The organism is Phytopseudomonas punonensis (assembly GCF_900142655.1).
GTDB lineage: Bacteria > Pseudomonadota > Gammaproteobacteria > Pseudomonadales > Pseudomonadaceae > Aquipseudomonas > Aquipseudomonas punonensis.
In genome coordinates this window covers 535897-590491 of sequence record NZ_FRBQ01000003.1, presented here as the reverse complement: position 1 = coordinate 590491, position 54595 = coordinate 535897, and the positions used below count along the sequence as shown (strand labels likewise).

Here is a 54595-nt window from a genome sequence, read left to right as displayed (position 1 = left end):
CCAGAGTCCCTCAAAGCCCAGGTGCTGCAGATGGTGGTGGACTACTTCAGCGATATCAGCCCGGTGCCGCTGACGCCCAGCAACCCGCTGTTCCAGCTGTACCAGTACGTGATCGGCTACGAGGTGCACCTGTACCTGCAGGCCATGAACGGTGAGGCGCACAGCCCCACGCAGTTGCTGCTGGCCCTGGATGATCAGGATCCGTCCGTGGTGCTGGGTTTTGCGCTGTACCTGCCCAGCCAGGACGACGCCGACGCCTGCACCCTCGCCTATATGGCCGTAGCCGCCAGCCATCGTCGGCACGGCATTGCCCGCGCCATGTTGCAGCGCATCACCGAGCGCCATCCGCATATGGAGCTGGCCTGCATCGCTGGCAAGGTGCCGATCTTCGAGGCCATGGGCCTGCAGGTGCTGGCGGCGCAAGGGCCCCAGGTGCTGATGAACACCCGCGACCAGCGCTCCGATGGCCTGGTGGCCGTGCAGGACCTGGCGCCGGTGTTTCAGTCCACCGAAGTGCGGCAGATCCACGCCTATCTGCTCAAACAAAACGGCAAAAAGGCCATGAGCGAAGCCGAGAAACAGCGCGACTATCACCTGGATCAGCTGGCCCATCAGGCGCGCCAGTTGGTTGCTGAACGGCTCACGCCGACCATTCACTGATCGCACAGCCAGCCAACCCGGTAAGCGCGCTATTTGCGTGACGGATCACGCAGCCTATCCAGCAGATGCCATACCCTGGCGTGATTGCCGGGCTACCATTTGCAGCGCGCCGGAGCTGAACCCTTCAGCGTGTATGCCCGCGCCCCGGAACGCCCTGTAGTCAGACCTAAGGAAGAGAGTGACGCTTATGGACATCCGCTTTCTGACCTTCCCCGATTTTCACAGCGTGTATTTCTACCGCTCCATCACCCTGGCCATTCTCTTGGCGATTGGCGGCCTGGTACTGTTCAAGGCGCCAGCCACACGGCTGCCTGAACTCCTGCTGGTCGGCGGCTGCTTGTTGCTGATGGGATGGCGGTTTGCAGTGGAATGGCTGCGGTTGAACAAGGCCGGCGCAGCGTCCATTCATAACGGTGAGCTGATCATCTCCAGCGAAAGTGGCAGCCGGCAGATTCCGCTGAGCAGCGTGCGCGCTGTAGCCTCGAAACATAGCCTGTTCATGGTGCGCCGCTACCGCTCGTGGAGCGAGCATCTGGCCTTCGTGGAATTCACCCTGCACAACGGTGAGCGCGTTTACACGCTGGCGGAAAGTGCGGTGTTCGAGTCGCCAGCGGCCAAGCACAGCCTGGCGGCGATTCAGGCTGCCGTGCTGGCTGCCAAGGTGAAAAGCGCAGCGGCTGAAAGCTCTGCAGCGCTGGCGAGATAGATCTGCGCAGCACGGGTTGCAAGGCAGCCACCCAGCCAGCCGTTTCAGCCGCTGATCAGGCTTGAGGCCGGTGAAGATCGCGGCTAAAGCCGCTCCCACGGATCAGTGGGGGTCCTCACCAGAAGTACCCGCTAACCCTTCACGCAAACGAACAGCGCATTACCGGCGCTCTCGCTGATCGGCAGGATTTTCTGGTAGTCGTGCGCCAGCACATGCACCTCGAAGTACGGCTGCAACAACGCTTCCAGCTCGGCGAAGCTCACCGCGACCATCGGGTGTTCGTCGTTCCAGATCAGCGTTTCATCGCCCGTGGTTTTCTCGATGCGCAGGCGCAGCGATTGCCGCTCCCCAGCTCCGCTGTAGTGCCAGCCCGAACTGAAGGTGAAGCGGCCGTCATCGGCGTCTACGGTATGCGCGGCGAACAGGCGATTGTCTATGCGGGCTCTGTCGACCGCGTTAAAGCAGAACAGGCCGCCGGGTTGCAGCGCACGATGCACGTGGGCGATACAGGCGGCCAGCCGCTCAGTGGTCGCGCTGTAATGCAGGGAGTAGAGAAAACAGGTGATCAGGTCGACTGGCTCGCTCACTCTGAAGTCGCACATGTCCTGCACGGCGAAGTGCGCCTCGGGGCAGCGGATGGCGGCCTTGTCGAGCATCGGCTGGTTGATATCCAACCCGGCGCTCTTGAAGCCGGCATCGAGAAAATGCCGAACGTGGGGGCCAGTGCCGCAAGCCAGGTCCAGATGGCTCATGCCGCCATTGCCGAACAGCTGGTGCAGACGCTGCACGGCGTGGCTCTGCGCCCGGTAGTCGATATCGGCGCACATCAGGTCGTAGTAGTCGGACAGGTCCGTATAGAGGGCGTTCACGGGCATCGGGACCTGACCATGGCGAGGGGTATTTTGGGGCGCGGATCATAGCCGAATCTTGCGCGGCCCTGCGGATATTCACTGCAAGCCCGATGATACGAATAAACGAAATGGATATCGCTTCAGCGGGAAATGACATGCCGGAAAACAAGTGGCGAATGGCAGCATACGCGGCGCTGATGATCCATTAGACTGCCCGGCAAAATGCCCACCCGCCCACTATGGGTATCCCTCGCCCGGTTCCACTCGATGCCCAAGGCCTACACCTACCTGCTCCGCTATCCATCCGCCAGCCTGCTGTTCGTGCAGTTGCTGGGCATCGTGCTCTACCCGTTCATGGAGCAGCTGTCCGAGGGGCGGGCCATCGTCGGTGCCTTCGGCATTGTGGTGCTGGCGATGTCGCTGCGCATGGTGCGCAGCAGCCCGAACATCCAGTGGATCGCCTTCACTCAAGCGGCATGCATCTTGGCACTGACGGTTGCCGTGGAGTTCGAGAGCAATACTGCGTTGTCGATCTTGCTGGCAGCGCTGGAGTCGAGTTTCTACTTCTATGCCGCTGGCGGTTTGATCGCCTACATGATGGAAGATCAGCGCGCCAGCACTGATGAACTGTTTGCCGTAGGTGCCACCTTTACCTTGCTGGCTTGGGCCTTCGCCCATGCTTTTCACGTTTGCCAATTGCTCAGCCCCGGCAGTTTCACGGCCGCGATAAACCCCGAGGCGCAGCGCACCTGGATGGAACTGCTGTACCTGAGTTTTACCGTTCTATCGGGAGTTGGCCTGAGCGACATCACCCCGCTGCGACCTTTCGCCCGTGCCCTGGTGATGCTTGAGCAGTTCGCCGGGGTGATGTACATCGGCCTGGTGCTTACGCGCATGATCAGCCTGACCGTCAGGCCACGGGCCGGCTAACGCCATGGAGCGCGTTTCGAAGCGCGCCAGGCCGGTGAGTCGAGAATTATTCACGGCGCGAGAAAAAGCGGCCAGCCACCTCCTTTTCATGCATGCCGGCTACGCTCAAACCCATACAGTTCACCGCCACTGAAAAACCCGCGGCGCACATCGCTTCCAACCCTTATTACGCAGGCCCAGCAGAACATGGCGTTCGATCCCCTAACCATGCTGACGATCACCATCGCCCTGGCGTTGGCGGCGTCGCTGTATCTGGCCATCGAGTGGCAAACCGTTCGCGAGCCCGCGCTGCTGTTCTGGAGTGCCGGTTTTGCCCTGATCAGCGTGGGCTGCATCCTCGCCCTGCTGCGCAGCAGCGGCCTGCTGCTGGTGGGTATCTGGTTCGCCAATGGTCTGCTGATAACCTCGCACTGGCTGTTCTTCGCCGGCGTGGCGCGCTTTACCGAAGTCCGGCTATCGCGTGCCTGGTTGCTGGCGGTGGCCATCTGGTTTGCGATGTTGTTGCTGCCCAACGGCCCGGAGTGGTCGAAGATCATGCTGCTGGTCAACTCGCTGCTGATCGCGCTGATCACCATCCGCGCGAGCTTCCTGTTGCGCCCGCGCGGCAAGTCGCTGGGCGCCGGGGCAGCGCAGCTGCGCTTCGTGCTGCTGGGTCACGGGCTGTTCTATATCGCCAAGACCATTCCGGTGTTGGTACCCGGCACGCTGATCGACCTGGCCTCGTTTCAGGGCCAGATCATCAAGATCTCGCTGGTCGAGGGGGTGATGGCCTTGATGCTTATTTCCCTGTCGATGACCGGCACCGTGCGCTACCGCCGCGAGAAGCGCATCGAGCGCCTGGCCGCGCGTGACCCACTGACTGCCATGTACAACCGCCGCGCCCTGGAAGCACGGGCGCCCAAGCTACTCGACGGCGTTTCGCCGAAGCATCCCGGTGCGCTGCTGCTGATCGATATCGACAACTTCAAGCAGGTCAACGACCTGCACGGTCATGCCGCCGGCGACAAGCTGCTGGTTGCCCTTGGCGAAATGATTCGCCAGGCTTTGCCCGAAGGCTCACTGGCCGCGCGATTGGGCGGCGACGAGTTCGTGATTCTACTCAGAGACGCCTCCCCGGAACGCATCACCAACCTGGGCGACCTGCTGCGCCAGCAGTTTCAAAGCGCTGCGGCGCAGACCTTCGCCACGCCCGAGGCGGTCACCCTGAGCGTCGGCGCCAGCCTGTTCGACCAACCGCCCGCCAGCCTGGCAGCGTTGATCGAGCAAGGCGACGTGGCGCTTTATGAGTCCAAACGCGGCGGGCGCGACAGTATCCGCCTGGTGGATCGCACCAGCAACGCCGAGCCGTTGACGGGTTAGCACTCTTTACCCACTACCCCTGCCCTATCAGCTGAACATGCTGTCGTCGTCGAAGAAGTCCGAGCTGTCGAAGGCATCGGTGTCGATATCGTTGCTATTGGCGTAGGACGTGTCATTGAGGCCGCCTGCGAAGTTGTCCCGCATGGGCGTGTCGTCCAGGCCACCTGCGAAACTGTCCTGCATGGGCGCGTCTTCGCGGATGACTTCGACGATTTCCTGGGGCTGGTTGTGGTGGAACATGTTGGTGAGCAGATCCGCCACCATCACCCCGCCCGCCACACCGGCGGCAGTCTGCAGGGCGCCGCGCATGAAACCACCGCCCTGGGCTGCCGGCGCTGCGCCAGGCATGGCTGCTGGTACCGCCGCAGCGGCCGCAGCGTTCTGGGAAAAGCGCGTTTCACCCCAGCCAGCGGGGCGCTGGGCGGGCTGCGGCGTGGTATTTGGCTGGCCGCCGCCGAACAGCCCGGAAAGAAAACCACCACTGCCGGAGCGCTGGCGCTGCGCGTCGGCGGCCTGGGCTTCAAGTTCGCGCACGCGCTGATCCAGGCGCTTGATGGCCGCCTCCTGAATCAACAGGGCCTGGGCCATGTAATAGGGTGCGGCAGGCTGCCGGGCCAGATGGCTCTTGATCTGCGCCTCGGCATCGGTGTCGCGCAGCCCGCCCTCGTGCTCGGCCTCTTGCAGGCGGGTGAACAGGCCATCGATCAGGGTTTGCTCTTCGGAATTCATGGGTGCCTCGCTTGAGCAGTAGAGAAATGCACATCCCTGTTGACGGTGCCGCGCGGCGCCCGGCGCCGCTGAAAGGCATCTCTAAAAACTGCCTGCGTTGCCATCGCCGCGTTGAAAGCAGGCGAAAAAGCTCATTTACAGCTCGTAAACTCCGCTTTTTCGCCTGCTTTCGCCTTGCGCTGACTGCCTCGGCTACGTTTTTAGAGGCGCCTTGAATCGAGATATTGGAGTGAATTGCAAAATTACAAGTTCCGGGCTGGCAGGCAATACATCACGGCAGTCGGCGACCTTGGGCACCGCTATCGCTGCGCCGAGGGCCAAATGGTTTGAATGAGCGGATTGTGTTAAAAACCTGCCACTGATTACCTCGCACCTGCACCACGGTGCCTTTACGCAGGAGCGCGTATGCCACCTTCCGATAAGCACGCCACGCCCAGCGTTGCCCCGATGATTCCCGAGCAGCGCCGTGAGCAGATGCTGCGCCAGCTGCGCAAGCATCAGGTGCTGAGCGTTCATCAGCTGATGGAGATGTTCGAGTGCTCGCACATGACCGTGCGCCGCGACATTGCCCAGCTGGAGCAACAGGGCCGTGCCTATTCGGTCACTGGCGGTGTACGGATAGCCAGCCAGTTGCACAGCGAGCCCAGCCATGACTCCAAGGCCGTGGTGGAGCTGCCGCACAAGCAGGCCATGGCCCGCCTGGCTGCCGGCCTGCTGCACCCGGACATGACGATCTACCTGGACGCTGGCACCACCACCCTGGAGATAGTGCCGCATATCATCGCGCTGTCAGGCATGACCGTGGTGACCAACGACTTCGGGATCGTGCATGCCCTGGCCGCAGCCGACCATGTGAACGTGATCCACACCGGTGGGTTGCTCGACCACCCCAACATTTCCAGCGTCGGTGGCCTGGCAGCGGCGACCCTGCGCCAGCTGGCCACCGACATCGCGTTCATTTCCACCAGTTCCTGGGACCTGCAACGTGGCACCACCACGCCGTCGGCGCTGAAAGTCGAGGTCAAGCAGGCGGCCATGCAATCGGCCTCGCGTAACGTGCTGATCGCCACCAGTTCCAAGTACGGCACCTTCGGCATGTATAAGGTCGCCGCCCTTGAACAATTCGACACCCTGATCACCGATAGCGCCCTCACCCCCGCCGCCGCCGAGAGCATCCGCCACCAGCGTATCGAGCTCTTGCTCGCCGGCACCCCGGCCTCCTGACCCACCACCTCCAGGTATCGCGCCTCAAGCCAATCCAGCCAGCACACCCTGTGCTGGCTCGGCTTCGGTCACGAATACGCGCCTGACTCAAGATCGATACAAGCCTGTTCCCGGCTGAAGCCCGCCCTTGCCAGCCACTCGGACGTGATCATTGCGCGCGCCCGCTCGTGTGAATTTTTGTTAATTTGAAAAAACACTTCACATCATCCGATCATTAATTCACTATCCGATTCACATTTCAGAACAATTAAGCCGTCAATCAGCACGACGCGCGACGGCAAAGACCGAGGAAGACTGCAATGACTCAATCCAATGTCGGTGTAATCGGCCTGGGCGCCATGGGCCTGGGTATTGCCCGCTCCCTGCTGCGCAGCGGGTTCAAGGTGCATGCCTGTGATGTACGCAACGAGGTGGTTCAGGCATTCGCCGCCGAGGGCGGTGTGGCCTGCGCCTCGCCTGCCGAGATGGCCGCAGTCTGCGACATCGTCATTACCGTGGTAGTCAATGCCGAGCAGACCGAGACCGTGCTGTTCGGTGACAAGGGCGCCGTTACCGCCCTGCGCCCCGGCAGCCTGGTGATAGGTTGCGCCACTGTCGCGCCAACCTTCGCCGTTGAGCTGGGCCAGCGCCTGGCCGACAAGGGCCTCGCCTACCTCGACGCACCGATTTCCGGTGGTGCCGCCAAGGCCGCTGCCGGCCAGATGACCATGATGACTTCCGGCCCCGCCGACGCTTATGCCAAGGCCGAAGCCGTGCTGGCCGGCATGGCGGGCAAGGTGTACCGCCTCGGCGACGTCCATGGCCTGGGCTCCAAGGTCAAGATCATCAACCAGCTGTTGGCCGGTGTGCACATTGCCGCCAGCGCCGAAGCCATGGCTCTGGGCCTGCGCGAAGGCGTGGATGCCGATGCCCTGTACGAAGTGATCACCAACAGCGCTGGCAACTCTTGGATGTTCGAGAACCGCGTGCCGCACATCCTCAACGCCGACTACACGCCGCTGTCGGCCGTGGACATCTTCGTCAAGGACCTGGGCCTGGTACTCGATACCGCACGCACCAGCAAATTCCCGCTGCCGCTGTCGGCCACTGCACACCAGATGTTCATGCAGGCCTCCAGCGCCGGTTTCGGCCGCGAGGACGACTCCGCCGTGATCAAGATTTTCCCGGGCATCGAGCTGCCCAAGGCCAAGGAGTAACCCATGAGCGAGACCTCCCGCCCGCTGCTGGGCTGCATCGCCGATGATTTCACTGGTGCTACCGACCTCGCCAACATGCTGGTGCGCGGCGGCATGCGCACCGTGCAGAGCATCGGCATTCCCAGCGCCGAAGTAGCTGCCGGCCTGGATGCCGACGCCATCGTCATCGCCCTGAAGTCGCGCACCACGCCGGCCGCCGAAGCCGTCGCCGAATCCCTGGCCGCCATGCAGTGGCTACGTGAACGTGGCTGCGAGCAGATCTTCTTCAAGTACTGCTCGACCTTCGACTCCACCCCGGCCGGTAATATCGGCCAGGTCAGCGAGGCGCTGCTGACCAAACTGGGCGGCGATTTCAGCATCGCCTGCCCGGCCTTCCCGGAGAACGGCCGGACGATTTTCCGCGGCCACCTGTTCGTGCAGGACCAACTGCTCAACGAATCGGGCATGCAGAGTCACCCGCTGACGCCGATGGGCGACGCCAACCTGTTGCGCGTGCTCGATGCCCAGACCCAAGGCAAGGTCGGCCTGCTGCGCTATGACACCGTGGCCAAGGGCAGCGATGCCGTGCGTGCGCGCATCACCGAACTGCGTGCCGAAGGCGTGACCATGGCGATTGCCGATGCCGTGTCGGACGCCGATCTCTACACCTTGGGCGAAGCCTGCGCCGACCTGCCGCTGCTTACCGGTGGCTCGGGCCTGGCGCTGGGCTTGCCGAGCAACTTCCGCAAGGCGGGCAAGCTGCGTGACATCGACGCTGAACAACGCATCGACATCCCTGGTGGTGACGTGGTGCTGGCCGGCAGTGCTTCGGTCGCCACCAACGGCCAGGTGATTGCCTGGCTGGAAGCCGGTCGCCCGGCGCTGCGCATCGACCCGCTGGCCCTCGCTGCCGGCCAGCCGGTGGTCGAGCAGGCCATCGCCTTCGCCCGCGACGCCGGCCAGACCGTACTGATCTACGCCACCAGCTCCCCCGATGAGGTCAAGGCCGTGCAACAGAAGCTCGGCGCCGAGCGTGCCGGGGCGATGGTCGAAGACGCACTGGGGCAGATCGCCAAGGGCCTGCTGGCTGCAGGCGTACGCCGCTTCGTAGTAGCCGGAGGGGAAACCTCCGGTGCCGTGGTCCAGGCCCTGGGCGTGCAGCTGCTGAAGATCGGCGCGCAGATCGACCCCGGTGTCCCGGCTACGGTCAGCGACGGCGAGCAACCGCTCGCGCTGGCGCTGAAGTCCGGCAACTTCGGCGCTCGTGATTTCTTCACAAAGGCCCTCAAACAGCTGGCGGGAGAAGCCTGATGAGCAATGAAAAAGCCCTGCGCGAGGAAATCTGCGATGTCGGTCGGCTGCTGTATGGCCGCGGCTACACCGTAGGCAGCGCCGGCAACATCAGTGCACGCCTTGACGACGGCTGGCTGATCACGCCAACAGACGCCTGCCTGGGCCGTATGCACCCGGACGACATCGCCAAGGTCAACCTGGCCGGCGAATGGGTGTCGGGTAACAAGCCGTCCAAGACCCTGGCCCTGCACCGCCAGGTGTATGACCGCAACCCAGGAGTCGGTGGCGTGGTGCACACCCACTCCACCCACCTGGTGGCGCTGACCCTGGCCGGTGTATGGCGCGAAGACGACATCCTGCCGCCGCTGACCCCGTACCAGGTCATGAAGGTCGGCCACATCCCGCTGATCGGCTACCAGCGCCCAGGCTCGCCCGTGGTGGCCGAGCGCGTGGCGCAGCTAGCCAACAGTGTGCGCGGCGTAATGCTCGAACGCCTGGGCCCGGTGATCTGGGAAAGCTCGGTCGCCAAGGCCTGCTACGCCCTCGAAGAACTCGAGGAAACCGCCCGACTTTGGCTGATGAGCGAGCCCAAGCCCGCTCCTCTGTCGGAACAGGCGCTGGAAGAACTTAACCAGGTTTTCGGCGCGAACTGGTAACGCCTTCACCAATGTCCGGGTTCCGCTCTGCGGCGCCCGGTCAGCCCCGGCACTGCCGGACAACAATAAAAAACGAGAATTGAAATGACACCACTCATGTTGATGCTGATCGCCGGTGCCGGTATCGCACTGCTGCTGTTTCTGGTCCTCAAATACAAATTCCAGCCCTTCGTGGCGCTGATGCTGGTGAGCATCATCGTCGCTCTGGTAGCCGGTGTGAAACCTGCCGACCTGGTGGCGACCATCGAAGGTGGCATGGGCAAAACCCTCGGCCATATCGCGATCATCATCGCCCTGGGCGCGATGATCGGGCGCATCATCGAGTTGTCCGGCGGCGCCGAGGCGCTCGCCAAGACGCTCATCGAGCGCTTCGGCAACCGGCGCACGCCACTGGCGCTGACCGTGGCCGGCTTCATGGTCGGTATCCCGGTGTTCTTCGAGGTCGGCGTGATCATCCTCATGCCGCTGGCTTACGGTGTGGCACGTGCTGCGCGCAAGCCACTGCTGATCTTCGCCCTGCCGATGTGCGCCGCCCTGCTGGCGGTGCATGCCTTCCTGCCGCCGCACCCGGGTGCCGTGGCGGCTGCCAGCCAGCTGGGCGCTGACCTGGGTCGCGTATTGCTGCTGGGCATTCCGCTGGTCGCGGTGGTGTGCATGGTCGGCTACTTCATCGCCGGGCGCATGACCCGCAAAACCTACCCGATGACCGACGACATTCGCGCCGAGGTCTATGGCCCCCACGTAACCAATGCCGACCTGGAAGCCTGGGCGCGCAACGACTACTCCACCGTGCGTGAAGTGGCTGAGAGCAAGGAATTCGGCGCCGAGGCCAATGCCGGCAGCCTGGCCAAAAGCCTGCCACCCGCCCCTGCCCCGGGTTTCGGCCTGATCATCACGTTGATCCTGCTGCCGATCGTGCTGATCCTGCTCGGCACCCTGGCCACTACCTTGCTGCCGGCCGGTTCCATGCTGCGTGACGTGCTGACCGTACTGGGTGCGCCGCTGGTAGCGCTGTTGATCGATACGCTGCTGTGCGCCTGGCTTCTCGGTTCACGCCGTGGCTGGAGCCGTTCGCAGGTCTCCGACGTGCTCGGCTCGGCGCTGCCGGGCGTGGCGATGGTGATCCTCATTGCCGGTGCTGGCGGCGTGTTCGGCAAAGTGCTGGTCGACACCGGCATTGGTGCGGTGGTCTCCGAGGCGCTGCGCCACACCGGTCTGCCAGTGCTGGCCCTGGGCTTCATCCTGACCATGCTGCTGCGTGCGGTGCAGGGTTCGACCACCGTGGCCCTGGTGACCACCGCCGGTATCCTCAGCCCGCTGATCGCCACCCTCGACCTGTCGGCCAACCATCTCGCGCTGCTGTGCCTGGCCATGGGCGGTGGTGGCCTGGCGATGTCGCACATCAACGACGCCGGCTACTGGATGTTCACCAAGCTGGCCGGCCTGAACGTGGCCGACGGCCTGCGCACCTGGACCGTACTGGTGACCATCCTGGGCACCCTGGGCTTCGTGATGACCCTCATCCTGTGGCCATTAGTCTGATGCACGGCGAGCGCTAGCGCTCGCCCTCTCAATCCCCTCGCAGATTTGAAAAGAGAGAGCCCCATGCCTCGCTTCGCCGCCAACCTCAGCATGCTGTACCCGCAGCATGATTTTCTGGACCGCTTCGCTGCGGCCGCCGCCGACGGCTTCGCGGCGGTCGAATACCTGTTCCCCTACGACTACAGCGCCCAGGAGCTGAAACAGCGCCTGAGCGACAACGGGCTGGTGCAGGCCCTGTTCAACGCGCCACCAGGTGACTGGGCGGCCGGCGAGCGCGGTATCGCCAGCCTGCCGGGTCGCGAGGCTGAATTCCGTGCCGGCGTGGCCAAGGCGCTGGAATACGCCCAGGTGCTGGGCAACGACCGCATCCATGTGATGGCCGGCCTGCTGCCCGATGAGGCGCTGCGCGGCACGCACCAGGCGGTGTATCTGGAAAACCTCGCCTATGCCGCCGAGCAGGCGCGCAGCGCTGGCGTAACGGTACTGATCGAGCCGATCAATACTCGTGACATGCCGGGCTTCTTCCTCAACCGCCAGGATCAGGCCCAGGCCATCGTCCACCAGGTGGGTGCCGACAACCTCAAGGTGCAGTTCGACTGCTACCACTGTCAGATCGTCGAAGGCGACCTGACCATGAAGCTGCGCCGTGATTTCGCTGGCATCGGCCACATCCAGATCGCTGGCGTACCAGATCGCCACGAGCCGGACATGGGCGAACTGAACTACGCGCAGCTGTTCGAGGTAATCGATGAGCTGGGGTACACCGGCTGGATCGGCTGCGAGTACCGCCCCAAGGGCGATACCAGCGAAGGCCTGGAGTGGCTGCGTCAGCTCAAGGCCTGAGCTAGCTGCCTGGCGGCGCCCATGAGGTCGTCGCCAGGCTAGCGTAGCGACCTCTTATCAGGTCGCGAACACCTTCCCAGGCGGCGTATCCGGGCACGTCATTGCACCAATTTGGAGCGATCATCCAGGCATTCCATAACGACAAGGAAAGCCGGGATGAAAGACTCAGCGCGCGGCCTGTTGCTGGTCACGAGCGGCATCGTGCTGCTCAGCTTCGATGGCCTGCTGGTGCGCCTGGTGAATGCCGATGGCTGGAGCATCGTGTTCTGGCGCGGGCTGCTGATGTTCGTCGCGTTGGCCGCTTTTTCGCTTTCCACCAGAAGCCGGGTGAGCCTGCGGGCCAAGCCGCTACCCAGCGCCGTTTCGGCCGTGCTGCTGGCATTGATCTCGATTTTCTTCGTGCTGGCGATCGTGCATACCACGGTGGCCAACGTGGTGGTCATCCTCAGTACCGCGCCGTTGTTCGCCGCACTGTTCACGCGCTTCTTGCTGCACGAGGCGGTGGCGATACGCACCTGGCTGGCGATCGGCGTGGCGACGCTGGGCATCGTGCTGGTATTCGCCGGTTCCTTCAGCGCCAACGACCTGTTGGGTAACGGCTATGCGCTGCTGTCTTCGCTAGCGCTGGGCGCCAACCTCACCCTGCTACGCCGCCATTCCAGCCTGGCCCGCATGCCGCTGATCGCCCTGGCCGGGCTGGTTGCCGCGCTGATCGCGCTGCCCAAGGCGCAACCGTTCGGCCTCGATCAGGCCAGCTACCTGGCATTGGGGCTGATGGGGCTGCTGCAGATGCCGCTGGCCACCTTGCTGATCAACAGCGCGACACGCTACCTGCCGTCCGCCGAGGTGGCACTGTTCTACCTGCTGGAAAGCGTGCTCGGCACGCTGTGGGTCTGGTACTTCCTCAGCGAGGTGCCAGCCCGGGCCACGCTGTATGGCGGCGCGCTGGTGATCGCCACGCTGGTGGTGCATGCCGGTTTCACCCTGCGCGCACGCCCCGCCCTGCCGGCCTGAGCGCGAATACGCACGCCCATGTCGACCCCAGACAACCAGGGAGCGAACACGAGCCCTAAGGTAAACCCCTTTCGTCCAACAACAGGAGCCGCTCATGGCCAACAAACCGATTACCGTTCTGCGCGACACCCAACCCATGCCCGTGGTCGATGCCTGCAAGTGGGAGCGTATCGAGGGCGACCCGCACACGGTCAACCTCAACGCCTACACCAGCGATGACGGCAGCAAGATCATGGGCACCTGGATCTGCACGCCTGGCAAATGGCGAGTGGAGTACGTGAAGTGGGAGTACTGCCACTTCCAGGAAGGCTATTGCATCATCACCCCGGACGGCATGGCGCCGATCCATCTCAAGGCCGGCGATATCTTCGTCGTCGAGCCGGGCATGAAAGGCACCTGGGAAGTGGTCGAAACAGTACGTAAGTACTTCGTATTCGCCTGACCCTACCACCTGGATGGCCACCGTCAGTACGGTGGCCATCCAGAAGTCATCAGACGACCAACGTTTTATTGGCGCTTAGCACTTCAATCTCAGCCAATGAAAATAATTGAATATCAATTAGATAAAAATAATGCAGTCATCACCCCGCCTAGATAACGATTAAACCTTTCATGGTTGTCGTACATCTTGTAGGTTGTTAGCGCCGTTTCGGCCCGACAATAACAAGAAGGGACATGACATGAACGACACGCCGCAACCCGGTAGCTCACGCCGCCGTTTTCTCAAGACTTCGCTGATCTGCTCCGCTGCAGCCGCCAGCGCCGGCTCGTTGCTACCGCAATTGGCCAGTGCTGCCCAGCCGCTCGGCCTGCGCTATCCCGACAACGCTGTGCAGGTGCTCGATGACAGCTTCCTGCAATTGCGCCTGTTCAATGCCAGCGTCGAGAAACTCGCCGATGGCCTGCGCTGGGCGGAAGGCCCGGTGTGGTTCGGTGACGGTCGCTACCTGCTGGTCAGCGACATTCCCAACAACCGCATCATGCGCTGGGACGAGATCAGCCAGTCGCTCGCCGTCTACCGCCAGCCATCGAACTACGCCAACGGCCTGGTGCGCGACACCCAGGGCCGGCTGATCGCCTGTGAAGGCTCCACCACCCAGGAGCTGGGCCGGCGCATTACCCGTACCGAACACGACGGGCGCATCACCGTGCTGGCCGACAAATTCGAGGGCAAGCGCTTCAACTCGCCGAACGACGTAGTGGTCAAGCGCGACGGCTCAGTCTGGTTCACCGACCCGCCCTTCCAGACCGGCAATTTCTACGAGGGCTACAAGATCGAGCCGGAGCTGCCCCATGGCGTTTACCGTATCGATGGTGAAAACGGCCAGGTCACCCGCGTGGCCGAAGACCTGGGCGGTCCCAATGGCCTGTGCTTCTCGCCGGACGAGAAGACGCTGTACATCGTCGAAGGACGCGCCAAGCCCAACCGCCTAGTCTGGGCCTACGCGGTGAACGACGACGGCACCCTCGGCCAGCGCCGCAAGCATATCGAAGCCACCGACACCGGCGCCCTGGACGGCATCAAGTGCGACGAGTTCGGCAACCTCTGGTGCGGCTGGGGCAGCAACGGCTCGCCGCAAAGTGAGCCGGAAAAGCTCGACGGCGTTCGGGTGTTCAACACCGAAGGCAAGGCCATCGGCCATATTGCGCTGCCAGAACGCTGCGCCAACCTGTGCTTTGGCGGTGAAAAAGGCAATCGCCTGTTCATGGCCAGCAGCCACGCGATCTATTCGATCTTCGTCAACGCTCGCGGCGCGACGTTGGTGTGAACGACGCCGATCCTGCCTGGCCAGGCAGGATCGGCAGCCCGCGCTGGTGCAACGCCGAGCGCAAGGCTCTGTTTCAACTTCTCGCCCCAGTTTCTTCCAAACGAAAACCTCAAGCTGCTTGATCTTGATCCTGGCGCTAAAGCGAAATGACACGTCTGTAACGAAATATCACTAGTAGCAGGTGGCCATCTTCGAGCAAAATTGCCCGCAATTTTATCTCTTCAACCAGACGGCGCAATCACCAGGACGCGCCGGTAACCCCGTGCGCCAAGGCGGCCCGAAGGACGTTTCGATGCTGCCTCCAATCGATCACAGTGACCAGTCCCGGCGCAGGATGTTCAAGACCCTGCTGTGGGTGACCATGTGCTTCGGTGTGTTGTTCTCGATCTTCAATGCGACGCGCGGGCTGTGGCTGCTGGTGGGCATCGAGGTGATCTATACCACGCTGGCGCTCTACATGCTGGTGGTCGTGGAGCGCACCCGGCACCTGAAGGCCCTGACCATCGTCTACCTGATTCCCTTCCTGGGCGTGATGATGGCCACCCTGGCCAATCCGAATACCTCGGTGGGCATCTTTGCCTGGATACAGACCATCCCGATCATCCTCTACCTGCTGCTCGGCCTGCGCCTGGGGCTGATCGGCTCGCTGATCTTCGTCAGCCTGGGTCTGTACCTATACACCCAGCACTACACCGAGAAGAACCCCAGCGACAGCATCGGCTTTCTGCTCGACATCGGCATGGCGACCCTGGCCATCACCATCTTCTCCCACACCTATGAGCACACCCGTGCCGAGAACGAGAAGCGCCTGATCGAGCTGATCAGAACCGACTACCTCACGGGCCTGGCGAACCGTTCCAAGCTGACCGAGATCTTCTGCCGCGAGCGCGCCCATGCGCAGCGCAACCAGTCGCCCCTGGCCCTGGTGTATCTGGATATCGACCATTTCAAGCAGATCAACGACCGCTTCGGTCATGAAACCGGCGACCAGGCGCTGTGCCATTTCGCCAGTGTACTGTCACAGCGCCTGCGCGAGACCGACCTGCTCTGCCGCCTTGGTGGTGAAGAATTCGCCGCCCTGCTACCCAACACCAGCGCCGCCCAAGCGACCAGAATTGCCGAGCAACTGCGCGAGCAACTGGAGAGCAATCCCATGGATGTCCAAGGTATGCCGCTGCACATGACCCTGAGCGCCGGCGTGGCCAGCCTTGGCCGCGATGGCGAGCGCCTGGACCAGCTGATGAGCGCCGCGGACAAGCGCACCTATGCCGCCAAACGCGCAGGCCGCAACCAGGTGGTCGGCGGTGAAGTGGCGGTGGCGAGCTGACTTCAGCTTCGTATTGAAAAACCGAGAGTTTTTATTTCCGCACAATCGCAATGAGCGGTGAAAAAGCCGACTTGCCGCCTGGCAGGCGCCATTAGCGCGGCTATGCTGAAACTCCATATCGTCCCGCAGATTTTTTCTCAGGAGCATCATATGGATATCGCTAGCCTTTTCGCCGAACTGCACACCCTGCCCACCGTCCCCAAGGTGGCCCAGGACCTGATCCAGCAATTCGACAACCCTGCCACCAACCTGGAAAGCGTAGCGCGCAATATTGAGCGTGACCCGGTGATCGCCGCCAAGGTGCTGCGCCTGGCTAACTCTGCGCGCTTTCGCGGCTCGCGTGATGCCAGTAGCGTAGAAGATGCCGCCATGCGCCTGGGCTTCAACACCCTGCGCACCTTGGTACTCGCCTCGGCCATGACTGGCGCCTTCAAGGTCGATACCGGCTTCAACTTGAAAGGTTTCTGGCTGCGTAGTTTCCGCGTCGCAAGCATCGCCCGCGCCCTGGCCAAACAGTCGAAGCTCGACCCGGATGCCGCCTTTACCTGTGGAATGATGCACAACATCGGCGAACTGCTGATCCAGACCGGCGCGCCGGATTTCGCCCGTCGTCTCAACCGTCACCCGCAGCGTGAGGCAGCCGCACAGGCCGCCGAGGAAACCCTGCAGCTGGGCTTCGGCTACCCGGAAGTGGGCGCCGAGCTGGCGCGCCGCTGGCAGTTGCCGGTACTGATCCAGACCGCCATCGCTTACCAGAACAAACCGACCCAGGCGCCGGGCGACAGCCAGTACGCGCGCCTCGTCGCGCAAGCCATCCATGTCGAAGAAAGCCTCGAAGCGCACGGCTTGACAGATACCGCCCAGCAGAACCTGGAAGGCCCATTGTTCGAAGGTGTGGACTTGGCCAAACTGTTCGAAGCCCTGCCTGCCGTACTGGAGGCGGACAAGGCTTTTGGGCAACTGTTGAACTGACGCGGCGTCACGGCGGGTAGCGCCTGAGCGCCCCGCCTGTGCCGTTTACTTTTCCGGTGAGCCTGCTCTACTCCCCGCTTACTTGCTCATGCAGCACTGCTTGTACTTCTTGCCACTCCCGCAGGTGCAAGGGTCGTTGCGGCCAACCTTGGTCTCATCGCGGCGAATCGGCAGCACCGGTTCCAGGTGCTGCTGCCAATACTGATACAACGCCACCGCAGCAGGCTCGACTGTTGCGACCGAAGCGTCGTACTCGTCATCGGACATGGCGTTGAGCGCATCCACGCCTTCCTCGCTGCCATGCAAGGAAATGCTCGCCAACGCCGCTTCGAGTTCCTCAGGCAGTTCGGCCTCGATCCAGCCGGCAACCTGGGCGCCGCGCAGATAGCCCGCGCACCATTGCGACACGATGAGCTTTTCGCCCTTGCCCTGCTCATCGGCCAGGAAGATCGCCTCGTAGTCGTCCGGCTCTTCATCGAGCATAAACGCGGCTTCGCTCATCAGCTCGACGGCCAGCTTGGTAAAGCGCTCGCCTTCTTTCTCGCTGGTCCATTTGGGCAACTGCTCGGCCCAGATATGCGGGTACCAGAGGCCGGGGTCGATCTGCCGTGGGCCGGACACGATGGCCGCGAAGTAGCCATCCAGCTCGCTGGCGGAAAGAATCGAGTCGTCGTTGCCATACTTGAGCAACAGCTGATCGAGCTTTTCGAGCCCTTTATTATCCATCGCAAACGCCCCTCTGAAAAAAGGCCGCTACTGTCCCACAGATGGCCAATCGCCGACAGCCTTGCCAGCCGTCCGGCACATCGCGGGTGCCGATGGGCCAGCGGCCCGGTACAATGCGCGCCTTGACCGTGCTCAGCCCATAAAGAAAAAACATGTCCTTGCCCAAGAATCACCTGGAACTGCTCAGCCCTGCCCGCGATGTCGACATCGCCCGCGAGGCCATCCTGCATGGCGCCGACGCCGTCTACATCGGCGGCCCGAGCTTCGGTGCCCGGCACAACGCCTGCAACGAGGTGAGCGATATCGCCAAGCTGGTGGAGTTCGCCCGTCATTATCACGCGCGCATCTTCACCACCATCAACACCATCCTGCATGACGACGAACTGGAGCCAGCCCGCAAGCTGATCCACCAGCTCTACGACGCGGGCGTGGATGCGTTGATCGTGCAGGACCTGGGAGTGCTGGACCTGGACATCCCGCCCATCGAGCTGCATGCCAGCACCCAGACGGACATCCGCACCCTGGGCCGCGCGAAGTTTCTCGACCAGGCCGGCTTCTCCCAGCTGGTGCTGGCCCGCGAGCTGAACCTGCAGGAAATCCGCGCTATCGCCGATGAAACCGATGCCGCCATCGAGTTCTTCATTCATGGCGCGCTATGCGTGGCATTCTCCGGGCAGTGCAACATTTCCCACGCGCAGACCGGGCGCAGCGCCAACCGCGGCGACTGCTCCCAGGCCTGTCGCCTGCCCTACACCCTCAAGGACGAGAAAGGCGGCGTGATCGCCTACGAGAAACACCTGCTGTCCATGAAGGACAACAACCAGAGCGCCAACCTGCGCGCCCTGGTCGAGGCCGGCGTGCGCTCGTTCAAGATCGAAGGCCGCTACAAGGATGTGGCCTACGTGAAGAACATCACCGCCCACTACCGCCGCGAGCTCGATGCCATTCTCGAAGATCGCCCGGACCTGGCCCGTGCCTCCAGCGGCCGTACCGCGCACTTCTTCGTGCCCGATCCGGACAAGACCTTCCACCGCGGCAGCACCGACTATTTCGTCACCGACCGCAAGGTGGACATCGGCGCCTTCGACTCGCCGACCTTTACCGGGCTTTCTGTCGGCCATGTCGAGAAGGTCAACAAGCGCGACCTGATCGCCGTGACCCATGAGCCGCTGTCCAACGGCGACGGCCTCAACGTGCTGGTCAAACGCGAGGTGGTCGGTTTCCGTGCCAACATCGCCGAGCTTAAAGGCGAGTTCGAGGAAGACGGCGAGAAGCGCTACCGCTACCGCGTCGAGCCCAACGAAATGCCGGCCGGCATGTTCCGCCTGCGCCCCAACCATCCGCTGAGCCGCAACCTGGATCACAACTGGCAGCAGGCGCTGCAGAAAACCTCGGCAGAGCGGCGCATCGGTATCCAGTGGAAAGCCGAGCTGCGCGAAGAGCGCCTGAATCTTACCGCCACCAGCGAGGAAGGCATCAGCACCAATGTCAGCCTGGCCGGCCCCTTCGGCCCCGCCAACAAGCCGGAACAAGCCCTCGAAGGCCTGCGCGACCTGCTCACCCAATTGGGCACCACCATCTACCACGCCCAGGGTGTGCAGCTGGACGCGCCACAGGCGTTCTTCGTGCCCAACTCGCAGCTGAAAAGCCTGCGCCGCGAGGCCATCGAAGCGCTGACCGCAGCCCGCATAGCCGCTCACCCACGCGGCGGGCGCAAGGCCGAGAGCAACCCGCCGCCGGTGTATCCCGAATCGCACCTGTCGTTCCTGGCCAACGTCTACAACCACAAGGCACGCGAGTTCTACCATCGCCACGGCGTGCAACTGATCGACGCCGCCTACGAGGCCCACGAAGAAGAAGGCGAAGTGCCGGTGATGATCACCAAGCACTGCCTGCGCTTCTCCTTCAACCTGTGCCCCAAACAGGCCAAGGGCGTCACCGGCGTGAAGACCAAGGTCGCACCGATGCAACTGGTGCACGGCGATGAAGTGCTGACCCTGAAGTTCGACTGCAAGCCCTGCGAGATGCATGTGATCGGCAAGATGAAGGGCCATATCCTCGACCTGCCGCAACCAGGCAGCGCCGCCACCCAGGTGGTCGGCCATATCAGCCCCGAGGACCTGCTGAAAACCGCTCGCCGGCAGGCGCCGCACTGATTGATGAGCGACGAGTCGATACCCCGCTCCGCCTAGGCTGTCGCGGAATGAGTAGGAGATGACGTGCCAGCGGTCAATCCTGCTTGGGAATCACCTGCTCGCGATCCAGATCGCGCAGCAACTCATCGAGCATGTCGCGGGTGTTTGGCTTGAACGGAATGGGCGCGTACCAAGCCAACACACCCCAGCCTTCACGGTGGTAGTCATAGGATTTGACCGGTACGCCATCCTTGAGCACCGTGCCACGCAGATTCTGCTCATAGCTATAGGGTAATGGCAGCGTTAGCAGGGTCATGGCACCTAGCATGACGAGGGCAGCGTTGGCACGCCTACCACCCGGCTCGGTAATCAAAAGGCTATAGCCGCTGCGACTGATGCCGTCATCGAGCCATGAAAAGCTTCCGGATTGCTGCAGGCGCTGCACCACCTCCAAATTGGAGCGATCGCCCTTACGCCCTGTAGTAGGCAACGCAACCCGCAAACCCACCGGCACGAAAGGTTTGGCCTGTTGGTGGTTAAGTGCCGGAAGCGAGTTGGTGCAGCCCGTCAAAATCGATACGGCAGCCAAGCTCAGACCAAGATTGCGCAGCGGCCGCATCATGGCTTCGCCTCCACGGCCGGCATCAGACCGTCACGTTGCACATCCTGGGCAAATGCGCGGGTGATTCGGCGTAAGTTTTCTTCCGTCGCCTCCTCCTTACGGTCGAGCAGCCACGTATAACGCTGAGTTTTGTTTTCGTAGTCGTACCGCTTGAGCGTTTGCCCACCCTTCATCAGGGTAAATCCCAGCCTGGAATCCATGCTGTCGCTTATCGGTATCAGGAAAAGCGTGGCCGCACTCACTAGGATTACCGGGAACGGCGGCAGATCACGCTCCTGCGCAACGTTGACACGCACGGCATAGCCATCCGCTGGCGGCTGGCCACTGATGACGTCACTAAACATACCGGTGGCCCGCAAGCTGTTGCGGATTTCGCCACCTTTCAAGGGGTCGTCGGTCAGTACATGAATAGGTGGCAGGTAAGCGTCGCCATACCGCAGCTCGGTTGGCGGCAGGCTATGGGTAGTGGCGCAGCCGGAGATGACTACTGCACTAAGCATGAGGGGGAACAGAGGTTTCATTGTGAAGAACGATCCTTCGTCTGTGTCTGAGTGCCTGCCGGCTCGGGCAGAATAAAGGGCTTGGCGCGCTCCAGCTGAAGTGGCAGATATTGGAGGTCAGGCAGATGAGTGACCCGCGCCCGGGCGATGGACTCGTCGCGCGCCATACGATCTCGCTGGATGAATAGGCAGGCGCTGCTCGTCAGACAACGCGAACGGTACTCGCCAATGTAGTAAGCCTTGCCTGCCTCGAGGCGCATAGGCACGACGAACTTTTCGCGAGCCTGCAGCGATGAAGAGTAGGTGCCATAACCGGTGCTGGTGATAGAAAAGAACTGGAAGTCGTAGAGCTCGTAGTCGCCAGGCTTGAGCGGCATAACGAACACACTGGCACTGGCACTGCCTTTCTGAATGTCTTTGGGCGTCTGCCGTATGCCATTGTCGATCCATATAGCTGCTGCACCCTGCTCCGAGCCTCGTTGGCGAAACAACAGACGCTGGTTCTGCGCCGTCGCGGGCATCAACTCATCAGGCCCGACAGCACCGACCAGATAAGCCGTCGGCTGGCCCTGCTCGGGGCTCAATGGCTGACTGACCCAGGAGGACGACTCGGTAATAGTACAACCGGCAAGCAACGCCATAAGCGCCAACAGCGATACGTGGAAAGAGTTATGTTTCATGATCACCTCGTGAGCTCCTTGGCCAAAGCGCCAGGGTTCGCTTGGCCTCCGGAAAAAAGACGCGCATTGTGCCAGAGGCCTCACGCTCAAGGCACGACGTACGCCCCACGATGGATGACGGTACAGGCGCGTACCGCGCTACCCAAGCAGATGTGATCGCTGTCGTCGGGATATGGATGAGCCACGGCGACACAAGAATCTGTATGCGCAACCGGATACGCAGAGACTCACCGGGTGATGCGCATAGGCATGATAAAGCGCAAACCCCACCCCTGCTGCATCCCCGCCGCTGCCACCAAGATGGCCGCCACACCGAGCCACTGCAATGCGCTGAGCCGGTGATCGAAAGCGATCCAGTCGACAGCAATCGCCGCGATGGGGTAGATGAACGACAGCGCGCCGGTCAGCGCCGTGGGCAGCTTCTGGATGGCGCCGTAGAGCAGCACGTACATGCCGCCGGTATGCACCACACCCAGGGTGATCAGGGTCGACCAGGTCTGCCCGCCCTGGGGCAGCGCGGAGAAGTCGGCCAGTGGCGCCAGCATCAGCACGCCTACGCTGACCTGGATCAGGGCGATCAGGTGCGGCGGCACGCCCTTGAGTTTCTTGATGATTAGCGCGGCGACGGCGTACAGAAAGGCGGCGCCGAGGGCGAAGGCGATGCCCGTCAGGTAATCATCCCCACCCTGCCCCACGCTGCCGTGGGCACTGACGATGGCCAGCATGCCGAGAAACGAGATCGACAGCCAGGCGAGCTTCTGCAGGGTGAGTTTTTCGCCGAGAAACAGCGCCGCCAGGATCACCAGCATGAACGGCTGCACGTTGTACACCGCAGTACCGATGGCAATCGACGCCCGGGAATAGGAGGCGAACAGCAGCAGCCAGTTGCCGACGATGGCCACCCCGCTGACCACGGCCAGCAGGACGGTAACGCGGCTTAGCAGGCAGAGGCGCAGGTGGCCAAGCAGCGCACAGACCAGCAACAACGTGAGCGCACCGAATACGCAGCGCCAGAACACCACGTCCAGAACCGGTAAACCGGACAGCAGAACGAACCAGCCGATGGTGCCGGAAATCAGCATGGCGGCGACCATTTCCAATGTGCCTCTGTGGGTTTGCTTGTCCATCGATTCGCTCCTTCAGGGGGTGAGCAAAGTATCGCAAGCGCTCTGAAGGCACTCCATGGCAAAACGAAGGCAAAAACGGCAGACAGGCTTTAGTATCAAGGCGTAGTTCGGAAAACACCTTTGGAGCAATGATGACCGATGAAAAAGACCAGCAACTGATCAATGCGCTGATGGAAGACTCGCGCCGCTCGCTCAAGGCCCTGGCGCAGATCAGCGGGCTGTCCTCGCCAAGCGTGGCGGAACGGTTGCGCAAGCTCGAAGAGAAAGGCGTGTTGAAAGGTTATGGCGTGGACGTCGACCCACGCGCCTTCGGCTACCAGCTGCAAGCCATCGTGCGCATCCGCCCGCTACCGGGCCAGTTGCACGAGGTGGAGCGGCAGATCCAGGCCACGCCGCAATTCACCGAGTGCGACAAGGTCACCGGCGAGGACTGCTTCATCGCTCGCCTGCACGTGCGTTCCATGGAGCAACTGGACGAGATACTCGACCATATCAACGTCTATGCGCTGACCAATACTGCCATCGTCAAGAAGACCACCGTCAAGCGACGGTTGCCGCCGATGGAATGATAACGATGGCGAGATGACTCGCCATCGTACCCGGCCTTACTTCAGTTGGCTGGCAAAGCGCTCAACCGCACCGAGCACCTGCTTGGCACCCTGACGGATCTCGACGATCACGTCACCGGCTTGGTTGGCCAACTCAAGACCTGATTCGGCTTGCTGGCGACTGCTGGCCATGTCGCGAACGGCGGCATCGACCAGCTTCTGGTTTTCCTGCACTACGCCGACGATCTCCTCGGTGGCCTTGCTGGTACGGCTGGCCAGTTGCCGAACCTCATCGGCGACCACCGCGAAGCCGCGCCCTTGCTCGCCAGCACGCGCCGCTTCGATGGCGGCGTTGAGCGCCAACAGGTTGGTCTGCTGGGCGATACTGCCGATGGTTTGCACCATGGTGCTGATCAGCACCGACTGTTTGCCCAACGCCTCGATGCCTTCCGAGGCCGAGCCCATCTGCTCGGAGATGCGCTGCATGGTCTGCACCGTATCAGTGACCACTTGGGCGCCGCGCTGGGCGGTGGTGTCGGTCTGCTGGGAGATGCCATAGGCGATCCCGGCCGCGTCGTTGACCTCGTCCTCGCGGTTGACCTGATCGGTGATCACGGTGGCGAACTTCACCACCTTGTAGAGCTTGTCCTGAGTATCATGCACCGGGTTGTACGTCGCTTCGAGCCATACCACACGGCCGTGGCTGTCGATGCGTTTGAAGCGCCCAGCCACGAACTCGCCACGATTGAGACGCTCCCAGAATTGCTTGTACTCGGCACTGTGCGTTTCCTGAGGGTCGCAGAACATACTGTGGTGCTTGCCCTTGATACGGTCCAGACCATAGCCCATGGCATGCAGGAACTGATCATTGGCCGTGAGCACGGTGCCGCTCAGGTCGAACTCGATCACTGCCGTGGAACGCAGCAAAGCATTGATGAAATCTTCGTTTTCCCGCGCGCGGTTCATGGTTTCGGTAATTTCCGAGCCGACGCACTGGATGTGCTGCACCACGCCGCGCTCATCCACCACCGGTTGCCAGCAGGCCTGAATCCACACCAGAGCCCCATCTGCCCGCAGAAAACGGTAGCGATCGCTCACCGAATGCCCGGTGCGAGTCGCTTCACTCAGTTTTTTGAAACACGGCAGATTCTTCACGTACGCCGGCACGATATCGCTCATCGGGCGGTTGATCAGCTGCTCCGAGCTGTGCCCGACAAAGCGCGAGAAATTGGCATTGGAGCCGATAATCCGAAAATTCGGATCGATGATGAGCGTGATCATCTCAGCATCAATTCCCTTGTGAAGCTGCCGCAGCAATGACAGTTCGGCATCCTTGTTTTGCAACTCTTTCTTCAACTGACTACCGAACATGCTTGTTGCTCCAAAAGCAATGATGTGAAGGTCATCGGCCGTCCTGCCGATTTATTAAGGGCGAAACGCGAACAGCGAAACTGCATGCCGGTCTGCCACCAAGCATAGAAGCTGGGCATACCGCCATCATGTGTTTTATCGGAAAAATCTTGCTCGCAAATGCAGATAACGCGCCAGGGCGGATTGTCCTGCAGCGCACACCGCAGGCGAGGCAGCCATCACCTACCGAACCCGTACTGACCGCTGCCCAATAGGCACGCGCGGATAGGTCCTAGCTCACAAAACTGACCAGCTGGCGCTGGCCTTGGCGTAATACGCGTCCTAAGATGACGCCCCCGCAGACGGGAGCGCTTCGCTCTGAAGCACCGCCTGCCGTTCAACTATCTGTTTTTCAAGGAAGAAGCATGAAAAAGCTGCTTTATTTCGGCACCCTTTCGCTGTTGCTGATGCTCACCGGCTGCGTCTCCATGGTGCCATCCGGGCCAATTGGTGACCCCGCGCAAAAAGCCACCTCGACTCAGCCGCGCGCCGCGATGATCGACGACGTGGTGATTACCGATCCCAAAGTGCGCGAGGCCCTGCGCAAGACGCTCAGTGCCCAGTTCACGGCGCAGTTGGCTCGCCGTGTCGAGCGTGGCGAATACTTCGAGGAAGTGATCAGCTTTCCCGCCACCCTCGGCAAGGACGACGTAGCCCTCAAATTCACCTTCACGTCCCTCAAGGCCAAAAGGACGCCGCACCCGGCGTACTTTCCTGGAGCGCTGCTGACGCTGACCGTATGGATCTGGGTCAACGGCCCGATCTATGTCGACAAGTACGACATCGCCGGCAACCTGCAGATCACCGATGCGCAAGGCAAGCTGCTCAGCAGTAGCGAGCAGGCGGTCAAGCTCAACCAGAACACCGGCCTGTGGGACAACGACTACTTCAATCCCTCGCTCGGCGCCGACCAGCTGAACATGCTGGTCGAGAGACTGCTGCAAGACGCTACCCACAAACTCGCAAAACCCTGACAAGGACGTAACTCATGAAAAAGCTGTTTACCGCCATTCTCGCCACCGCCCTGCTCGCGCTAACTGGCTGTGCGTCTTACTCGAATCACACCTTGCCGGAGGTCGGTCAATGGCCACTGGCAGCCCCTGCCGAAGCCAAGCCTACCGCTCAGTTGCAGGTCGAGAGTCGCTACCTGTTCAATGACCAGAACCGTGCAGGCGGCTTCAATCAGGAGAACCTGGAAAATCTGCTGGTGAAGGAATTCAAGGACAGCGGCCGCTTCAGCGCGGTAACCACCGCCAAGGAGCGCTCGGATATCTATGTGAGCGTGCGTATGACTAATCACGAGCGCGGCAGCACGGTCAGCGCATTTGTAACCGGGTTCACCTTCTTCATCGTCCCGGGCCGCTTCAAGAACGAGTTCACCATGGAAGCGCAGTTCAAGGATGCCGACGGCAAGCTGCTCGGCAAGGTCGAGAAGAGCGAAACCGTTACCACCTGGATGCAGCTGTTGCTGATCTTCGCCGCACCGTTCAACGAGTCGGCGGATAACGTTCTCGTTAAGCTGACGCGCAGCACCCTCGAAGAAGCAGCACGTAAGAAGCTCATCTGAGCTGCCAGCAGGGCAAGCGCCTGCTTGCCCTGTTCTCACCGAAACGCACGATCAAGGGAATGACGATGGTGTACTACCCCAGGGAAGAGCAGCGTGACGTTCTATATACGCTGTCCTCACTTTCGATATGGATGATTCCGGTATTCGCCTTCATCGCCTTTCTGGCCCAAAGCGGTGCCAGCATCGCGGTTATCAAACTCTGGCCGGCAAGCGCCGAGGGCGTCGTGACCAGCGTAACGACGATGAAAAACAACAGCAGCCTAGAGCTCTACGAATACAGCTTCAGCACGCCTGACGGTGACCATTTCACTGGTTCGGCCGAGCAGTATCGGCAACCGTCCCAGCCCGCGCACTCGGTTGGCCAGAGCATCGAGGTCATGTATTCGCCGCTGCACGCCGGCTTTTACGTGCCGCGTGAAATCTACGAAGGCAGCCGCATGAATTTTCTGGTGTTCTCGTTCTGCATCCTGGCGATTGTCCTGCTGCTCGCAGTATCGGTATACGCGCTGGTACGTCAGTGCTCGCACGCACGTGAAGATCTGCATTACTAACTGCGTTAACCTAAGGCCTTCGTAAGCACGGAGACCCTCATGGCTTATCCACCGCACCTGAAGGCTGGTGATCGCGTCGTGCTGTTCGACGGTGTGTGCAAGCTGTGCAATGGCTGGAGCCGCTTTCTGATTCGCCATGATCGCGCCGGCAAGCTCAAGTTGTGCAGTGTGCAATCGCCGCAGGGCCAGGCGATTCTGGCCTGGTTCGGCATGCCGCTGGATCATTTCGATACGCTGCTTTATGTCGAGGGTGATAGAGCACTGGCGCGCAGCGATGCCATTCTCGCAATCCTTCGGCAACTGCCAGCGCCCTGGCGCTGGGCGACGGTATTGCGCGTGATACCGCGCGGCCTGCGCGACTGGATGTACGACCCCATCGCCCGTAATCGCTACCGCCTGTTTGGTCGTCACGACTATTGCCAGGTGCCACGCCCCGAAGACCGCGAGCGCTTTCTGCATGACTGATGCCCTGCTGGCCCGCCTGACGGTTGGGGCGATCTTCATCTACCACGGATTGGTGCCAAAGCTGCTGTTCAGGGATGCCACTGAGCTGCAGTTGCTCGACGCCCATGGTCTGCCGCACAGCCTGCTGACCTTGGCGGGCATTGCCGAACTGGCACTGGGGTTGATCATTGTGCTGCTGCGTGGCCAACGTTGGCCGCTCTACCTGGCGCTGGCTGCGTTGCTGGGCCTGCTGGTCGATGTGGCGATCTTAGCGCCGGCGTTGCTTGCCCAGGCGTTCAATCCACTGACCTTGAACCTGGCAGCAATGGCGCTTTGCATGATCGCTCTACGCAATAGATCACGCTCGTGATGCACCTTCAGTTACGCCCCTGCTCGCGCAGAATGCGCGCTATATCTGCCTGGCGTCGGTAGGCCGGGGCTTCCACGGCATTGAAGTCGCGGCTGTAACGGGCCGCGAAACCAGCAGTGCCCCACTCCCGATATTGCTGCACATGCAGCAGCTCGTGGGCCCACAGGGCAGCGTCCCGCTCGGCCATCTGCGCGTCACGAAACACGATGATATCGATCAGGGTGACGGCTTTGATGTCAGGGTTCTGCATCACGTTACGCGCTGCGCTCAGCTCATCGAGGTCGCCCACCTTGTAGCGCACGGCGTCGAGCAGCTCGGCGGGATAGAACGGCAGTAACTGGCGACGGATTTCAGCCGGAATCGGCAACGTGCCCTGGCGCGCCGCCGATTCACGCGAGCGCAGAATCCAGCCTTCCAGAGCATTGGCCGAGATGGTTCCGGCGCGCTCCTGCATGGGCCCCAGCACGCCGTTCGGGTCGGGTACGCAGATGCAGCCGCCCAGGCAAACCTGGGTTTCTCCGGATGCGCAGGCCTGCGCGAAAGGCACTTGAAAACCCATTAGAAGAACGCACAACAGAATGCGGTTGAACATGCATCGCTCTCGATGAGGCAAAGAGGCGACCATGGCGCCAGCCGCTGACGTTGTCCAGCCCTGCTTCGCAACGCTCATTACCAGTCGGCGGCTAGGCCACTGCACTCACGCCCCGGCTGATGAAGGGCGGAGCATCTCGATTTCGCGGATCTCGAAGTCCCGCAGCAGATACTCCATGCGCTTCTCATGGAAGTCGCGCATATGCGGCAAGGTAGTGTGCACCGTTAGATGCTCGCGGGACTGCCAGACCTCGAAGAAAATGAACAGCGCAGGGTCGCTGGCATCACGCAGCACGTGGTATTCGATGCAGCCTGGCTCGGCGCGACTCGGTTCTACGTAGGCGCGAAATAGCCTTTCGAAGTCGTCGGCGCGTTCCGGGCGGGCGTGGGCGTGCAGGATGAATCCGTACATAAGGAGTGCTCCGGTGTGGATTTGCTGCACACCCTAGCGCAAGTAATTACCTCGAATTCATGCACTTGAGTCATTAATGATTTGCTCATACAGGCATTTTTCGCCTGTGCGAGAGCCCGTAACCTGGCGTCATTCAATCAGTTACGGGAAGCCCGACATGAAGAAGATCCTGCTCCTCAACGGCGGCAAACAATTCGCCCACTCCGCTGGCCGCCTCAATCGCACCCTGCATGAAACCGCTGCCGCCTACTTCGACGGCGCCGGTCTCGAGTTCAAGACCACCGAAATCGATGCCGGTTACGACATCGCCGAAGAGGTTCAGAAATTTCTCTGGGCCGACGTGGTGATCTATCAGATGCCAGGCTGGTGGATGGGCGCACCGTGGATCGTCAAGAAGTACCTCGACGAGGTATTCACCGAAGGCCACGGCAGCCTGTACGCCAGCGACGGCCGTACCCGCTCCGATGCATCGCAGAAGTACGGCAGCGGCGGCCTGATCCACGGCAAGCAATACATGCTGTCGCTGACCTGGAACGCGCCGCAGCAGGCCTTCGACGACCCGAGCGACTTCTTCGAAGGCAAAGGGGTGGACGCGGTTTACTTCCCGTTCCACAAGTCCCAGCAGTTCCTCGGCATGAGCGCCCTGCCGACCTTCCTGTGCGTGGACGTGATGAAGCGCCCGGATGTCGAGCGTGACGTGCAACGCTACCGCGAGCACCTGGCGCGCGTCTTTCAGACGCAGGCCTGAAGCAGCGCATGGGTGGCAAGCGCGGCTTCTGGATCGCCCCAGCCTGGCATCGCCAGGGCCTGATGGGCGAAGCCTGCGTGGCGGTCAACCGCTATTGGTTCGAGGTATTGAACCGCCCACTGATGCGCGTGCCCAAGGCCGTGGCCAGTGCAGCGTCGCAGCGCATCTCCGAGCGTGAAGGCATGCGCTTGGTTGAGACCGGCGAGAGTGACTACGTCTGCGGCCGACTACCGTCGCAAATCTGGGAAATTACCCGGGACGAATGGCTGAGCCAGCAGGCCTGAAATCTGCTGGCCTGCGCCTTACAGCGCCTGCACCTTGAGCGGGCGAGAAAAGCGGTAGGTAGTCACGCAGCACAGCAGCAGGCCACCGATACCCAGCATGCCGCCAACGATGCCGACATTGGCCACGCCCAGCCCGCTGCTCACCACGCTGCCGAGCAAGGCGCCGCCGCCGATGCCGATATTGAAGATGCCGGAGAACAGTGCCATGGCCACGTCGGTGGCGTCCGAGGCGAGATTCAGCACCTTGGCCTGCAGCGCCAGGCCGAAGCACATCATGGCGATGCCCCAGATCACACTCAGCGTCGCCAGGTAAGCATGCTCGCGGGCCACGGGCAGCAGAAGCAGCATGCACAGACTCAGCACGGCTATCGCCGCGATAACGAAACCGCGCGGGAAGCGACCGCTGTAGCGGCTGAACAGAATGGAGCCGATGATCCCGGCGCCGCCAAACAGCAATAGCAATACGGTGACCATGTCGGCAGCGATGCCCGCCACTTCCAGGGCGAACGACTCGATGTAGGTATAGGCGGTGAAGTGCGCAGTGATCACCAGTGCGGTGAGCACGTACACGGTGACCAACGCCGGGCGCTTGAACAGCACCGGCAGGCTGCGCAGCGAACCGGAATTCTGGCTCGGCAGCAGCGGCAGGTTCTTCATCAGGCACAGCACCACCACGCCCGCTACCACGGCGATCACCGTAAAAGTGGTGCGCCAGCCCAGCACCTCGCCGATCACCCGACCCAGGGGAATACCCAGCACCATGGCCAGCGCGCTGCCGGTCGCCAGCAGGCCAAGGGCCTGCGCCTGCTTGCCTTCGGGCGCCACACGGATCGCAAGGGAAGCGGTGATCGCCCAGAACAGCGCGTGCGCCAGGGCGATGCCGATACGGCTGACCATCAGCACGCTGAAACTCCAGGCGATACCCGAGAGGATGTGGCTGGCGATAAACAGCATGAACACGAAGGCCAGCAGCTTGCGCCGCTCGATATTGCGGGTCAGCAGCATCAGCGGCAGCGACGCCAGGGCCACCACCCAGGCGTAGATGGTCAGCATCAGGCCGACGCTGGCGGTGCTCATCTCGAAGCTGTGGCCGATCTGGCTCAACAAGCCAACCGGCACGAATTCGGTGGTATTGAAAATGAAGGCGCCGAGCGCCAGTGCGATCACGCTCAACCAGTTACCGCTGTGCGCTCTTTCCGGTGTGTTCATTCGGCTGATATCCGCCCTTGGGGAACGCTGACTACAACGGCCATTCGCCCGAGGCCGGATGGCAACGAGCGCGGTAGAAGCGAACTAAAATTTAAAGCCCATACACGACGAACACGCACACGGCAGCTCGCGCTCCCGAAGCAATGAAAGCGGGGAGTGGCGGATGCGGAGAGCGGAAAATTATAGGTATGAGATGGCCTGTGGCGGCGATTCTACGCACGGCCCCGCGGCTGAACAATATGCTCGGGAAAGCGTTTTTGAGATGGGCGACGACTGGTCTTCAGTACGATCATCGATTGCCGTTTACACGTGTGGAAAGAGGCAGCTTCAAGGCAGAAGCAGTCGTAGGGTGGATGACGCTCTTTTCATCCACCATTGCGATTGCAGAGCGGTGGACGGGTCGGGCCGCGTAGGTGAAGCGTCAGCTACGCGCCCCGGCCCACCCTACGAATGTCCCCTATCGCCATAACCACTCCTACTCCGGAACTTCCACACTGATATGAATCGCATCATGGCGCCAGTACTCGAGGTCACAGTCGATCAGCCGGCCGCGCTGGTCGCGGTTGACCCGGATGATGCGTAGCGCCGGGCTGCCGGGCGCCACCTTGAGCGCGGCGGCGGCGTCGGCATGTAGCGCCGTGGGCACCATGTCGAAACGTACCCGTCCGTAGTGCACGTCGTACTCGCTGGCATACAACTCGGTCAGCGAACGGGTCAGATCAAAGTCGAGGATGCCGGGAAAATAGTCGGGGTTCAGGTAATGCTCGACATACAGCACCAGCCGCCCGTCGATGCGCCGGGCGCGGCGAATCTGGTAGACGCTCGACAAGCCGGACAAGCCCAGCAACTGACAGACCTGCGCATGAGCGGGCATCAGTCGCGCGCTCAGCACTTCGGTGGCCGGCACCCGGCCCTGCTCGGCGACCATGGCGTGAAAGTGGGTGCGCACCAGCGGGTTATAAGCGACCCGCGCCGGCGACACGAACCAGCCGCGCCGCTCCTCGCGGTACACCAGGCCTTGCGCCTCCAGCTGGCCAAGCGCCTCACGCAAGGTGATGCGCGTGGTATCGAACAGCTCGCTCAGGCGGCGCTCGGCCGGCAGCTTGCCGCCGGCAGGCAGCAGCCCGTGCTCAATCTGTTCCTGCAGTGCCCGGCAGATGGTGGTGACGGCTCGCGGTGTGTCATCGCGCATCACGCTGATTCCTTTTGGACTAGACCAGCCCCAATACGGGGCACGTAACAGTCATCGGCTGACTGCAATCGTCGTTCGCAAGCCTAGGCATGCGCGATGACCGGCAGATGACAGCCTGCTTGCAAGCATGGCGCATGCCAGCCAATTCAACGGCTTAACCTGGTCTACGCTTGCCATGCGGAGCGCCATCACGTGCCTGAAGTCCGCTCGCGGCCACACCGACACAAAATTGTCATCGCTGCCGCCTACATTGGCTTGGGTCTTGCTGATCTAGACCAACCCTCAACGCAAAGGAGTTTCCAATGAAACAACTGCTACTGGCATCGCTGATGGGCAGCGCCATCGCCCTGGCTTCCCAGGCTATGGCCGCCGGGACGGATTTGACTGCAATGGAACAGGCCGCACGCAAAGAAGGCGCCGTGAACAGCGTCGGCATGCCGGACAGTTGGGCCAACTGGAAAGACACCTGGCAGGACCTGAGCGACAAGTACGGCCTCAAGCACATGGACACCGACATGAGCTCGGCCCAGGAAATCGCCAAGTTCGCCGCCGAGAAAGACAATGCCAGCGCCGACATCGGTGACGTCGGTGCCGCGTTCGGCCCCATCGCTGTGGCGCAGGGCGTGACCCAGCCCTACAAGCCGAGCACCTGGGATCAGGTACCGACCTGGGCCAAGGATAAAGACGGCCACTGGGCGCTCGCCTACACCGGCTCCATCGCCTTCATCGTCAACAAGCAGCTGGTCAAGGACGTGCCGAAAAGCTGGGCGGACCTTAAAACCGGCAAGTACCGTGTAGCCATCGGTGACGTCAGCGCGGCCGCTCAGGCGGTCAACGGCGTCCTGGCGGCGGCCATCGCCAATGGCGGCGACGAGAAGAACATCCAGCCGGGTCTGGACTTCTTTGCCGAGATCGCCGAACAGGGTCGTCTCTCGCTGGCCAACCCGACCATCCAGACTCTGGAAAAAGGTGAGGTAGAAGTCGGTATCGTCTGGGACTTCAACGGCCTGTCCTACCGTGACCAGATCGACCCGAATCGCTTCGAGGTGCTGATCCCATCCGATGGTTCGGTGATCTCCGGCTACACCACCATCATCAACAAATACGCCAAGAACCCCAACGCCGCCAAGCTGGCCCGCGAATACATATTCAGTGATGCCGGGCAGATCAACCTGGCCAAAGGCAACGCCCGCCCGATCCGCGCCGAGCACCTGACCCTGCCGGCCGAAGTGCAGGCCAAGCTGCTGCCTAACGAGCAATACGCCAAGGTCAAACCGATCAAGGACGCCGCCGCCTGGGAAGCGACCTCCAAGGCCCTGCCGCAGCAGTGGCAGGAAAACGTGATCATCAATATGGAGTGATCCAGGCCTCAGCCTCGTAGCAGTAGGGTGGATGACGCTCTTTTCATCCACCATTGCGATCTCGAAATGGTGGACGGATGAAGCGACGTCCACCCTACGCAACCCACTGAACCCAGGATTGCCCATGTCGTACAAGGTCATCCTCGTCATTCTCGACGGCCTCAATTACGAGGTCGCTCGGCATGCACTCGGCCACCTGCAGGCCTATCGCGCCGCTGGCCGTGCTGCCCTTTACAAACTCGAGTGCGAGCTGCCGTCACTGTCGCGCCCACTCTACGAATGCATTCTCACCGGCGTGACGCCCATCGACAGCGGCGTAGTGCACAACAACGTGGTGCGCCTGAGCAGCGAGCGCAGCGTGTTCCACTACGCCCGCGCCGCCGGGCTGAGCACTGCAGCCGCGGCCTACCACTGGATGAGCGAGCTATATAACCGTGCGCCCTTCGTGGCCGCCCGCGACCGGCATACCCGCGATGCCGAATTGCCGATCCAGCACGGGCATTTCTACTACGTCGACCACTACCCCGACTCGCACCTGTTCGACGATGCCGAGAGCCTGCGCCTGAATCACACCCCGGATTTTCTCCTGGTGCACCCGATGAATATCGACGACGCCGGCCACAAGCACGGCCTGAACAGCAGCCAGTACCGCAACGCCGCGCGTGTCGCCGACATTCAGCTGGCCAATTACCTGCAAGGCTGGCTCGACGCCGGTTATCAGGTGCTGGTAACCGCCGACCATGGCATGAACGACGACCGCTCCCACAACGGCCTGCTGCCCGAAGAACGCGACGTGCCGCTGTTCGTGCTCGGTGATGCCTTCAGCCTCAGCGAGGCCGCCGCGCCGAAGCAGCTGGAGCTATGCGGCACGATCTGCGAGCTGCTCGGCGTGGCCCATGACAAACCCTCGTGCCGGGAGCTGCTGCGATGACCGCCACCCACAAACCCCGCGGCAAATGGCTGGCAGCGCTGTGCCTGCTGCCCTTCGCGCTGTTCTTTTTCGCCTTTCAGGTCGCGCCGCTGATCTGGGTGGCGATCAACAGCCTCAACACCCCGGACGGCTGGGGGCTGGGCAATTTCGAGAAGGCCTTCGCCTCCAAGTTCTACATGCAGGCGGTCAAGCACAGCCTGCAGATCGCCTTCTGGTCGAGCGTTTTCGGCATGCTCATCGCCATCGTCGGCAGCTACTCGCTGCGCCAGGTGGACTCGAAACTGCGCGACTTCGTGATCGCCTTTTCCAACATGACCAGCAACTTCGCCGGCGTGCCCCTGGCCTTCGCCTTCATCATCCTGCTCGGTTTCAACGGCGCGCTGACCCTGCTGCTGATCCAGGCGGGGCTGATCGACAGCTTCAACCTGTATTCCAAGAACGGCCTGATCGTGCTCTACACCTACTTCCAGATTCCCCTCGGTGTGCTGCTGCTCTACCCCGCCTTCGACGCCCTGCGCCAGGACTGGCGCGAGTCCGCCGCGCTGCTCGGCGCCGGCACCTGGGCCTTCTGGCGGCATATCGGCCTGCCGGTGCTGACCCCGGCGCTGCTCGGCACCTTCGTGATCCTGCTGGCCAATGCCCTGGGCGCCTACGCCACGGTGTATTACCTGACCACCGGCAACTTCAACGTGCTGCCGATCCGCATCGCCGCGATGATTTCCGGGGACATTTCCCTCGACCCCAACATGGCCAGCGCCCTGGCGATGATCCTGGTCGGCCTGATGGCGGCGATCACCCTCGTCCATCAGTTGCTGCTGAGGAGGAGCTACCATGTCCCGCGCTGATGTTCCCGCCGCAAGTCTCTACCACCGCGTGGTGGTCTGGCTGCTGTTCCTGATCCTGCTGCTGCCCCTGGCCGGCACCCTGCTCTACTCCCTGGCCACCAGCTGGTCGGCGACCATCCTGCCGGATGGCCTGACCTTCAAGTGGTACCTGGAGCTGTGGGGCGAGCCGCGCTTTCTCAAGGCCTTCGGCCAGTCGCTGCTGGTCTGCTTCGGCGCCCTGGCGTTGTCGGTGGTGCTGATCCTGCCGCTGCTGTTCGTGGTGCATTACCACTTCCCGAAACTCGACGCGGTAATGAACGTGCTGATCCTGCTGCCGTTCGCCGTGCCGCCGGTGGTATCCGCCGTGGGCCTGCTGCAACTCTACGGCTCCGGGCCCCTGGCGATGGTCGGCACGCCGTGGATCCTGATCGGCTGCTACTTCACCATCGCCCTGCCTTTCATGTACCGGGCCATCACCAACAACCTGCAGGCGATCAACCTGCGCGACCTGATGGACGCCGCCCACCTGCTCGGCGCCAGCACCTGGAAAGCGGCCTTTCTGGTGGTGCTGCCCAACCTGCGCAAGGGCCTGATGGTGTCGCTGTTCCTGTCGTTCAGCTTCCTGTTCGGCGAATTCGTGTTCGCCAACCTGCTGGTCGGCACGCGCTACGAGACGCTGCAGGTGTATCTGAACAACATGAAGAACAGCAGCGGCCACTTCAACAGCGCCCTGGTGATCTCCTACTTCTTTTTCGTCCTGGTGTTCACCTGGGCGGCCAATCGACTGAACAGGGACAAGGCATGAGCTTCCTGAGCATCCAGAACCTGCACAAGAGCTACGGCGGCACCGCGATTTTCAGCGACATCAACGCCGAGATCGAGAGAGGCGAATTCGTCACCCTGCTCGGCCCTTCGGGCTGCGGCAAATCCACCCTGCTGCGCTGCATCGCCGGCCTCACCGAGGTCAACGGCGGCAAGATCCTGCTCGGCGGCGAAGACCTGGTGCCACTGTCGCCGCAAAAGCGCGGCATCGGCATGGTGTTCCAGAGCTACGCGCTGTTCCCCAACATGACCGCCGCGCAGAACGTCGCCTTCGGCCTGCGCATGCAGAAGGTCGGCAAGGAAGAGTCCGCCGCCCGCGTCCAGGAAGCCCTGGCGATGGTCGAGCTGGGCGACTTCGCCGGCCGCTACCCCCATCAGCTGTCCGGCGGCCAGTGCCAGCGCGTCGCCCTGGCCCGCTCGCTGGTCACCCGCCCACGGCTGCTGCTGCTCGACGAGCCGCTGTCGGCCCTCGATGCGCGTATTCGCAAGCACCTGCGCGAGCAGATCCGCAGCATCCAGCAGGAGCTTGGCCTGACGACGATCTTCGTTACCCACGATCAGGAAGAGGCGCTGGTGATGAGCGACCGCATCTTCCTGATGAACGCCGGGCGCATCGTCCAGAGCGGCGACGCGGAAACCCTCTACACCGCGCCAGCCGATGCCTTTGCCGCGGGTTTTATCGGCAACTACAACCTGCTCGACGCCGCCACCGCCAGCCGTCTGCTCGGCCGCCCTTTGAGCAGCCAGGTGGCGATTCGCCCGGAAGCCATCGTGCTCGGCCAGGGCCCGATCAGCGCCACCATTCGCAGTCACGCCCTGCTCGGTAATATCATCCGCTACCGGGTGGACGCCGGCGGCGTGGAACTGCTGGTCGATGTGCTCAACCGCAGCGCCGACGACCTGTACGCCAACGGCCACCCCATCTCACTGGATATCGCGGCGCATGCCGTAAAAGAGGTAGCTTGATGGCTTTGGCAATTTTCGATCTCGACGAAACCCTGATCAACGGCGACTGCGCCAGCCTGTGGAGCGAGTACATGGCCACCCTGGGCTGGGTCGACGGCGAGAGCTTTATCGCCAAGGATCACCAACTGATGGCGGCGTACGCAGAAGGCAAACTGGCCATGGAGGACTACATGGCCTTCAGCCTGTCGCCACTGGTAGGCCGCACGCCGGAGGAAGTCGCCTTCGTGGTCGAGCCGTTCGTGGAGGACGTGATCGAGCCGATCTTCTTCAGCGACGCCACCCGCTGCCTGGCCACCCACCGCGAGGCCGGCGACCGCATCCTGATCATCTCCGCCTCGGCGCACTTCCTGGTCAGCGCCATCGCCGAGCGCCTCAAGGTCGACGAAGTGCTGGCCATCGACCTGCACGAGGAATACGGCCACTACAGTGGCAAAACCGAGGGTGTATTGACCTACCGCGAAGGCAAGGTCACGCGCCTGCACGCCTGGCTGGAAGAACACGGCGAGACGCTGGAAGGCGCCTACTTCTACTCCGACTCACGCAACGACCTGCCGCTTCTGCAACGGGTCGACAAACCCCACGCGGTCAATCCCGACCCGGTGCTGCGCGAACATGCCGAGCGCGAGGGCTGGCCGATCCTGAGCTGGAGTTGAGGCAGAGGCCGATAGCAGCAATGTGGCGGTAGCGGCCGTTCACGATCATGGGAGGGGCTTTAGCCCCGAGCTCTTACGCCTATCCAGGCAAAGATCGAGGCAGCGGATCGCCGCCCGGCCTCTCCCACAAAAGCGCCGTTCACCGTTCGCTTTCGGCCAGAAGCGGCCCTTTGCAGTAGTCAAAAATTGGCGACGATTTCACAGTCGCATGAGTACCATCTTGAGGCTTAAAGGTTTCTGGAAAACTAAGGGATTCACCTCGACCATTTAAGCAACCGCTACGAGACTCCATTGACGGCTCTGAGCTTAAGAGAGCAGGAATGGGGGCAGGGCTTTTCGATAACACCGCAGCAAAGGCCTGAGCCAAACCGAAATGCCCGACTTAGCTAACCAGGATGGCCTTGGCTTGCTGCAGATGTGCGTGGAACCGGGACGCATAATCTTCGGCAACTGCAGCTTGAACACTCGCGCGGTTTGCCAGTGCATGGCGCCACTCTGCAATGCGGCCAAGCCCTTCGAACAACGGATGACTTGGTTCGAACCCCAGAAGGTCGAAATAGCGGAAAACTGGAGCGACGGCGATATCCACCATGCTGAGCTTCGCACCAGCGAAGTAAGGGCCGTCCGGCTTTTCAAGGTTGAATCGCTCTAGTTTGCCTCTCAACGCCGCAGATTTACCGAGCGCTGCCTGCTGATCAGCAGCATTAAGATATCCCCACGCATCCGCGAGCATGGCAGTGGCGAATTCGATCCAGGCACGGTGCTGAGCTCGGGTGATGGCATCTTCCGGGTGCAAAGCAGGGTTCGGATACACCTCTTCGATGTACTCGCAGATGGCCACGCTCTCGAAGAGCACATTGGCTTTCTCGTCGCCTTTTTGCACCTTCAGGAGTGGGACTTTGCCTGTTGGTGAGATGGCCATAAAGCAGTCGGGCCTGACTTTTAAATCCACGTCGATGCGCTGAAATGGAACCTCTTTTTCAAGGAGCATGATTGCCACTCGCTGAACAAACGGGCAAAGCCCGTGGCTAACGAGCGTGAGCTGTGCTTGCGACATTTGAATACCCAATGTTATTTCGACAGATCCCACTTCCGGGCAGGAAGCGGGATGTACAGACGCGAAGGCGTGCCCAGCTCGTTAAAGCGAGCGACCACCATCAACGATAATTTCCGTTCCCACTGTCCAACGAGACTCGTCCGACGCGAGGTACAGCACCGCCTTAGCTACTTCTTCAGGCGTGCCAAAACGGCCAAATGGGATGGTCGCAGCAATATCCTTGTTGACCTGCTCGCGGTAGGCATCGGGGATACCCAGCTTGTCGTAAAGCGGCGTATCGATCGGCCCTGGGCTGACCGCATTTACTCGAACACCACGCGGAAGGAGCTCGCTCGAAAGCGTCTTGGACATGTTCAGAAAGGCAGCCTTCGTTGCCGCATAAACGGATGAACGCGCCTCGCCCAGGTGCGCACTGACCGAGGTATTGAGAACCACGGATGCCGGGTTGGCGAAGACCGGCAGCAGTGCTTGCAGAAGGAAGTAAGGCCCTTTGACGTTGATGTCGAAGGAGCGGTCAAACATCTTCTCGTTCCAGTCTTCGATTGGCATCCAGACGGATACGCCGGCGTTGAGGAAGGCAACGTCGAGTTGCCCGTAATGAGACTGAACAGCCTGGGCCAGCTCCTTCTGGGCTGCGACACTGGCGGAGTCGGCTCTTAGCACTAGAACCTCACTGCCTAAGACAGCTTGGGCATTCGCAATGGACTCAGGGTTGACGCCAGTGACGATCACCCGTGCGCCCTCTGCGAGGAATTGCTTGGCGGTCTCCAGACCAATGCCACTTGTGCCGCCGGTGATGAGCGTACGCTTGCCTTGTAAACGGGACATGTAAATTTCCTCTCATATGTGACGGCCAGTCGGACGACTGACCTTCTGAGAGCAATCATGGATTTATGCCATCGCGCTGATAAGATGGCCGTAGAGCATACATCTCATGCGAAATCCGCATGAAAGAGGAGGTGTGATGGATCGGTTGTTACTGATGAGCTGTTTTGTACGCGCGGTCGAGACAGGCAGCTTTTCAGCTGCGGGACGTGATCTCGGACTCGGGCAGCCGAACGTGAGCCGTTACGTCGCCGCACTCGAAGATCATCTGCAAACCAGGTTGCTTCACCGGTCGACACGAAAGCTGACGCTCACACCTGAAGGTGAGCGCTACTACGCAGATGCGCGGCGTATCTTGGACTCGGTGGAACAATCCGAATCCTCACTAAAAGGCAACGTGGCGCCGTCTGGGTTACTGCGCGTTGCATGCCCGACTGCATTGGCGCACACCTTTATCGTGCCCCATGTGGCTAGGTTTCTTGAGCTCTATCCAGAAGTGTCGCTCGATCTCCAGATCAACGATCGCTACGTCAACCTGGTCGACGAGGGAGCCGAGCTCGCGATTCGCATTGGCCATCTGGAAGACAGCGCAATGCGCGCACGGCCGTTAGCGTGGTTCGAGCGCGTGTGCGTGGCCAGCCGCGAGTATCTGGCGAAATGTGGCTCTCCTTCTTCGCCTGACGACCTGAAGGAACACGACTGCCTTATTTACACCCTGTTATCTACCGGGACTAACTGGCGGTTCAAGGACATTGATGTCCCGGTCTCCGGGCGACTGCGGGTTAATTCTCCCGAGGCGATACGTGAGTATGTCAACGCAGGGCTGGGGATCGCACAGGGGCCTCAGTGGCTTTATGAGGAAGGGCTGAAAAGTGGCAACCTTGAATTGCTGCTTAAAGACTACGTAGCACCACAGGTGCCGATCCACGTTGTATATCTAGCGAATCGGCTGCTGCCCAAGCGAGCCATTGTATTCATGGACTTCATGGCAGATGTGTTTGCAAAAAGCTCTGCATTCCGTGACAGCCCAAAGTAGCCTAATTCCCATGAGTAGCGTGCGAACGGATAATCTGAATTGCCCCTGATTTCGTAGACACCACAATGCATTTTCTCGAAGGACTCATATTGGCTGTTAAAGCTGATGCAGGCGACAGGCTGCTTCTGGCCGGTAGCTGCCCGTGCCAGCGGCTGCAATTGCCTTGAAGCTGCCACGTGGCGCGTTCAAGAAGATCCTGAAGAGCTTATTAGAAAGTCACCCCAGCAATCAGCGCAATATTGCTGTAAGGCCGGCATTCTCCGGTACGGATCTGAACGCGAGCCTTGGCACAGGCGGCTTTGAGCTCGTCGTGGCTGACCAGTTGGCGCTCGCCCAGCTCGCCTTCTGCGCTCAGCTTTTCGATGGCCTCGAGCGCCAACGGCGCTACCTCCAGAGTTTCTCGCGCCAGCAGATGGCCCTGCACCTGCATCTCGCTTAGGACCACCTTGAGCGTGGTGACGAAGTCCGGTACGCCGGCGGTCAGCGCCAGGTCGACGCAGGGTGTACCTGCGGGTACCGGCATGCCGGCGTCGCCAATGACGATGATGTCGCCATGGCCCAGGCGAGCGATGGCGGCTGACAGTTCGGCGTTGAGCAGTGGCGTCTTCTTCATGCGGGCAACTCGTGGCGATGAGGGATGGAGGGTTGTGCGCCAGGCCGGGTAACGGCCAGGGCGGCAGCTCTCTGGCCGAGGCGGATGGCGCTTTCCAGCGGCATGCCTTCGGCCAGACCGGCAGCGAACCCACCGACAAAGGTGTCACCGGCAGCGGTGGTATCCACCGCCACCACAGGCTCGACCGGCAGGTGCAGATGGCGCTCGCCATCGGCGTAGAAAACGCCCTGGCTGCCGAGGGTGATCAGCACGCGGCGGGCGCCATTGGCGAGCAGCTTTTGCGCGGCCTGCAGCGCGCTTTCAGGCGAGTCGACAGCGATGCCGGTCAACAGCGCGGCTTCGCTCTCGTTGGGAATCAGGTAGTCGATCAGGCTGTACCAGTTTTCCGGCAGCGGCCCAACGGCGGGCGCCGGGTTGAGGATCACCGTGCGGCCCAGCTCATGAGCACGTAGCAAGGTGGCTTCGACAGTGGCCATCGGCACTTCCAGCTGCGCAATGACGATATCCGCCGCTTCCAGCAACCCATCGTGATCGGCCAGGCGCTCGGCAGTCATTTCGTCGTTGCTGCCCGCCGCGATGACGATGGCGTTCTGGCCAGCGTCGTCGACCAGAATGGTCGCGATGCCGGTGGCCACACCGGGCACCGTCGCCACGCCGCTGCAGTCGATGCCTTCGGCGAGCAGGCCGGCGCGCAGCTCGGCGCCATTGGAGTCGTCACCCACGCAACCGGCCATCGCCACCTTGGCGCCGAGGCGCGCTGCGGCCACCGCCTGGTTGGCGCCCTTGCCGCCGGCGGCAGTGGCAAAACCGTGCCCGGCCAGCGTTTCGCCGGCAACCGGGAAACGCGGCATGCGCACGATCAGGTCCATGTTCAAGCTGCCCACCACAACTACTTTCGCGTGCATTACTGGTGTTCCTCTCAATCCGCCAAAGCGCGCACGCGCTCAGGCCGGTTCAAACAAGGGGCGCCGCGCTGGATTCGCGCAGCACGAGTGTGGGTTCGATGAGTCGTTGCTCGGCGCTCAGGCCGGGGGTGCGGATACGCGCCAGCAACCGGGCAGCCGCGGTTTCACCGAGCTGGCCGATGGATTGGCCGACGGTGGTCAATGCCGGATGCAGATAGCGACTGACCTCGATGTCGTCGAAGCCCACCACCGACAGTTGCCGCGGCACGCTCACGTTGCGTTCGGCAGCAGCGCGCAGCACACCCAGGGCGATCATGTCGTTACCGGCGAAGATCGCCGTCGGCGCGTCATCGCCATTCAGCAGCACCTGTGCTGCCGCGTGCCCGGCCGGGCTGGTAAAGGCACAATCGGCTACCGGCAATGTCTCGACATTGGCTTCGGCCAGGGCCCTTCGGTAACCCGCCGCACGCAGTTGAACCACCTGGGTGCTGGCCGGCCCACCGATACAGGCGATGCGCCGATGGCCGAGGTCGAGCAGGTGTCGGGTGGCCAGGTAGGCGCCGCGTTCGTGGTCGACCTGCACGCGATCCGCCGTCACGCCATCGAGGGAGCGGTCGACCAGCATCAGCGGCACTTTCAGACCCGCCAGCGCCTGGGCGAACGCTGCGTCGCTGGCCACGGTGGCGACGATCAGCCCGTCGATACGCCGCTCCAGCAACACGCGCAGGTAGCGCAGTTGCTTGTCGATGTCGTCATCGGAATTGCACAGGATCACGCTGTAGCCGTTGCGCTCGGCGTGGTCCTCGATGCCGCGGGCCAGCTCGGCGAAGTACGGGTTGCTGGCGTTCGGCACCAGCAAACCGATGGTGCCGGTGGCGCGCGCCCTGAGCGAGCGGGCCACGCCGCTGGGCACGTAACCCAGCTCGGCGATGGCCGCCTCGACCTTGGCACGCACCGGGTCGCTGACCGGCCGGGTTCCGTTCACCACGTGTGACACCGTGGTGTAGGAAATACCCGCCCGCGCGGCGACGTCCTTGATGGTGGCCATGGACGATCAGCCCCGGCGCTTGGCGCGATAGCTGCGGTAGGTGTCGAGAATTACCGCGATGACGATCACCGCACCAGTGATGATGCGTTTGGTCGGTTCGCTGGCGCCGATCTGCGCGAGACCTGCGGCCAGCACCGAGATGATCAGCACGCCGAAGAAGGTGCTGATCACCGAACCGCGCCCGCCCATCAGGCTGGTGCCGCCGATCACCACCGCCGCGATCACCTGCAGCTCCAGGCCGGAGCCGGCATTCGGGTCGGCGGCTTCCAGACGGGAAATCTGGAACAGCGCTGCCAGGCCAGCGAGCAGGCCCATCAGGGCGAATACCGATATCTTGTACGGTTTCGGGTTGATGCCGGCCAGGCGCACCGCTTCCTCGTTGGTGCCGATGGCCACCAGGTAGCGGCCGAACACGGTGCGGGTCAGCAGCAGGTGCGCGGCGGCGATCACCAGCAAGGCGATCACGAACGACGGCGAGATACCCGCGGCGAACGGCGTCGACAGCCAGGCGTAGGCGTCGCCGATATAGGCGGTGCGCGAGTCAGTGAGCTGATAGGCCAGGCCGCGGGCCATCTCCAAGACGCCGAGGGATACGATGAACGAGGGAATGCCCCAGGCCACGGTGATGATGCCGGTGACGCTGCCGGCCAACGCCGCGCAGGCCATGCCCAGCAGCGCCGCGGGCACGATGCCCCAACCGAAGCCAAGGGTTGCCACGCTGACCACGGCAGCGGCCAGTGCCAGCACCGAGCCGACGGACAGGTCGATGCCGCCGATGATCAGGATCAGCGTCATACCCACCGCCAGCACCATCAGGTCGGGGATCTGGTTGGCCAGGGTGGTGAAGGTCGAGTAGGACAGGAAATGGCTGCTCAGCGATGAGAACAGCACGATCATCGCCAGCAACGCGCCAGCCAGGCCGAGGTAGGTGCCCAGGCCCTGGTGCGTGCCACTGCGCTTGGTGGGCGTGGCGGACGGAGTGGTCATTGGGAAAGCTCCTGTAACGGGGGGGCGACATCGCCGATCAGGGCTTCGCGGCTGCGGTAGCCGGCAAAAGCGGCAGCCAGCAGACGGTCCTGGCTCCAGTCGTCGCGGTCGAATGTTTCGATAAGGCGGCCAGCGGACAGCACGCCGATACGGTCACAGATCAACATCAGCTCGCGCAGGTCACTGGACACCACCACCAAGGCCTTGCCCTGGCGCGCCAGCTCGCCGAGCAGGCCGTAGATTTCGAACTTGGCGCCAACGTCGATGCCGCGGGTCGGCTCGTCGAACAGCAGTACCTGGCAGTCGCGCTCCAGCCAGCGGCCGATGACCACCTTCTGCTGGTTGCCGCCGGACAATTCTGCGACCGCCTGATGAGCGCCGTTGCAGCGAATGCGCATGGCGTCGATCTGCCGCTGTGCCAGTGCCTGTTCGGCCGCCGGACGCATCACGCCGTGTTTGGACACCGCCGGCATATTGCCCAGCGCCAGGTTGGCGGCAATCGGCTGGCCGAGCAGCAGGCCTTCGCCCTTGCGATCTTCGGTGATCAGCGCAATGCCATGGCCCACCGCTTCAGCGGGTGAGCGCACGCGCACCGGCACAGGCGGATTGCCGATGGCCACCTGGCCGCTGTCAGCGGGGTCGGCGCCGTAGATCAGCCGCAGCAATTCGGTACGGCCAGCGCCGATCAGCCCGGAAATGCCGTAGATCTCCCCGGCCCGCACACTGAACGACACGTCGTCGACCTTGCCGCGGCGGCACAGATTGCTGACCTGCAACAGCGGCGCACCGATCTGCCGTTCGCCCAGATCGATGGCATCGCCGACATCGCGGCCGACCATCAGGGTGACCAGCTCGTCGCTGCTGTAAAGGTCGATGGGCTCAACGGCGACCAGTTGACCATCGCGCAGCACGGCCACGCGCTGGGCCACTTTCGCCAGTTCTTCCAGGCGATGGGAAATATAGACGATGGCCACACCGGCATCGCGCAAGCGCTGGATCTGCTCGAACAGCAAATCGACCTCACGGGCGGTGAGCATCGCCGTTGGCTCGTCGAGCACCAGCACGCGGCAATCGCCGATCAGGTTACGGGCGATCTCGACCATCTGCTGATGGCCCACGCCCAGCGCGGCGACCGGAGTATCCGGGTCGATGGCCTCCAGGCCGACCCGGGCCATGGCCTCACGCGCCATCTCGCGCAGGCGGCCACGGGCAATCCAACCGCCACGGCTGGGCAGGTTGTCGAGAAACAGGTTCTCGGCCACGGTCAGGGTCGGCAGCAGGTTGAGCTCCTGCAACACCATGCGCACACCGAGACGCTCGGCCTCGCGGCGACTGGCCGGCGCATAGGGCTGGCCGAGAAAGCTCAGGGAGCCGGTAGTCGGTTGCTCCAGCCCACAGAAAATCTTCGAAAGGGTACTTTTACCGGCGCCGTTCTCGCCGGTCAGCGCCAGCACTTCACCGGCGCGCAGCTCCAGCTCGACCCCGCCCAGCACGGGCTGGACGTAGGTCTTGCCGATATTGCGGGCGGCGAGAACGGTCTCGCCGGCCACTACTGCATGGGTCACGGCTTGGTCACGAGTTCGACCGGAGTTTCGATCACGCCGTCTTTCGCACCGGTAGGCTCACCCTTGACCAGCTTGAGCGCCGCCTCGATGCCGAACACCGCCTGGCGAGCCGCGAACTGGTCGGCGGTGGCGAGCACGCGACCGTCCTTGAGCATCGGCTTGATGGCGTTGATGTTGTCGTAACCGACCACCTGTACCTGGTCTTTCTTGCCGGCGGCACGCACGGCAGATACCGCGCCGAGTGCCATGCTGTCGTTGCCGGCCAGCAGCGCTTTCAGATCCGGGTACTCGTTGAGCATGGCCGAGGCCACCGCGTTGCCACGGTCGATTTCCCAGTTACCCGACTGCACGCCGACGATCTTCATGCCGGCCGCTTCCATGGCGTCCTTGAAGCCCGCGGTGCGCTGCTGGGCGTTGGTGGTGGTGGACACACCCTCGATGATGCCGACTTCGTCGCCAGCCTTGAGCTTGTTCTGCGCCAGGTATTCACCGACCAGGCGCGCGCCCTTGCGGTTGTCCGGGCCCACGAACGGCACGTCCAGGCCTTTACTCTTCACCACCTCAGGGTCGAGACGGTTGTCGATATTGACGACCTTGATGCCGGCATCGCTGGCCTTCTTGATCACCGGCACCAGGGCCTTGGAATCGGCCGGGGCGATAACCAGGGCATCGACCTTGGCAACGATCATCTGCTCGACGATACGGATCTGCGCCGAGGTATCGGTCTCGTCCTTGATGCCGTTGGCGATCAATTCGAACTGCCCAGGGTTTTCTTTCTGGTAGGCCTTGGCGCCATCTTCCATGGTGCGGAAGAACTCGTTGGCCAGGGATTTCATGACCAGCGCAACACGAGGCGTATCACCTTCGGCGGCATGGGCACTGGAGAAACTGACAAGGGCAGCGGCGCCAAGGGCGATGGCGGCGCAGAGCCGGGCAGGACGGAAACCGGACATGGGCGAACTCCGTGGTTATTGTCGTTGTTATGAAAACGCAAACGTTTGCGTGCGCACAAAATTATGAAATGGACGGCTTTTTGTCAATTGCTACCAACCGACATCCGGCTACCTTCCAGTTAAATGTGCAAGCCGGCTGCTGCCCCGAAATGGCCGTCAGATAGTGAAAAAGATCTTCATGGCTGCAGGCGTGCTAGGTCTTAGGTTGCGTTTAGCAGACTCTCTACCCATCATTTTCGTTGGCAACCTCCTTAAGGCTTAACCGGTAGCTGAAAACCGCGAGAAAGCGCCATGAAGAAAAAGATGAATCAGACGACGCTGCTATGGGCCCTGCTTTTCGTCACGATGCCGGGCCTGGCAGCGATGCGCTGCGGTACCTCGCTGATCGCTCTGGGCGATACTGTTGACCGGGTGCAGACCCTCTGTGGAACACCCGCTCAAAGCCTTATAGAGCCGCCGGATAGGCGACCCGCCAATCCGAATCGAGCGCATTCGGTAGAAGTTCAAACCTGGTCTTATGCGCCCAGGAATGGCGCGGTGCGCAATCTGCGCTTCATCGACGGCAAGCTGGTTGATATCAGCATTGAGCGCCAGCATTAGCGCCTGATTACGGCGCCTAATGCCTCAAGCGCCCACAACAACCATGAGCAATAGCAAGGCACCGCAGGGCTGACGCAAACACCCCGACTGCCCCCGATGGGTCACTCGATACGGATGCGGTATTCGACGGCCCTCCGCTCCTGCCCATTGGGGAACGAGGAAAACACCACTGAATCCTCCCCCGCCTTGTCGCCGGCCAGGTAGACGAAGCGGTCCATCTTGGCGACATCGCCGTCGACCTTGTACTCACGCTTCCAGCGACCCAACTTGGGCGTGCTGTTACCCATTTTTTCCACTGGCACCCACAGGTCCATACGCGTCTTGCGGCCCTCGTCGCTGAGCTGATCGAGGATCACGCAGCGCTCGCCGGATTTGACCCGCACCGGGATGACGAAATTGCCATACGTCTGGTCGCGAACCGCAGCAGCGGTATCCACCTCGCAGGCCATGCTGTGCACGCTGATCAGCAGCAGGGCCGCTGCACACCATGCATATCCGTTCATTGGCTGACCACTTCGCTTGCTTCATAACGCTGCGCCGGCTCGACAATCTGCTCCTGAGCCCTGACCAGCGGCAGATCACGCGAGCCTTCGCTGGTTTCCTGCACCAGCGCATAAAGCGTTGCCGTCGCCAGTTCCAATGCCTGCGGCAATGCATGCCCGGACAGCAACCGGGCCAGCAACGTCGCCGAGAATACATCGCCCATACCGTTGGGCAGCGGATGCAGCGCCAGGCGCGGCGTGCTCACCAGCCAGGCACCTTCACCGTTGACCGCCAGCGTACAGAGCTGGTCAGCAGGAATATCCGGCGTGGCCAGACTGGTGATGACCACCACATCGGGTCCGCGACCACGCAACTGGCGCGCTACCCGCACGGCCTCATCGATGTTGTCGAGTTTGCTGCCGGTCAGCAGCTCGAACTCGAACTGGTTGGGGGTGATGATGTTGGCGCAGGGTATCGCCAGGTTGCGCAGAAAATCCGGGATCGCCGCGTTGACGAATACCCCCCGCCCCACATCACCCATCACCGGATCGCAGAGGTAGCGCACGCCCGGGTTATCCCGGCGAATCTCGTCCACCGCTTCGAGTATCACGCCACCAATCGCCGCATCGCCCAGGTAGCCGGAAAGCACCGCCGAGACCTTCGATAGCACGCCACGGTCACGCAAACCGGCGAGCACCTCACGGATATGCTCGGCATCGAACACCTGGCCGCGGAACTGCCCGTAGCCGGTGTGGTTGGAGAACTGCACCGTGTGTACCGGCAGCACTTCGAAACCCAGGCGCTGCAACGGAAACACGGCGGCGTCGTTGCCGACATGGCCGAGGGCAACATGGGACTGGATCGAGAGAACCAAAGGAGGTGTGGAGGCGCTCATGGAAAATGGATTCCTGTGTTGGGGCGGCGCTAGCCAATGGCAGCATTATTCGCCAATTCCCCTTGAGGATTCCACGACCGACGCGAAAGCGGTCGTGACAGGCCGGCATGTCGACCTGTCAGCGCACAGTCAGGCCTTGGCGATTTCCGGTGTCAGCAGCCACTCGGCGCTGTCGTTCCAGACGTCCATGCGGGTGATCTTTCCGTTGCGGACTTCGAAACGATCCAGATAGCGATTACCGGAAAAGCTGCTGCCGTCCGGCCACTCGCCGTACAGCGTGCCATTGGAGTAAACGACGGTATGGTCGTCGCGCTCGGTCCAGTCGAACTGGCCGAGGGCCTTTTTCACCCAGGCGTAGCGTGAGCCGTTGAAGGCGGTGATGTCCTGGGGCGTAGGCATGTGACGCCCACCGGTGAAGGTGATGCGCACGTCGTCACTCATGTAGGTAGCAGCCTTGACCGGATCCGGCGCCATGGATGCCGCCAGGAAATCGCTAACAATTTGCACGGCCTCATTCATTTCACTCATACCTGCTCTCCCAATTCGTTGATCGTGCCGAGGCACTGTTCGTGCCTGCATGTGGTGCGGCATGCACGCTATTCGTGCACGCCGGCAATGGATATTCCGGGAAAACCCCGGAACGGCCAGTTTGCGCGTTGTGGCACCAGGTTTGCTAGCAAATTATATACAAATGCTAGCAATAAGGAGAAAGCTCATGCGCAAACTGTTATCCCCACTACGCCGCCTGCTGCCCTGTGCGGTGGCTGTTGCCAGCCTCGGTATGGCACTGAACGCTCCGGCGCACGCCGAGGAGCCAATCAAGGTCGGCCTGGTTGCCGCTCTGTCCGGGCAGTCGGCGAAATCCGGCGAGGCGCTGACCCGCGGGCTGACGGTGGCTATCGACGAAATCAACGCCAAGGGCGGCATTCTCGGCCGCCCGGTACAACTGATTCGTCGCGACGATGAAAGCAACCCGGCCAAGGGCATGCTGGCCGCTCGCGAACTGGCGCAGCGGGAAAAGGTCACCGTGCTGTTCGGCGGCCTCGACACGCCGGTGTCCCTGGCCATCGTGCCACTGGCCAACCAGCTGAAAGTGCCGTTCATGGGTATCTGGGCTGCTGGTACCAAGATCACCGAGAACGGTGCGAAGGACAATTACGTATTCCGCGTGTCAGCGGTGGATGAGCTGGTCGACGAAGCACTGGTCGAGTACGGCGTGAAGAAAGGCATGAAGAAGCCAGGGATGATCCTGATCAACAATCCCTGGGGCGAATCCAATGAAATCGGTTTCAAGGCCGCCCTGGCCAAACGCGGCATGGACTACGCCGGCATCGAGCGCATCGAAGACAGCGACCTCGACGTGGTGCCGCAACTCACCCGCCTGAAGAATGCCGGCGCCGACACCCTGCTGATGGTCGGCAACGTCGGCCCCTCGGCCCAGGTGGTCAAGTCCCTTGATCGCATGGGCTGGGACGTGCCGGTGGTTTCCCACTGGGGCCCGGCAGGTGGCCGCTTCAGCGAGCTGGCCGGCCCCAACGCCAGCCGCGTGCACTTCATCCAGACCTACGTGTTCACCGACCACAACAGCGCCAGGGGCGACAGCGTGCTGGCGGCCCTCAAACAGCGCTTCCCGGAGATCAAGAGCCTGGCCGACGTGACCCCGGCGGTGGGCATCGCCAATGCCTACGACGCCATGCACCTGGCCGCCGCGGCCATCGAAAAGGCCGGCGACACCCAGGGCAGCAAGGTGCGCGATGGCTTCTATGCAATCGACAGCTACCAGGGCCTGATCAAGGACTACACCCAGCCCTTCACACCGACCAAGCACGACGCCCTTGGCCCGGACGACTACGTCTTCACCCATTTCGTCGACGGCCGCATCGTTCCGCTCGCCCCCTGAAGCCGTATACGAGGGGGCCTAACGGCCCGCTCTGAGGACTATCGTCATGATCACCGCCGCCATCATCACCGGGCTCGGACTGGGCAGCATGTATGCCCTGCTGGCCCTGGGCTTCCACATCACCTATGTGGTGTCACGTACGGTCAATTTCGCCCAGGGCAGCGCCATGATGGTCGGCGCCGTACTCGGCTACAGCTTCGCCATCACCTGGGGCTGGCCACTGTGGCTGGCAGTTCCGGCGACCCTGTCGCTGTGTGCCCTCTACGGGCTGATCATCGAACGTTTTCTGGTGCGCCCTTTCCACTCGCGCGGCTCCGAAGCCTGGCTGATGGCGACAGTGGCCGCCGGCATCCTGGTCGACAACCTGGCGCTGTTCACCTTTGGCAAGGAGCCACGGCAGTTCACCTCGGCGCTGGCCAACCAGCACCTGGAGCTGTTCGGCAACAACGTCGGCGTATTGCAACTGCTGATTCCGCTGGTAGGCGGCGGCATCGCCCTGGCGCTGTTTCTGGTGCGCCGTTACACGCGCCTGGGCAAGGTGCTGGAAGCCTGCGTACAGAATCCCAAAGCGGCGATGCTGATGGGCATCCGCGTCAATCGAGTAGTGGCCGTGGCCTTTGCCGTGTCGACCGTATTCGCCGCCATCGCCGGTCTGTTGATCGCGCCGCTGTTCAGCGTGAATGCCGAGATGGGCATGTTGTTCGGCCTCAAGGCTTTCGCCGTGGCGATTCTTGGCGGCATCGCCAGCGCTGGCGGAGTATTCGCCGCCGGCCTGCTGTTCGGGTTGGTCGAGGCGCTGGTGACCGTCTATTTCGGCTCGGCCTTCACCCAGTTGTTCACCTTCGCCCTGGTCATTCTGGCCCTGGCGCTGCGCCCCAATGGCCTGTTCGGCAGCAAGACCCTGGTGAAAGTATGACCCTGAAAAATTCCCTGTTCGCCCCTATTTCCCTGGCTCTGCTGACGCTGGCCTGCATCGCCGCCACACTGCTGCTCGATAGCTACTCGCTGCTGGTCTTCACCTTCTGCGCCCTGGCAGTGGTGGTCGGCGTGGGCCTGAACATCCTGATCGGCCTGAGCGGGCAGATCTCCTTCGGCCATATCGCCTTCTACGCCATCGGCGCCTATGTCTCGGCACTGCTGACCATGGCCGGCCTGCCCCTGGGCCTGGCGATGATCGCCGCTGCCCTGGCCTGTGGCGCCATTGGCGCGCTGCTGGCGATTCCCGCCCTGCGCGTCAGCGGCCCATACCTGGCGATGATCACCATCGCCTTCGCCCTGGTGGTGCATCACGGCCTGATCGAATGGCGCTCGCTGACCGGCGGGGCTAACGGCCTGATGGGCATCCCCATGCCAGAAATCGGTAGCCTCGACCCGAGCGTGAGCATAGCGTTGATCGCCACTGGCCTGATGATCGCCGCCCTGGCCCTGTTCCAGCGCCTGCGCCACAGCGGCTGGGGCATGGCCATGCGCGCGGTGAAATCCACCGAGATCGCCGCCCGCTCCTTGGGCTTCAACCCGGTGCAGACCAAGACCCTGGCCTTCGCCCTGTCCGCCCTACTCACCGGCCTGGCCGGTTCGCTGGTGGCGCCACTGATGATGTTCATCAACCCGGCTTCGTTCCCCTTTTCGCAGTCGATCCTGTTCGTGCTAGCAGTGATCGTCGGCGGCAGCGGCACCCTGTTCGGCCCGCTGCTCGGCGCCCTGCTGATCGTGCTGCTACCGGAAATGCTCTCGGATTTCGCCGAATACCGCCTGCTGATCTTCTCGGTGCTGTTGCTCAGTGTGCTCTGGGCAGCGCCTCGGGGCCTGCTCGGCACCCTGGCCAGCCTGTGGCTGCGGCCAGTTCACCAGTGCGCCCCGGCGGCCTTCGACCAGGCGCAACTGAGCGCGTTTTTCCAGCAGGACAGCGCCGCCCGCGACGGCCTGCTGGTCAAGGATATCGGCATTCGCTTTGGCGGCGTCCAGGCGGCGCAACACGTCAGCCTGCAGGCACCACCGGGCAGCATCACCAGCATCATCGGCCCCAATGGCGCGGGCAAGACCACGGTGCTGAACATGATCAGCGGCTTCTACGCACCCGATAGCGGCAGCATCGACCTGGGCCGCCCCCTGGCCGGCCTGCCGGCCTGGAAGATCGCCCGGGCCGGCATCGCCCGTACCTACCAGACCACCCAGCTGTTCGGCGAACTGTCGGTGCTGGAGAACCTGCTGGTGGCCATGCAGCAAGGCCGTCTCGGTCTGCCCTTGAAGTGCGCCAGCGAAACCCGGCGCCAGTTGGCGCTGCAGTTGCTGACGCTGGTCGGTTATGGAGGCTCGGTGAACACCCCGGCCGATGACCTGGCCCACGTCGACCGCCGCCTGGTGGAAATCGCCCGCGCCCTGGCCACCTGCCCGCGCGTGCTGCTGCTCGACGAGCCGGCTGCCGGGCTCAGCCGCAGCGACACCGACCGCCTGGCCGGCCTTTTCAAGACACTCGCCGGGTTCGGCATCGCGGTCATTCTGGTCGAGCACGATATGGGCCTGGTGATGGCCGTGTCCGAGCGCCTGCTGGTGCTCGACGCCGGCAAGCCAATCGCCTGGGGCGTACCGGATGAGGTGCGCAAGGACGAACGCGTCATCGCTGCCTATCTCGGCGGCACCAGCTACCAGGCCACACCGCGGGCCGAAGCCTGGGACGGTTCGCGCGATGCTCGCCTGTACATCAAGGATCTGGTCATCGACTACGGCGCCGCGCCAGTGGTCGACAAGGTCAATATCGTCGTTAATCCGGGCGAGCTGATTGCCATTCTGGGTGCCAACGGCGCCGGCAAGTCGAGCATCCTGCAATGCCTGGCCGGGCTGCACAAAGCCAGTGGCGGCAGCATCCTGCTCGATAACGAAAGCATCGAGCACGCCGATGCCAGCACCATCGCTGCCCGCGGCCTGGCCCTGGTACCGGAGGGCCGCCAGGTGTTCGGGCAGCTCAGCGTGCGCGACAACCTGCTGCTCGGCGGTTACTCACGCAAGGAGGCCTTCGATGCCGACGCGGAAATCGAAGCCATCCTGCGCCGCTTCCCACGCCTGCGTGATCGTATCGACAGCCCGGCCGGCCTGCTCTCGGGCGGCGAACAGCAGATGGTGGCGGTCGGCCGCGGGCTGATGGCCAAGCCGAAGATCCTGCTGCTCGACGAGCCTTCCCTGGGCCTGTCTCCCGCCATGATCGGCGAGCTGTACGACGCCCTGGCCGCCCTGCGCGACGAAGGCGTGACCCTGCTGCTGGTCGACCAGATGGCCAACCTCGCCCTGCAGGTAGCCGACCGCGCCTACGTGCTGGAGACCGGGCGCATCGTCAAATCCGGCAGTGCCGAAGCGTTGCGCGGCGATCCGGAACTGGAAGCGGCCTATCTCGGCGAAGGAGCGGCAGCATGAGCGCCCTGACCCTCATCAACGCCCGCCTCGGCGCCGATGCCCAGGCGCTGCAGACCCTGTACGTGGAAGACGGCCGCTTCGTCAGTGCGCCAGGTGCCGGCGCCGAGATCCTCGACCTGCAGGGCAAGCTGCTGCTGCCGGGCCTGGTGGAAACTCATATCCATCTGGACAAGGCCTGCATCATGCAGCGCTGCCAGCTCAGCGAAGGCACCCTCGCCGAGGCCATCGCCCAGACCCGTTCGGCCAAGGCCGACTTCACCGAAGCGGACGTCTACGGGCGCGGCGCCCAGGTGCTGGAAAAGGCCATCACCCAGGGCACCACGCACATGCGCACCCACGTCGAGATCGACCCGCAGATCGGCCTCACTGGCTTCAACGCCGTGCGCCGCCTGAAGGCCGATTACGCCTGGGCCATCAGCCTGGAAATCTGCGTGTTCCCCCAGGAGGGCCTGCTCAACAACCCCGGCACCGAAGCCCTGTTGTGCGAGGCGCTAGCCCAGGGCGCCGAGGTGCTTGGCGGCTGCCCCTACACCGATGCCGACCCCGGCGCGCAGATTCGCCGGCTGTTCGAGCTGGCGGTGGAGTTCGATCGCGATC

General features: G+C 62.4%; 58 protein-coding genes and 1 pseudogene (2 of these 59 running past the window's edge). 36 read left to right on the top strand and 23 right to left on the bottom strand.

The window, feature by feature from the left end:
* Positions 1-660 carry the 3' portion of a GNAT family N-acetyltransferase gene (locus BUC40_RS12770; RefSeq protein WP_073266172.1) on the top strand. 33 nt of this gene lie to the left of the window's left edge, so the window shows 660 of its 693 coding nt (coding positions 34-693); the start codon falls outside the window, past its left edge; its stop codon occupies positions 658-660.
* 187 nt (positions 661-847) lie between these two features.
* On the top strand, positions 848-1366 hold the full coding sequence (locus tag BUC40_RS12765; RefSeq protein WP_073266170.1) for a hypothetical protein: 519 nt from the start codon (positions 848-850) through the stop codon (positions 1364-1366).
* 131 nt (positions 1367-1497) lie between these two features.
* Here the strand turns inward: BUC40_RS12765 and BUC40_RS12760 are convergent, their stop codons facing one another.
* The gene (locus BUC40_RS12760) at positions 1498-2241 is read right to left on the bottom strand and encodes a class I SAM-dependent DNA methyltransferase (RefSeq protein WP_073266168.1); all 744 of its coding nucleotides are present in this window, start codon (positions 2239-2241) and stop codon (positions 1498-1500) included.
* Between the two features lie 243 nt (positions 2242-2484).
* Here BUC40_RS12760 and BUC40_RS12755 point away from each other — a divergent pair, with 243 nt between their 5' ends.
* Positions 2485-3147 carry an ion channel gene (locus tag BUC40_RS12755; protein WP_073266166.1) on the top strand — a complete coding sequence of 221 codons (663 nt, stop codon included), beginning with the start codon at positions 2485-2487 and terminating at the stop codon, positions 3145-3147.
* A gap of 186 nt (positions 3148-3333) precedes the next feature.
* Positions 3334-4506 carry a GGDEF domain-containing protein gene (locus BUC40_RS12750; protein WP_073266165.1) on the top strand — a complete coding sequence of 391 codons (1173 nt, stop codon included), beginning with the start codon at positions 3334-3336 and terminating at the stop codon, positions 4504-4506.
* 27 nt (positions 4507-4533) lie between these two features.
* Here BUC40_RS12750 and BUC40_RS12745 read toward each other — a convergent pair whose 3' ends face one another.
* Positions 4534-5235 (bottom strand): DUF2076 domain-containing protein, encoded by a 702-nt coding sequence (locus BUC40_RS12745; RefSeq protein WP_073266163.1) that lies wholly within the window; start codon positions 5233-5235, stop codon positions 4534-4536.
* 405 nt (positions 5236-5640) lie between these two features.
* On the opposite strand from BUC40_RS12745, the gene BUC40_RS12740 reads away from it, so the two are divergent.
* The 11 genes and pseudogenes from BUC40_RS12740 to BUC40_RS12690 all read left to right on the top strand — a co-directional run bounded on the left by BUC40_RS12740 (position 5641) and on the right by BUC40_RS12690 (position 17050).
* The gene (locus BUC40_RS12740; RefSeq protein ID WP_073266161.1) at positions 5641-6459 is read left to right on the top strand and encodes a DeoR/GlpR family DNA-binding transcription regulator; all 819 of its coding nucleotides are present in this window, start codon (positions 5641-5643) and stop codon (positions 6457-6459) included.
* 272 nt (positions 6460-6731) lie between these two features.
* A pseudogene (ltnD, locus tag BUC40_RS12735) lies at positions 6732-7655 on the top strand (L-threonate dehydrogenase); the annotation flags it as partial.
* A gap of 3 nt (positions 7656-7658) precedes the next feature.
* The gene (gene otnK, locus BUC40_RS12730) at positions 7659-8945 is read left to right on the top strand and encodes a 3-oxo-tetronate kinase (RefSeq protein ID WP_073266157.1); all 1287 of its coding nucleotides are present in this window, start codon (positions 7659-7661) and stop codon (positions 8943-8945) included.
* Entirely contained in the window at positions 8945-9583 is a 639-nt protein-coding gene (otnC, locus tag BUC40_RS12725) for a 3-oxo-tetronate 4-phosphate decarboxylase (RefSeq protein WP_073266155.1), read from the top strand. Before otnK ends, otnC begins: the two co-directional genes overlap by 1 nt.
* Before the next feature lie 84 nt (positions 9584-9667).
* Positions 9668-11125, top strand: coding sequence for a GntT/GntP/DsdX family permease (locus tag BUC40_RS12720; protein WP_073266153.1), 1458 nt, complete (start codon positions 9668-9670; stop codon positions 11123-11125).
* Positions 11126-11188: 63 nt separating this feature from the next.
* Positions 11189-11968, top strand: a complete 780-nt coding sequence (otnI, locus tag BUC40_RS12715; protein ID WP_073266151.1) for a 2-oxo-tetronate isomerase — start codon at positions 11189-11191, stop codon at positions 11966-11968.
* Positions 11969-12124: 156 nt separating this feature from the next.
* Positions 12125-12982, top strand: coding sequence for a DMT family transporter (locus tag BUC40_RS12710; protein WP_073266149.1), 858 nt, complete (start codon positions 12125-12127; stop codon positions 12980-12982).
* Positions 12983-13076: 94 nt separating this feature from the next.
* A complete protein-coding gene (locus tag BUC40_RS12705; protein WP_027904635.1) occupies positions 13077-13424 on the top strand; it encodes a cupin domain-containing protein in 348 nt (115 codons plus the stop codon).
* 238 nt (positions 13425-13662) lie between these two features.
* Positions 13663-14751, top strand: coding sequence for an SMP-30/gluconolactonase/LRE family protein (locus tag BUC40_RS12700; protein ID WP_073266147.1), 1089 nt, complete (start codon positions 13663-13665; stop codon positions 14749-14751).
* 292 nt (positions 14752-15043) lie between these two features.
* The gene (locus tag BUC40_RS12695; protein ID WP_073266145.1) at positions 15044-16078 is read left to right on the top strand and encodes a GGDEF domain-containing protein; all 1035 of its coding nucleotides are present in this window, start codon (positions 15044-15046) and stop codon (positions 16076-16078) included.
* A 150-nt stretch (positions 16079-16228) separates the two neighbouring features.
* Positions 16229-17050: an HDOD domain-containing protein gene (locus tag BUC40_RS12690; RefSeq protein WP_073266143.1), complete on the top strand. Its 822-nt coding sequence runs from the start codon at positions 16229-16231 to the stop codon at positions 17048-17050.
* A 78-nt stretch (positions 17051-17128) separates the two neighbouring features.
* Here BUC40_RS12690 and BUC40_RS12685 read toward each other — a convergent pair whose 3' ends face one another.
* Positions 17129-17776, bottom strand: coding sequence for a UPF0149 family protein (locus BUC40_RS12685; protein WP_073266141.1), 648 nt, complete (start codon positions 17774-17776; stop codon positions 17129-17131).
* 152 nt (positions 17777-17928) lie between these two features.
* Between BUC40_RS12685 and BUC40_RS12680 the strand changes: the two genes are divergently transcribed.
* Complete coding sequence (locus BUC40_RS12680; protein ID WP_073266139.1) at positions 17929-19932, top strand: peptidase U32 family protein; 2004 nt, start codon at positions 17929-17931, stop codon at positions 19930-19932.
* A 73-nt stretch (positions 19933-20005) separates the two neighbouring features.
* On the opposite strand, the gene BUC40_RS12675 is transcribed toward BUC40_RS12680, so the two are convergent.
* The 4 genes from BUC40_RS12675 to BUC40_RS12660 form a co-directional block, all read right to left on the bottom strand.
* On the bottom strand, positions 20006-20533 hold the full coding sequence (locus BUC40_RS12675; RefSeq protein ID WP_083593501.1) for a hypothetical protein: 528 nt from the start codon (positions 20531-20533) through the stop codon (positions 20006-20008).
* The gene (locus BUC40_RS12670; RefSeq protein WP_073266137.1) at positions 20530-21054 is read right to left on the bottom strand and encodes a hypothetical protein; all 525 of its coding nucleotides are present in this window, start codon (positions 21052-21054) and stop codon (positions 20530-20532) included. The genes BUC40_RS12675 and BUC40_RS12670 overlap by 4 nt, the downstream gene beginning before the upstream one ends.
* Positions 21051-21713, bottom strand: a complete 663-nt coding sequence (locus BUC40_RS12665) for a hypothetical protein (RefSeq protein WP_073266264.1) — start codon at positions 21711-21713, stop codon at positions 21051-21053. The genes BUC40_RS12670 and BUC40_RS12665 overlap by 4 nt, the downstream gene beginning before the upstream one ends.
* Before the next feature lie 227 nt (positions 21714-21940).
* Positions 21941-22840 (bottom strand): DMT family transporter, encoded by a 900-nt coding sequence (locus tag BUC40_RS12660; RefSeq protein ID WP_073266135.1) that lies wholly within the window; start codon positions 22838-22840, stop codon positions 21941-21943.
* Between the two features lie 131 nt (positions 22841-22971).
* On the opposite strand from BUC40_RS12660, the gene BUC40_RS12655 reads away from it, so the two are divergent.
* Positions 22972-23409, top strand: a complete 438-nt coding sequence (locus BUC40_RS12655; protein ID WP_073266133.1) for an Lrp/AsnC family transcriptional regulator — start codon at positions 22972-22974, stop codon at positions 23407-23409.
* 36 nt (positions 23410-23445) lie between these two features.
* Here the strand turns inward: BUC40_RS12655 and BUC40_RS12650 are convergent, their stop codons facing one another.
* On the bottom strand, positions 23446-24759 hold the full coding sequence (locus BUC40_RS12650; RefSeq protein WP_073266131.1) for a methyl-accepting chemotaxis protein: 1314 nt from the start codon (positions 24757-24759) through the stop codon (positions 23446-23448).
* Between the two features lie 404 nt (positions 24760-25163).
* Here BUC40_RS12650 and BUC40_RS12645 point away from each other — a divergent pair, with 404 nt between their 5' ends.
* From BUC40_RS12645 to BUC40_RS12625, 5 genes are read left to right on the top strand one after another with little or no spacing between them, the layout of a single operon-like run.
* On the top strand, positions 25164-25772 hold the full coding sequence (locus BUC40_RS12645; RefSeq protein ID WP_073266129.1) for a hypothetical protein: 609 nt from the start codon (positions 25164-25166) through the stop codon (positions 25770-25772).
* Positions 25773-25786: 14 nt separating this feature from the next.
* On the top strand, positions 25787-26365 hold the full coding sequence (locus BUC40_RS12640; protein WP_073266127.1) for a hypothetical protein: 579 nt from the start codon (positions 25787-25789) through the stop codon (positions 26363-26365).
* Between the two features lie 59 nt (positions 26366-26424).
* The gene (locus BUC40_RS12635) at positions 26425-26916 is read left to right on the top strand and encodes a hypothetical protein (RefSeq protein ID WP_139272170.1); all 492 of its coding nucleotides are present in this window, start codon (positions 26425-26427) and stop codon (positions 26914-26916) included.
* Between the two features lie 39 nt (positions 26917-26955).
* Positions 26956-27381 carry a thiol-disulfide oxidoreductase DCC family protein gene (locus BUC40_RS12630; RefSeq protein ID WP_073266123.1) on the top strand — a complete coding sequence of 142 codons (426 nt, stop codon included), beginning with the start codon at positions 26956-26958 and terminating at the stop codon, positions 27379-27381.
* Positions 27374-27730: a DoxX-like family protein gene (locus tag BUC40_RS12625; protein ID WP_073266121.1), complete on the top strand. Its 357-nt coding sequence runs from the start codon at positions 27374-27376 to the stop codon at positions 27728-27730. The genes BUC40_RS12630 and BUC40_RS12625 overlap by 8 nt, the downstream gene beginning before the upstream one ends.
* 7 nt (positions 27731-27737) lie before the next feature.
* On the opposite strand, the gene BUC40_RS12620 is transcribed toward BUC40_RS12625, so the two are convergent.
* The gene (locus tag BUC40_RS12620; protein ID WP_073266119.1) at positions 27738-28322 is read right to left on the bottom strand and encodes an eCIS core domain-containing protein; all 585 of its coding nucleotides are present in this window, start codon (positions 28320-28322) and stop codon (positions 27738-27740) included.
* A 105-nt stretch (positions 28323-28427) separates the two neighbouring features.
* Positions 28428-28733 carry a putative quinol monooxygenase gene (locus tag BUC40_RS12615; RefSeq protein ID WP_073266117.1) on the bottom strand — a complete coding sequence of 102 codons (306 nt, stop codon included), beginning with the start codon at positions 28731-28733 and terminating at the stop codon, positions 28428-28430.
* Between the two features lie 157 nt (positions 28734-28890).
* Between BUC40_RS12615 and mdaB the strand changes: the two genes are divergently transcribed.
* Positions 28891-29481 carry an NADPH:quinone oxidoreductase MdaB gene (gene mdaB, locus BUC40_RS12610; RefSeq protein ID WP_073266115.1) on the top strand — a complete coding sequence of 197 codons (591 nt, stop codon included), beginning with the start codon at positions 28891-28893 and terminating at the stop codon, positions 29479-29481.
* An 8-nt stretch (positions 29482-29489) separates the two neighbouring features.
* Positions 29490-29765: a GNAT family N-acetyltransferase gene (locus BUC40_RS12605; RefSeq protein WP_425272930.1), complete on the top strand. Its 276-nt coding sequence runs from the start codon at positions 29490-29492 to the stop codon at positions 29763-29765.
* 18 nt (positions 29766-29783) lie between these two features.
* Here the strand turns inward: BUC40_RS12605 and BUC40_RS12600 are convergent, their stop codons facing one another.
* Positions 29784-30974, bottom strand: coding sequence for a sugar transporter (locus BUC40_RS12600; RefSeq protein WP_073266113.1), 1191 nt, complete (start codon positions 30972-30974; stop codon positions 29784-29786).
* 475 nt (positions 30975-31449) lie between these two features.
* Positions 31450-32166 carry a UTRA domain-containing protein gene (locus BUC40_RS12595; protein ID WP_073266111.1) on the bottom strand — a complete coding sequence of 239 codons (717 nt, stop codon included), beginning with the start codon at positions 32164-32166 and terminating at the stop codon, positions 31450-31452.
* Between the two features lie 302 nt (positions 32167-32468).
* Here BUC40_RS12595 and BUC40_RS12590 point away from each other — a divergent pair, with 302 nt between their 5' ends.
* The 6 genes from BUC40_RS12590 to BUC40_RS12565 all read left to right on the top strand — a co-directional run bounded on the left by BUC40_RS12590 (position 32469) and on the right by BUC40_RS12565 (position 37723).
* A complete protein-coding gene (locus BUC40_RS12590; RefSeq protein ID WP_073266109.1) occupies positions 32469-33527 on the top strand; it encodes an ABC transporter substrate-binding protein in 1059 nt (352 codons plus the stop codon).
* Positions 33528-33651: 124 nt separating this feature from the next.
* Positions 33652-34458: an alkaline phosphatase family protein gene (locus BUC40_RS12585; RefSeq protein ID WP_073266107.1), complete on the top strand. Its 807-nt coding sequence runs from the start codon at positions 33652-33654 to the stop codon at positions 34456-34458.
* Positions 34455-35303 carry an ABC transporter permease gene (locus BUC40_RS12580; RefSeq protein ID WP_073266105.1) on the top strand — a complete coding sequence of 283 codons (849 nt, stop codon included), beginning with the start codon at positions 34455-34457 and terminating at the stop codon, positions 35301-35303. Before BUC40_RS12585 ends, BUC40_RS12580 begins: the two co-directional genes overlap by 4 nt.
* Complete coding sequence (locus tag BUC40_RS12575; RefSeq protein ID WP_013790849.1) at positions 35290-36087, top strand: ABC transporter permease; 798 nt, start codon at positions 35290-35292, stop codon at positions 36085-36087. The genes BUC40_RS12580 and BUC40_RS12575 overlap by 14 nt, the downstream gene beginning before the upstream one ends.
* Positions 36084-37070 (top strand): ABC transporter ATP-binding protein, encoded by a 987-nt coding sequence (locus BUC40_RS12570; RefSeq protein WP_073266103.1) that lies wholly within the window; start codon positions 36084-36086, stop codon positions 37068-37070. Before BUC40_RS12575 ends, BUC40_RS12570 begins: the two co-directional genes overlap by 4 nt.
* Positions 37070-37723, top strand: coding sequence for an HAD family hydrolase (locus tag BUC40_RS12565; protein WP_073266101.1), 654 nt, complete (start codon positions 37070-37072; stop codon positions 37721-37723). The genes BUC40_RS12570 and BUC40_RS12565 overlap by 1 nt, the downstream gene beginning before the upstream one ends.
* A 382-nt stretch (positions 37724-38105) precedes the next feature.
* On the opposite strand, the gene BUC40_RS12560 is transcribed toward BUC40_RS12565, so the two are convergent.
* The gene (locus tag BUC40_RS12560) at positions 38106-38780 is read right to left on the bottom strand and encodes a glutathione S-transferase family protein (protein ID WP_073266099.1); all 675 of its coding nucleotides are present in this window, start codon (positions 38778-38780) and stop codon (positions 38106-38108) included.
* A gap of 81 nt (positions 38781-38861) precedes the next feature.
* Entirely contained in the window at positions 38862-39608 is a 747-nt protein-coding gene (locus BUC40_RS12555; protein ID WP_073266097.1) for an SDR family oxidoreductase, read from the bottom strand.
* A gap of 136 nt (positions 39609-39744) precedes the next feature.
* Here BUC40_RS12555 and BUC40_RS12550 point away from each other — a divergent pair, with 136 nt between their 5' ends.
* Complete coding sequence (locus tag BUC40_RS12550; protein ID WP_073266095.1) at positions 39745-40641, top strand: LysR family transcriptional regulator; 897 nt, start codon at positions 39745-39747, stop codon at positions 40639-40641.
* Between the two features lie 208 nt (positions 40642-40849).
* On the opposite strand, the gene rbsD is transcribed toward BUC40_RS12550, so the two are convergent.
* Genes rbsD through BUC40_RS12520 form a run of 6 tightly spaced genes read right to left on the bottom strand, consistent with a single transcriptional unit; the run spans position 40850 to position 46712 of the window.
* Complete coding sequence (gene rbsD / locus BUC40_RS12545; protein WP_073266093.1) at positions 40850-41254, bottom strand: D-ribose pyranase; 405 nt, start codon at positions 41252-41254, stop codon at positions 40850-40852.
* On the bottom strand, positions 41251-42159 hold the full coding sequence (rbsK, locus tag BUC40_RS12540; protein WP_073266092.1) for a ribokinase: 909 nt from the start codon (positions 42157-42159) through the stop codon (positions 41251-41253). The genes rbsD and rbsK overlap by 4 nt, the downstream gene beginning before the upstream one ends.
* 49 nt (positions 42160-42208) lie before the next feature.
* Positions 42209-43207, bottom strand: a complete 999-nt coding sequence (locus tag BUC40_RS12535; protein ID WP_073266090.1) for a LacI family DNA-binding transcriptional regulator — start codon at positions 43205-43207, stop codon at positions 42209-42211.
* 6 nt (positions 43208-43213) lie between these two features.
* Positions 43214-44194 carry an ABC transporter permease gene (locus BUC40_RS12530; RefSeq protein ID WP_073266088.1) on the bottom strand — a complete coding sequence of 327 codons (981 nt, stop codon included), beginning with the start codon at positions 44192-44194 and terminating at the stop codon, positions 43214-43216.
* Positions 44191-45759, bottom strand: a complete 1569-nt coding sequence (locus BUC40_RS12525; RefSeq protein ID WP_425272927.1) for a sugar ABC transporter ATP-binding protein — start codon at positions 45757-45759, stop codon at positions 44191-44193. The genes BUC40_RS12530 and BUC40_RS12525 overlap by 4 nt, the downstream gene beginning before the upstream one ends.
* The gene (locus BUC40_RS12520; RefSeq protein ID WP_073266086.1) at positions 45756-46712 is read right to left on the bottom strand and encodes a sugar ABC transporter substrate-binding protein; all 957 of its coding nucleotides are present in this window, start codon (positions 46710-46712) and stop codon (positions 45756-45758) included. Before BUC40_RS12520 ends, BUC40_RS12525 begins: the two co-directional genes overlap by 4 nt.
* Before the next feature lie 291 nt (positions 46713-47003).
* Here BUC40_RS12520 and BUC40_RS12515 point away from each other — a divergent pair, with 291 nt between their 5' ends.
* Entirely contained in the window at positions 47004-47312 is a 309-nt protein-coding gene (locus BUC40_RS12515) for a DUF2845 domain-containing protein (RefSeq protein ID WP_083593499.1), read from the top strand.
* Positions 47313-47413: 101 nt separating this feature from the next.
* Here the strand turns inward: BUC40_RS12515 and BUC40_RS12510 are convergent, their stop codons facing one another.
* The 3 genes from BUC40_RS12510 to BUC40_RS12500 form a co-directional block, all read right to left on the bottom strand.
* Complete coding sequence (locus BUC40_RS12510; protein WP_073266084.1) at positions 47414-47815, bottom strand: hypothetical protein; 402 nt, start codon at positions 47813-47815, stop codon at positions 47414-47416.
* Positions 47812-48690 carry a pyridoxal kinase PdxY gene (gene pdxY, locus BUC40_RS12505; RefSeq protein WP_073266082.1) on the bottom strand — a complete coding sequence of 293 codons (879 nt, stop codon included), beginning with the start codon at positions 48688-48690 and terminating at the stop codon, positions 47812-47814. Before pdxY ends, BUC40_RS12510 begins: the two co-directional genes overlap by 4 nt.
* A 129-nt stretch (positions 48691-48819) precedes the next feature.
* On the bottom strand, positions 48820-49218 hold the full coding sequence (locus tag BUC40_RS12500; protein WP_073266080.1) for a nuclear transport factor 2 family protein: 399 nt from the start codon (positions 49216-49218) through the stop codon (positions 48820-48822).
* A 187-nt stretch (positions 49219-49405) separates the two neighbouring features.
* Between BUC40_RS12500 and BUC40_RS12495 the strand changes: the two genes are divergently transcribed.
* The 4 genes in view from BUC40_RS12495 to BUC40_RS12480 are tightly spaced (at most 46 nt apart) and all read left to right on the top strand, a layout consistent with a single transcriptional unit that may run on beyond the window.
* The gene (locus tag BUC40_RS12495; protein ID WP_073266078.1) at positions 49406-50590 is read left to right on the top strand and encodes an ABC transporter substrate-binding protein; all 1185 of its coding nucleotides are present in this window, start codon (positions 49406-49408) and stop codon (positions 50588-50590) included.
* A 46-nt stretch (positions 50591-50636) separates the two neighbouring features.
* Positions 50637-51506, top strand: a complete 870-nt coding sequence (locus BUC40_RS12490) for a branched-chain amino acid ABC transporter permease (RefSeq protein WP_073266076.1) — start codon at positions 50637-50639, stop codon at positions 51504-51506.
* The gene (locus BUC40_RS12485) at positions 51503-53998 is read left to right on the top strand and encodes a branched-chain amino acid ABC transporter ATP-binding protein/permease (RefSeq protein ID WP_073266074.1); all 2496 of its coding nucleotides are present in this window, start codon (positions 51503-51505) and stop codon (positions 53996-53998) included. The genes BUC40_RS12490 and BUC40_RS12485 overlap by 4 nt, the downstream gene beginning before the upstream one ends.
* A protein-coding gene (locus tag BUC40_RS12480) for an amidohydrolase family protein (RefSeq protein ID WP_073266072.1) crosses the window boundary here: on the top strand, positions 53995-54595 show its 5' portion. Its footprint extends 617 nt past the window's final position; the window shows 601 of its 1218 coding nt (coding positions 1-601); it begins with the start codon at positions 53995-53997; its stop codon lies off the right edge, out of view. The genes BUC40_RS12485 and BUC40_RS12480 overlap by 4 nt, the downstream gene beginning before the upstream one ends.

Bases quoted from the DNA above. Each gene is read 5' to 3' on its own strand.
- BUC40_RS12510 (WP_073266084.1), bottom strand. From the start codon at position 47,815: ATGAACGGATATGCATGGTGTGCAGCGGCCCTGCTGCTGATCAGCGTG.
- BUC40_RS12685 (WP_073266141.1), bottom strand. From the start codon at position 17,776: ATGGATAATAAAGGGCTCGAAAAGCTCGATCAGCTGTTGCTCAAGTAT.
- pdxY (WP_073266082.1), bottom strand. From the start codon at position 48,690: ATGAGCGCCTCCACACCTCCTTTGGTTCTCTCGATCCAGTCCCATGTT.
- BUC40_RS12620 (WP_073266119.1), bottom strand. From the start codon at position 28,322: ATGTTCAACCGCATTCTGTTGTGCGTTCTTCTAATGGGTTTTCAAGTG.
- BUC40_RS12745 (WP_073266163.1), bottom strand. From the start codon at position 5,235: ATGAATTCCGAAGAGCAAACCCTGATCGATGGCCTGTTCACCCGCCTG.
- BUC40_RS12640 (WP_073266127.1), top strand. From the start codon at position 25,787: ATGAAAAAGCTGTTTACCGCCATTCTCGCCACCGCCCTGCTCGCGCTA.
- otnK (WP_073266157.1), top strand. From the start codon at position 7,659: ATGAGCGAGACCTCCCGCCCGCTGCTGGGCTGCATCGCCGATGATTTC.
- BUC40_RS12765 (WP_073266170.1), top strand. From the start codon at position 848: ATGGACATCCGCTTTCTGACCTTCCCCGATTTTCACAGCGTGTATTTC.
- BUC40_RS12595 (WP_073266111.1), bottom strand. From the start codon at position 32,166: ATGCGCGATGACACACCGCGAGCCGTCACCACCATCTGCCGGGCACTG.
- BUC40_RS12575 (WP_013790849.1), top strand. From the start codon at position 35,290: ATGTCCCGCGCTGATGTTCCCGCCGCAAGTCTCTACCACCGCGTGGTG.
- BUC40_RS12530 (WP_073266088.1), bottom strand. From the start codon at position 44,194: ATGACCACTCCGTCCGCCACGCCCACCAAGCGCAGTGGCACGCACCAG.
- BUC40_RS12580 (WP_073266105.1), top strand. From the start codon at position 34,455: ATGACCGCCACCCACAAACCCCGCGGCAAATGGCTGGCAGCGCTGTGC.
- BUC40_RS12600 (WP_073266113.1), bottom strand. From the start codon at position 30,974: ATGAACACACCGGAAAGAGCGCACAGCGGTAACTGGTTGAGCGTGATC.
- rbsD (WP_073266093.1), bottom strand. From the start codon at position 41,254: ATGAAGAAGACGCCACTGCTCAACGCCGAACTGTCAGCCGCCATCGCT.
- mdaB (WP_073266115.1), top strand. From the start codon at position 28,891: ATGAAGAAGATCCTGCTCCTCAACGGCGGCAAACAATTCGCCCACTCC.
- otnC (WP_073266155.1), top strand. From the start codon at position 8,945: ATGAGCAATGAAAAAGCCCTGCGCGAGGAAATCTGCGATGTCGGTCGG.
- BUC40_RS12585 (WP_073266107.1), top strand. From the start codon at position 33,652: ATGTCGTACAAGGTCATCCTCGTCATTCTCGACGGCCTCAATTACGAG.
- BUC40_RS12555 (WP_073266097.1), bottom strand. From the start codon at position 39,608: ATGTCCCGTTTACAAGGCAAGCGTACGCTCATCACCGGCGGCACAAGT.
- BUC40_RS12755 (WP_073266166.1), top strand. From the start codon at position 2,485: ATGCCCAAGGCCTACACCTACCTGCTCCGCTATCCATCCGCCAGCCTG.
- BUC40_RS12550 (WP_073266095.1), top strand. From the start codon at position 39,745: ATGGATCGGTTGTTACTGATGAGCTGTTTTGTACGCGCGGTCGAGACA.
- BUC40_RS12740 (WP_073266161.1), top strand. From the start codon at position 5,641: ATGCCACCTTCCGATAAGCACGCCACGCCCAGCGTTGCCCCGATGATT.
- BUC40_RS12570 (WP_073266103.1), top strand. From the start codon at position 36,084: ATGAGCTTCCTGAGCATCCAGAACCTGCACAAGAGCTACGGCGGCACC.
- BUC40_RS12515 (WP_083593499.1), top strand. From the start codon at position 47,004: ATGAAGAAAAAGATGAATCAGACGACGCTGCTATGGGCCCTGCTTTTC.
- BUC40_RS12565 (WP_073266101.1), top strand. From the start codon at position 37,070: ATGGCTTTGGCAATTTTCGATCTCGACGAAACCCTGATCAACGGCGAC.
- BUC40_RS12560 (WP_073266099.1), bottom strand. From the start codon at position 38,780: ATGTCGCAAGCACAGCTCACGCTCGTTAGCCACGGGCTTTGCCCGTTT.
- BUC40_RS12625 (WP_073266121.1), top strand. From the start codon at position 27,374: ATGACTGATGCCCTGCTGGCCCGCCTGACGGTTGGGGCGATCTTCATC.
- BUC40_RS12650 (WP_073266131.1), bottom strand. From the start codon at position 24,759: ATGTTCGGTAGTCAGTTGAAGAAAGAGTTGCAAAACAAGGATGCCGAA.
- BUC40_RS12655 (WP_073266133.1), top strand. From the start codon at position 22,972: ATGACCGATGAAAAAGACCAGCAACTGATCAATGCGCTGATGGAAGAC.
- BUC40_RS12700 (WP_073266147.1), top strand. From the start codon at position 13,663: ATGAACGACACGCCGCAACCCGGTAGCTCACGCCGCCGTTTTCTCAAG.
- BUC40_RS12495 (WP_073266078.1), top strand. From the start codon at position 49,406: ATGCGCAAACTGTTATCCCCACTACGCCGCCTGCTGCCCTGTGCGGTG.
- BUC40_RS12485 (WP_073266074.1), top strand. From the start codon at position 51,503: ATGACCCTGAAAAATTCCCTGTTCGCCCCTATTTCCCTGGCTCTGCTG.
- BUC40_RS12695 (WP_073266145.1), top strand. From the start codon at position 15,044: ATGCTGCCTCCAATCGATCACAGTGACCAGTCCCGGCGCAGGATGTTC.
- BUC40_RS12660 (WP_073266135.1), bottom strand. From the start codon at position 22,840: ATGGACAAGCAAACCCACAGAGGCACATTGGAAATGGTCGCCGCCATG.
- BUC40_RS12590 (WP_073266109.1), top strand. From the start codon at position 32,469: ATGAAACAACTGCTACTGGCATCGCTGATGGGCAGCGCCATCGCCCTG.
- otnI (WP_073266151.1), top strand. From the start codon at position 11,189: ATGCCTCGCTTCGCCGCCAACCTCAGCATGCTGTACCCGCAGCATGAT.
- BUC40_RS12750 (WP_073266165.1), top strand. From the start codon at position 3,334: ATGGCGTTCGATCCCCTAACCATGCTGACGATCACCATCGCCCTGGCG.
- BUC40_RS12670 (WP_073266137.1), bottom strand. From the start codon at position 21,054: ATGAAACCTCTGTTCCCCCTCATGCTTAGTGCAGTAGTCATCTCCGGC.
- BUC40_RS12705 (WP_027904635.1), top strand. From the start codon at position 13,077: ATGGCCAACAAACCGATTACCGTTCTGCGCGACACCCAACCCATGCCC.
- BUC40_RS12630 (WP_073266123.1), top strand. From the start codon at position 26,956: ATGGCTTATCCACCGCACCTGAAGGCTGGTGATCGCGTCGTGCTGTTC.
- BUC40_RS12535 (WP_073266090.1), bottom strand. From the start codon at position 43,207: ATGGCCACCATCAAGGACGTCGCCGCGCGGGCGGGTATTTCCTACACC.
- BUC40_RS12520 (WP_073266086.1), bottom strand. From the start codon at position 46,712: ATGTCCGGTTTCCGTCCTGCCCGGCTCTGCGCCGCCATCGCCCTTGGC.
- BUC40_RS12710 (WP_073266149.1), top strand. From the start codon at position 12,125: ATGAAAGACTCAGCGCGCGGCCTGTTGCTGGTCACGAGCGGCATCGTG.
- BUC40_RS12720 (WP_073266153.1), top strand. From the start codon at position 9,668: ATGACACCACTCATGTTGATGCTGATCGCCGGTGCCGGTATCGCACTG.
- BUC40_RS12500 (WP_073266080.1), bottom strand. From the start codon at position 49,218: ATGAGTGAAATGAATGAGGCCGTGCAAATTGTTAGCGATTTCCTGGCG.
- BUC40_RS12605 (WP_425272930.1), top strand. From the start codon at position 29,490: ATGGGTGGCAAGCGCGGCTTCTGGATCGCCCCAGCCTGGCATCGCCAG.
- BUC40_RS12615 (WP_073266117.1), bottom strand. From the start codon at position 28,733: ATGTACGGATTCATCCTGCACGCCCACGCCCGCCCGGAACGCGCCGAC.
- BUC40_RS12490 (WP_073266076.1), top strand. From the start codon at position 50,637: ATGATCACCGCCGCCATCATCACCGGGCTCGGACTGGGCAGCATGTAT.
- BUC40_RS12675 (WP_083593501.1), bottom strand. From the start codon at position 20,533: ATGATGCGGCCGCTGCGCAATCTTGGTCTGAGCTTGGCTGCCGTATCG.
- rbsK (WP_073266092.1), bottom strand. From the start codon at position 42,159: ATGCACGCGAAAGTAGTTGTGGTGGGCAGCTTGAACATGGACCTGATC.
- BUC40_RS12760 (WP_073266168.1), bottom strand. From the start codon at position 2,241: ATGCCCGTGAACGCCCTCTATACGGACCTGTCCGACTACTACGACCTG.
- BUC40_RS12635 (WP_139272170.1), top strand. From the start codon at position 26,425: ATGACGATGGTGTACTACCCCAGGGAAGAGCAGCGTGACGTTCTATAT.
- BUC40_RS12680 (WP_073266139.1), top strand. From the start codon at position 17,929: ATGTCCTTGCCCAAGAATCACCTGGAACTGCTCAGCCCTGCCCGCGAT.
- BUC40_RS12690 (WP_073266143.1), top strand. From the start codon at position 16,229: ATGGATATCGCTAGCCTTTTCGCCGAACTGCACACCCTGCCCACCGTC.
- BUC40_RS12645 (WP_073266129.1), top strand. From the start codon at position 25,164: ATGAAAAAGCTGCTTTATTTCGGCACCCTTTCGCTGTTGCTGATGCTC.
- BUC40_RS12665 (WP_073266264.1), bottom strand. From the start codon at position 21,713: ATGAAACATAACTCTTTCCACGTATCGCTGTTGGCGCTTATGGCGTTG.